Raw genomic sequence first — 55,003 nt, 5'->3', positions numbered from 1 at the left:
TTGGGGGGGGTGGTTTTTTTTTTTATACTCCCCGGGCGCGGGGTTTCGGGGGCCGGGCCCGGGGGCCCGCCGGGGGCCCCGGGGGCCCGGGGGGGGGGGGCCCGCAGCCCGGTGACCTCGCCGCCCACCGGGTCGAGGTCCGCCTCGACCACCTGGACGGGCCGTACGGCCCGGGCCGCCTCCGCTGCGCCGTGACCGGTGTCCCGCGTGGATCGCATGTCCCCATCCCCCGTTGCGTGTCGTTGCGGACGTGTACGGCGTGCCCGGAACGGCTCCCTTAGGAGGGCCTTCGGGCCCGCCGCAGCCGTGCCGCGCGCTTGAGCGTGTCCTGGGCGAGCGCGGCGAGCAGCGGCCGGTCGCGCACGAACCGGTGCGCGCGGCGGGCCGGTTCACGGCTGAGCCAGTGGACGACGGCGCCCGCCCCCGCGCGGACCGCCGCCCCCTCGTACACCGACAGTTCGCCCGTCTTGAGCGCGTCCTTGTACTCCGCCGCGCCGCGACCGAGGTCCAGGAGGCCGAGTCCGGCCGCGGCGGCCCCCTCCGCCATCCGCAGGTGCAGGATCATCCCGGGCGAGAACCGGGCGAACTCCGGGTCGTAGGCCGGGAACCAGCAGCTGAGGACGGAGTGCGAGCGGAGCCCGAAGTGCGCGGCGACCGGGCGGCCGCCCGCGGAGAGGACCGACAGGACGCCCGTGCAACCCTCGCCGTCCGCGCCGTGCAGCCGCCGTACGAGCTCGGCGATCCAGGGCTGCGCGAAGCGGTCGCGGCGGCCGGTGCGCCGGTACTGCGCGGACTTCCAGTCCATGAGCGTGCGCAGCGCCGCCGGGTCGCGCTCGTCGAAGACGAACCGCACCTCGCCGTGGGCCCGTCCCAGACGGCGCTCCTTGGCGAGCGTCGTCCTGAGGTACTTCGGCGACCGCTCGCGCAGACCGGCCTCGTAGGCCGCGTAGCCGTCGCTCACGTCGATGACGGGCGAGGGGACGCGTTCGGCGGCGTAGGGCACGAACAGGTCCTGGCCGTCCTCCAGGTTGTCGAACTCCCAGACCGACACCCCGAGGGCGCGCAGCACCTCGTCCGCGGAGAGCGCGAGGCCCGGCTTCAGGACCGCCCCCTGGCAGTCGGACACGCCCTGACCGACGGCCCGGGCGCGGCCCAGGCGGGTCCGTTCGAAGGGCAGGAAGCCGACCGGCTCGCCGCGTTCCTCGACGACCGCCACCCGGGTCGCCGGGCGGACCCGGGCGACGGCCAGGGTGAACTCCGGTTCCATGAACGGGTTGGCCGGCGCCTCGGCCTTGGCGCGCAGCTCCCGCCAGCTCTCGATCTCCGCCGCCCGCAACCGCGCGGGCACGACGACGCGCACGCGTCCCCCACCACTGCTCACCCCGACCCCCCGGTCTCCCCCGAGCAACGCTCCGAGGGACGTTACCGCTCGGCTCCGCGCCCGGAAAGACGGCGATGCGCAGGCTGTGACGAACCCGTGAAACTCGGCGGGACCCGGGCGGAGCGGACCGGGTCCGCGGGGGGCGCAGGGGGACCCTGACGCTTTCCGGGGCGGGACAAGCAGGCCTTAAAGTGCGTACTCGAACAGAGGAGCGCGGGCCATGGGACTGACGGTGCGGACGATCAGCCGCGAGGAGCATCGCGGGCACCTCGCCCTGTCCCCCACCACCAGCCTGCTCCAGACGCCCGCCTGGGGGCTGGTGAAGGAGGGCTGGAGCGCCGAGAGCGTCGGCTGGTTCGACGCGGCGTCAGGCGCTCTGCGCGGGACCGCCCTGGTGCTCTACCGGCAGGCCCCGGGCACCCGCCGCTCGCTCGCCTACCTGCCCGAGGGGCCCGCCGCCGACTGGTTCCTGCCCGACCTCGTCGAGGCCCGGCTGCGGCCTCTCCTGGACCACGTGCGGCGGTGCGGCGCGTTCGCGGTGCGGATGGGGCCGCCGGTGGCCGTACGGCACTGGGAGGCGCACACCGTCGAGGCCGCGCTCGGCGACCCGTCGGCGGGGCGGGCGCGCCGGCTCGGCGAGGTCCCGGCCGACTTCACCGACGCCCGCGCCCTGGCGCTGGCCGAGCGGTTGCGCGCCATGGGGTGGCGGCCCGCACCGGACGAGGCCACCAAGGGGTTCGGGATCGGCCAGCCGCGGCACACCGTCCAGGTGGCGCTCGCCGGCCGCGAGCCCGAGGAGCTGCGGTCGGGGCTCGGCGAGGAGTGGCGCCAGGGGGTGGAGACCGCCGAGAAGCACCAGGTGCGCGTCGGGCGCGGCGGCGCGGACGACCTCCCGGCCTTCCACGCGCTGTACGCGCGCGACACCCGCAACGGCGGCCGCTCCCTGGCGTACTTCCGACGGATGTGGGACGCGCTCAACGCGGACGACGGCGACCGGCTGCGGATGCACGTCGCCGAGCACGACGGCCGCGCGCTGGCCGCCGCCCTGACGACGGTCTCGGGACCGCACGTGCGCCAGCCCTACAGCGGCCCGGCGGTCCAGGGCCTCGAACGGCGCCCGGACCACGCACTGCACTGGCGGATGCTGAGCGACGCCCACGCGAGCGGCGCCGAGGTCTACGACCTGCGCGGGGTGACCGACGTCCTGGACGCCTCGGACGGGGCGCTGGACGGACTCCGCTTCAAGATCGGCTCGGGCGGGCGGGTGGTCGAGCACCTGGGCGAGTGGGAGTTCTCGCTCGGGCGGATGCTGCACAAGGCGCTGGGCGTGTACCTGTCCCGGCGGTGACGCCCCCTCAGGAGGCCGGTTGAGGGGAGGCCGGTTGCCGGGCGGCCGGTTGTCCGGAGGCCGCTCCTCAGGAGGACGCCTCTCAGGAGTGCGCCTCTCACACCACCCGCACGCCCCGCCGCCACACCGCGTCGACCAGCGGCACCCCCGGCCGGTACGCCAGGTGGACGTGGCTCGGGGCGTCGAGGAGGGCCAGGTCCGCGCGGGCGCCGACCGTCAGGACCCCGACGTCCGTCCGGCGCAGGGCCGCCGCCCCGCCGGCGGTGGCCGCCCGGACCGCCTCATCGGGCGTCATGCCCATGTCCCGGACGGCCAGCGCGATGCAGAACGGCATCGACGACGTGAACGACGACCCCGGGTTGCAGTCCGTCGACAGCGCCACCGTCGCACCCGCGTCGAGCAGCCGGCGGGCGTCCGGCCACGTCGCCCGGGTGGAGAACTCCGCGCCCGGCAGCAGCGTCGCGACCGTCCGCGACTGCGCGAGCGCGTCGACGTCGGCGTCCGTCAGGTGGGTGCAGTGGTCCGCGGAGGCCGCGTCGACCTCGACGGCGAGCTGCACGCCGGGGCCGTGGCCGAGCTGGTTGGCGTGGATCCGCGGGTGGAGGCCGCGCGCCCGGCCCGCGGTCAGGATCGCCCGCGCCTGGTCGCCGTCGAACGCGCCCTGCTCGCAGAACACGTCGATCCACCGGGCGTGCGGGGCGCAGGCGTCGAGCATCGCGCCGGTGACCAGCTCCACGTACGCCTCCGGCCGGTCGGCGAACTCGGGCGGGACGATGTGCGCGCCGAGGTAGGTGACCTCGTCGGTGTGCTCGCCGGCGATCCGGAGCGCCCGGGCCTCGTCGGCGACGGTCAGGCCGTAGCCGGACTTGGTCTCCTGCGTGGTCGTGCCCTGCCGCAGCGCCTCGGCGAGGTACCGGGCGACGTTGGCGGACAGTTCGGCGTCCCCGGCGGCGCGGGTGGCGGCGACGGTGGTGCGGATGCCGCCGGCCGCGTAGGGCCGGCCGGACATCCGGGCGGCGAACTCGGCGGTCCGGTCGCCGGCGAAGACGAGGTGGGAGTGGGAGTCGACGAAGCCCGGGATCCCGGCCCGGCCCGCCGCGTCGACCCGGTTGTCAGTGGCGGGTGCTTTGCTTGCCTCACCGATCCACGCGACGTGGTCGCCGTCGATGACGACGGCCGCGTCCCGGATCAGACCGAGAGGGGAACCGTCACCGAGGGAGGGGTCGTTGGTGACCAGCGAGGCGATGTTCGTGACGAGCGTGGCGGCCGCGGGGGCGGCCGTGCTCGCGGTGGCGGCGGCGGTGTCCGGGTGGCTGGCGGCCATGGTGGGGTGGGGCTCCTTCAGCTCCGCAGGGCGGCGACGGCAGTCGCCAGGGCTCGGGGGACGTCGGGCACGGACCGGTGCGCCCCGTCGCGCACGACGCTCCGCCCGCCCACGACCGTGTGCCGGACGTCCGCCGCGGAGGCGGCGAATACGGCCGTCTCCAGGCCGAGCCTGGGCAGCGGCCCCGCCGTCCTGACCGAGTCGAGGGCGACGGTCGTCAGGTCGGCGAGGGCGCCGGGCTCGATCGCGCCGGCGTCCGGCCAGCCCAGGGCGGCGTGCCCGTCGGCGGTGGCGGCGCGCAGCAGGGCGGCCGCCGTCCAGTGGCCCCGGGTGCGGCTGCGCAGGCGCTCGTTCAGCTCCATCGCGCGCGCCTCCTCGAGGAGGTCGATCACGGCGTGGCTGTCGCTGCCGAGCGACAGCGGGCTCCCGGCCCCCTGGAGGGCGACGGCCGGGCCGATGCCGTCGGCGAGGTCCCGCTCGGTGGTGGGGCACATGCAGGTGCCGGTGCCGGTGGAGCCGATCAGCCGGATGTCGTCGTCGGTGAGGTGGGTGTTGTGCACCCCGGTGGTGCCGGGTCCGAGCACCCCGTGGTCGGCGAGGAGTCGGGCGGGGGTCCGGCCGTGGACGGCGAGGCAGGCCTCGTTCTCCGCCGTCTGCTCCGACAGGTGCACATGGAGCGGGGCCCCCCGCTCCCGGGCCCAGGCCGCCACCGTGCCCAACTGGTCCGCGGGCACGGCCCGTACGGAGTGCACGGCCGCGCCGATCCTGGCGTGGTCCCGGTCCTTGAGAACTCCACAGCGAGCCGCCCAGGCCTCCGCGTCCCCGTCGGAGAACCGCAGCTGGTGGTGGTCGGGGGCGGCCCCGCCGCGCTCCCGGCTGATGCCCGAGGCAAGGTAGGCGGTGTCGAGGAGGGTGATCCGGATCCCCGCCTCGGCCGCCGCCGCGATCAGGGCCTCCCCCATCGCGTTGGGGTCGTCGTAGCGGCCGCCGCCCGGCCGGTGGTGCACGTAGTGGAACTCGCCCACCGCCGTGATCCCGGCCAGCGCCATCTCCGCGTACACCGCGCGGGCCAGCGCGAAGTAGGAGTCCGGGTCGAGCCGGGACGCGATGCGGTACATGACGTCCCGCCAGGTCCAGAAGGTGCCCGAACCGACCTGGACCACCCCGCGCAGCGCCCGGTGGAAGGCGTGCGAGTGGGTGTTGGCGAGCCCCGGGAGGGTCAGCCCGCGCAGCACCTCCGCCCCCGGCGGCGGGGCGTCCACCCCGGTCCGGACGGCGGTGATCCGGCCGCAGCCGGCCGCGTCGGCGTCGATGGCGACGCCCGGCTCCACGTTCGTGCCCAGCCAGGCGTGCTCCGCCCAGTACGTCACCTGCACGCGAGACCCTCCAGTACGTCGGCGAGCGCGGTCACCCCGGCCAGGCAGTCGTCCTCGGCGGCGTGCTCGGCCGGGGAGTGCGAGACGCCGGTGGGGTTCCGCACGAACAGCATGGCGGTCGGGACGGAGCCGGAGAGGATCCCGGCGTCGTGTCCCGCCCCGGTGCCGAGAACGGGGACCGGTCGGCCGTCGGCGCGCTCGGCCAGCGTCTTCGCCAGCTCGTCCCGCAGCGCGTGCCCGAACTCGACGACGGGCGTGAACGACTCGCGCACCACGTCGAGGTCGACCCCGTCGGCCGCCGCCCGGTCCCGGGCCGCCCGCTCGATGCCGGCCACGACGGCGTCCAGGCCGGCCTGGTCGGGGGCCCGGGAGTCGAGCCAGCCGCGCACCAGGGACGGGATCGCGTTGACCCCGTTCGGCTCGACGGCGACCTTGCCGAAGGTGGCGAGCGCCCCGGCGAGCCGCGCCTGCTCGCGGGCGGCGAGGACGGTGGCGGCGTAGCTGAGCATCGGGTCGCGGCGGTCCTGCAGGCGGGTGGTCCCCGCGTGGTTGGCCTCGCCGCGGAAGTCGAACCGCCACCGGCCGTGCGGCCAGATCGCGGAGGCGATGCCGACGGGCGCACCCGGCCCGTCCGCGCCGTCGCCCGGCCAGGTGTCGAGCGCCCGCCCCTGCTCGACGTGCAGCTCGACGAACGCGCCGATCCGGGCGAGCCGTTCGGGGTCGGCGCCGAGGGCGTCCGGGTCGTGGCCCGCCCGCTCCATGGCCTGCGGGAGCGTGACGCCGTCGCCGTCGCGCAGCGCGTGCGCCTGCTCCTTGGTGAGCGCGCCCGCGGTGAGCCGCGAGCCGACGCAGGCGAGCCCGAAGCGGGCGCCCTCCTCGTCGCCGAAGTTGACGACGGCCAGGGGCTTGGCGAACCGCGCTCCCCTGCGGCGCAGTTCGTCGAGCGCGGCGAAGGCGGAGACCACGCCGAGGGGGCCGTCGAAGGCGCCGCCGTCGGGCACCGAGTCGAGGTGCGAGCCGGTCACGACGGCGTCCCCGGCGGCCGGGTCGCCCAGCCAGGCCCACTGGTTGCCGTTGCGGTCGGTCTCGTACTCCAGGCCGCGGGCCTCGGCCTGCATCCGGAACCAGAGCCGGCAGTCGGCGTCGGCCCCGGTCCAGGCGTAGCGGCGGTAGCCGCCGGTGCCGGGGTCGCGGCCGATGGTCCGCAGCGAGGCCCACATGGCGTGGAAGGTGGCGCTCACGCGGAGGCACCGCCCACGTCGGCGGTCCCGGCGCCACCGGTGGTCCCGGCGGCCGGCTCCGGGGCTTCCCCGCCCTCCCGCATCGGCACCCGCACCCCGCGCTCGCCGGCGACCCGCTCGGCGATGTCGTACCCGGCGTCGACGTGCCGGATGACGCCCATGCCGGGGTCGTTGGTGAGTACCCGGCGGATCTTCTCGCCGGCCAGCTTCGTCCCGTCGGCGACGGAGACCTGCCCGGCGTGGATCGAGCGGCCCATGCCGACGCCGCCGCCGTGGTGGATCGACACCCAGGACGCCCCGGAGGCGACGTTGACCATGGCGTTGAGCAGCGGCCAGTCGGCGATCGCGTCGGAGCCGTCGAGCATCGACTCGGTCTCGCGGTAGGGGGATGCGACCGAACCGCAGTCGAGGTGGTCGCGGCCGATGGCGAGCGGGGCGGCGAGGGTGCCGTCGGCGACCATGTCGTTGAACAGCGCCCCGGCCTTGTCGCGCTCGCCCTGGCCGAGCCAGCAGATCCGGGCGGGCAGCCCCTGGAAGTGCACGCGCTCCCCGGCCATCCTGATCCAGCGGTGGAGCGAGGCGTTGTGGGCGGAGTCGCCCTCGGGGAAGAGGTCCAGGAGCGCCTGGTCCGTCTTGTGGATGTCGGACGCCTCGCCGGACAGCGCCGCCCAGCGGAACGGGCCCTTGCCCTCGCAGAACAGCGGCCGGATGTAGGCGGGGACGAAGCCGGGGAAGTCGAAGGCGCGCCCGTACCCGGCGAGCTGCGCCTCGCCCCGGATGGAGTTGCCGTAGTCGAAGACCTCCGCGCCGGCGTCCATGAAGCCGACCATCGCCTCGACGTGCCGGGCCATCGACTCCCGGGCGCGCAGGGTGAAGTCGGCGGGCTTCTCGGCCGCGTAGGCGGCCATGTCGTCGAAGTCGACGCCGACGGGGAGGTAGGCGAGCGGGTCGTGCGCCGAGGTCTGGTCGGTGACGATGTCGATCGGGGCGCCCTCGGCGAGCATCCGGGGCAGTACCTCCGCCGCGTTCCCGAGGAGTCCGATCGACAGCGGCCGGCGGGCGTCCCGGGCCTCGACGGCGAGCTGGAGGGCGTGCTCCGGGGAGTCGGCGCGCACGTCCAGGTAGCGGTGCTCGATCCGGCGCTCGATGGCCCGCGGGTCGACGTCGACGCAGATCGCGACCCCGTCGTTCATGGTGACGGCGAGCGGCTGCGCGCCGCCCATGCCGCCGAGACCGGCGGTCAGGGTGATCGTCCCGGCCAGCGACCCGCCGAACTTCCTCGCGGCGACGGCGGCGAACGTCTCGTAGGTGCCCTGGAGGATGCCCTGGGTGCCGATGTAGATCCAGGAGCCGGCCGTCATCTGGCCGTACATGGTCAGGCCGAGCGCCTCCAGGCGGCGGAACTCCTCCCAGTTCGCCCAGTCGCCGACCAGGTTGGAGTTGGCGATCAGGACCCGGGGCGCCCACTCGTGGGTCTGCATGACGCCGACGGGGCGGCCGGACTGGACCAGCATGGTCTCGTCCTGCTTCAGCGTCCTGAGCGTGCGGACCATGGCGTCGAAGGAGCGCCAGTCGCGGGCGGCCTTCCCGGTGCCGCCGTAGACGACGAGCTGGTCGGGGTGCTCGGCCACCTCGGGGTCGAGGTTGTTCTGGAGCATCCGCAGGGCGGCCTCCTGCTGCCAGCCCAGGGCGCTCAGTGCGGTGCCGCGCGGCGCGCGTACGGGGCGGGGTCCAGACATGCGGCGGCCTCCTGGGACGTCGGCTCGAATGTGCACTCAGATATTCACAGTCTGTCGGCGTGAATAGATGTAGTCAACAGCGGCGTGCGGTCGGTCGGCGAGGCGATCCCGCCGCACGGCTTCAACCTCCGCTTACCTGGGCACGAGAGCCCTCATCACCTGGGCACACGAGCCACCGAACCGACCACGGGGAGGAACCTGTGACCACGACCGACGGGCCGGCGACCGCGCCGGGCCAGGACGAGACACCCCTCAAACGCGCCCTCGGCCCCAAACTCCTGATCCTCTTCGTGATCGGCGACATCCTCGGCACCGGCATCTACGCCACCACCGGCAAGGTGGCCGGCAAGGTCGGCGGACCGCTCTGGCTGCCGTTCCTGATCGGCTTCGTGGTCGCGATCCTGACCGCCGCGTCCTACGTCGAGCTGGTCGGCAAGTACCCGAAGGCCGCCGGGGCCGCGCTCTACACGCAGAAAGCGTTCAAGGTCCCGTTCCTGACGTTCATCGTCGCCTTCATGGTCATGTGCTCGGGCCTCTCCTCGGCCAGCGCGGCGGCCCGGGCGTTCAGCGGGGACTACTTCACCGAGTTCACCGACGCCGTGCCCGCGACCCTCGTGGCGATCCTCTTCATCCTGGCCCTCGCCGCGCTCAACCTGCGCGGTGTGTCGGAGTCGGTGAAGGCCAACGTCGTCCTGACGGTCGTCGAGCTGACCGGACTGGTCGTGATCCTCGCCATCGGCGCGTACGCCGTGCTCAACGGCGAGGGCGAGCCGTCGCGCCTGATCGACTTCCACACGAGCGGCACCGGCTTCGCCCTGATGACCGGCATCCTGGGCGCCACCGCACTCGGCTTCTTCGCCTTCGTCGGCTTCGAGGACTCGGTGAACATGGCCGAGGAGACCAAGGACCCCACCCGCACCTTCCCCCGCGCGATCTTCGTCGGCGTCGCGGTGACCGGGACCGTCTACGTCCTCGTCGCGCTGGTCTCCTCGCTGCTGGTCGACTACCGCGACCTGGAGAAGTCCAGCGGCCCGCTGCTCGAGGTGGTGAAGGTCGGCGGGCTCGACTTCCCGCCGAAGCTCTTCGCGCTGATCGCCCTGTTCGCGGTGACCAACTCCGCGCTGATCAACATCATGATGGCCTCGCGGCTCTGCTACGGCATGGCCAACGAGCGCATCCTGCCCCGCGCGATGGGCAAGGTCCTCGCAAAGCGGCGCACCCCCTGGGTCGGGATCGTCTTCGTCTCCGTGCTCGCGATCGGCCTGGTGTCGACCGGTGAGATCGCCGGGCTCGGCGACACGACGTCGTTCCTGCTGCTCTGCGTCTTCGCCGTGGTCAACGTCGCCGTGCTCGTCCTGCGCCGCGATCCTGTCGACCACGACCATTTCCGGACACCTACGGCCCTTCCCGTGCTCGGAGCGATCACGGCACTGGTGCTCGCCAGCCCGCTGGCGGACCGGCCGGCCGACGTCTACATCCGCGCCGGAGTGCTGCTCCTCATCGGAATCGCCCTGTGGGCGGTGAACAAGCTCGTCCTCAAGGCTCGCGGTGAGGATGGGGCTCCAGAGGCCTGACGCCTCCCCCTGATCGCCAAACGGTCAAGAACAGTCACGACCCCTTCCTGAAACGAAAGGAAGGGGTCGTTTCTCGTGCAACAAGCGTCGCTCTCGGGCACATTCCGCTGGAAAATGCCAGAACGGTCCCTCCTTGCGCGCACGTTACGTAATCTCCTCGTCACTGCGGCACAGCGCCGCGCCACCGCACCACCGCATGCCGAGACGGGGGAGGGGAGACCGCGTGCCCGGAATCGACGAGTGTCTGCTTCAGGCCATGGGACTGCCCGGCGCACGCGGTGCCGCGATCGTGGACTGGACCAGCGGGCTCGCCCTGGGCACCACCGGCGAGGCGCCCGGCGGGGACCACGAGGCCACCGCCGCCGAGACCGCCGAACTCGCCCGCATGGCAGCCGAGTACGCCTCCTTCGCCCCCGACGACCCCTGGGTCGGCGACGCCGGGGCGGACCCCGCCGGCGGCGACGCGCCGGCGAAGGGCCTGCCCGTCGAGGACCTGATCGTCACCACCCGCACCGGCTACCACGTGATGCGCTTCGTCGAGACCACCTTCGACAGCAGCGTCTTCCTCCATCTCTGGCTCGACCGCGACCTGGGCAACCTCGCCCTGGCCCGGATACGCCTGCACGATCTCGCCGAGAGGCTGGCCCTCGGATGACCCCGATCTCCGCGCTGACCGCGCTGAACGCGATACCCGCGCAAGGATCCGCCCCCGGGCCGATGCCGCGCCACCGGCCGGGACCGGTACCGAACCCCGGCCCCGCGCCCTCCCCGGGCAACGCCCGGGTGACGTCCTCCGTGACCGTCTCCCCCATGCTCGTCCGGCTCGCCGAGGAGCGCGCCACCGGCGTCCTTCTGCGCGACTACGGCACCCTCTACCTGGTCGAGGGCCAGGTCGTGCACGCCGAGAGCCCCGCCGCCCCCGGACTCGACGTGCTGCTGACCGCCGAGGGCCGGCTCGCCCGCTCCGACTGGGACGAGGCCGTGGAACGGGCCGGCGCTCAGCGGGAGGTGGCCCGCTTCCTCGTCGACCAGGGCCGCCTCGGCGGCGGCGAGCTGGAGATCTGCCACCTCGGCGCGCTGTTCGACGCCGCCTTCTTCGCCCTCGCCCCCGGCAGCGGCCCGACCCGCTTCCGCTACGGCGTCGCCCACTGGCTCGGCTCCGTGCACCCCGTGCCCGCCCTCACCGTGGAGCGCGAGGCCCGCCGGCGGCGGGCGCTGCTCGACTCCGTGTGGCCCTACCCGGCCGTCGACACCGCGCCCGTCGTGCCGCGGACCCCCGCGCCCGGGCAGCCCGTCACCCGCCGCCAGCGCACGCTGCTCGAGCTCGCGGACGGCGTCCGGACGCCCGCCGGGCTCGCCTGGGCGCTCGGCCGGCCGGCGTTCAACACCCTGATCGAGGTGCGCAGGCTCGCCGCGGCCGGGCTCGTCGAGACCCCCGTCGAGGCAGTGGTGCCGACCGCGCCCGAACTCCCCGCCTGGGTCTCCGACTTCCACGGCGACCCCGACATCGCCCTGCTCCGCCGGCTCCGCGACGCACTGGAGGCAAGCCTGTGACCCACCGCTCCGTCCCCCGGGCCGTCCGATCACCGTCATGAGGCGCGCGCTACGGCTGCGCGCCGAGAGCCGCCAGCTGGAGCGGCGAGAGCTGGAGAGGAGGCAGTTCATGACGGCGGAGGCCGACGTTCTGGGCGAGCTCAGACGGTTGCGGGCCCGGGTCCCGCAGCTGACCGGCGCGCTCGCGGCCAGCACCGACGGACTGGTGCTCGCCCACGACGCGGCCCCGGTCCAGGCCGAGGGGGTGGCCGCGCTCACCGCCGCGGCCCTCGGGGTCGCCCTGCGGCTCGCCGAGGCCACCGGCCAGGGCTCGTTCAAGGAGCTCCTGGTCCGCGGCGACGACGGGTACGTGGCGACCTACGCCGCGGGCTCGACCGCGGTGCTCACGCTCCTCGCGGAGCCCCGGATCAACGTCGGCCGGCTCCACCTGGAGGCCCGCAGGTCCAGCGCGCGCATCGGCCAGCTGGTCGACGGCGCGCTGGAACGACACGAGAACGTCTGACCGATGACCCCCACGACTCCCCCACGCCGCCCGGCCGCGACCGGCCGGGCCACCAGCAGGACGTCGAACACGACCACCACGCAACGCAGCAGAAGGAAAGGGAGTGCGACTCTCATGGCCAACACCGAGACGATCCTCAAGGAAGCCACGACCGTCATCGACGGCGCCGTCGGAGCGGCCCTCGTCGACTACACCAGCGGCATGGCGCTGGGCACCATCGGCGGCGGGAAGGACCTGGACCTGCAGGTCGCCGCGGCCGGCAACACCGACGTGGTGCGCGCGAAGGTCCGCACCATGGAGCAGCTCGGCCTCAAGGACGAGATCGAGGACATCCTCATCACCCTCGGCACGCAGTACCACCTGATCCGGCTCCTGAAGGGCCGCAACCACAACGGCCTCTTCCTCTACCTGGCGCTGGACAAGAACCGGTCCAACCTGGCGATGGCCCGGCACCAGCTGAAGAAGATCGAGGCGGACCTGGAGCTCTGACGGACCCGACCCCTTGCCCGGAGGGGGCCGCCCCGGCGGCCCCCTCCGGGCTGTTCGCGTCACCTTCGGGCTGTCCGCGTCCCCACACCGGTCTGACCGCTTCCCCTCCGGACGCCCGCGCCCCCTTCTGGGCTGCCCTCGTCCCGGCGGAGCCCGCGCCGGCCGCTCACTCCGCGAACAGCCCCCGCGCCGCCGCCCGCGCGTCGAACTCCTCGAGCCGGGCCTGCGCCAGCGGCAGCCCGTCGCACATCGTCTCCAGGAGCACCCGTCCGAGCAGCATCGGCGCGCACGCCGTGTCGAAGGCGAGCCCGGTGCCGACGGCCGCCGGGATCAGCAGGTCGCTGTGCGCGGCGACCGGCGCGAACGCCGAGTCGGCGACGGTGACCACCGTGAGACCGGCGCCCTGCGCGTACGCGAGCGCCTCGACCACCTCGCGCGGGTGGCGGGGCAGCGCGAAGCAGAGCAGCGTCCGCGCGCCCGCCGCCCGGGCCGCGTCGATGCGGTCGGTGAGCATGCTGCCGCCCTCGTCGAGCAGCCGGACGTCGCCGTGCACCTTGGCCGCGAAGTACGCGAACCCGCGGGCCTGCGAGGACGCGGCCCGCAGCCCGAGCACGGGCAGCACCGGCGAGTCGGCGAGCAGCCGGCCCGCCTCCTCGACCGGTCCGGTGTCGTCGAGCAGCCCGGACAGGTGGCGCAGGTTCTCGATCTCGGCGTGCACGGCCTGCTGGTACTCGTTCAGCGCCTCCTTGCCCGTGGCCGGGGCGGCGGGCGCCACCTCGCGCAGGTGCCGGCGGAGCGCCGGGTAGCCGTCGAAGCCGAGCGCGACGGCGAACCGGGTCACCGACGGCTGGCTGACGCCCGCGAGCTCGGCCAGCTCGACGCTGGACAGGAACGGCGCGTCCGCGGCCCGCCGCACCATGCAGTGCGCGATCCGCCGCTGGGTCGGCGTCAGCCGCCGCCCCTCGAAGAGCTGCTGCAGCCTCGCCGCCTGCGCGTCACTCGACCCCGTCACCCGTCGCCCCCTCGCCTGGCCTTCTGCCGAAACATCCCATGATCCCGCCCCTACAGCTCCGTGAACCGGTCGAGCAGCGCGGCCGCCGCCGTCACATCATCGGTCAGCGGCCGGTCCGTCGGGTCCGGGTCGAGGACCTCCTCCGCCAGCGCGAACGCCCGCCCGACCGGCAGCTCCGGATCGGGCCGCAGGTCGCGCTGGCGCAGCGCCCGTACGGTGGCGACCAGCTCGCACCCGACGACCAGGCGGTACGGATCGGCCGCGCGCAGCGTCTGCCGGGCGGCGAGCGAGGCGAAGCTCGCCTGCTCCTCCACGCCCCGGGAGAGCACCGCGTGGCCGAGCGACGCCGGCGCGGAGAACGAGCGCAGCTCGCCGAGCGCGGCCCCCGCGGCGTACTCCAGGATCATGATCCCCGACGACGCGGCCTCGTGGTCGGCGAGGAACGGCCTGAGGCGGGTGAAGGCCGGCTCGTTCAGCGCCGAGAGCCGCGAGCTGGAGAGCCGCGCGGTCTGCACGAGTGCGAGCCGGAACTGGTCGAGGGCGAGCGCGAGCTGCGCCAGGTAGAACCCGCCGTGGTGGTACGCCGCCCGGTCCTCGGCGCAGATCAGCGGGTTCTCGGCGGCGGCGTTCAGCTCGACGGCGAGCGTGCGCTCCAGGGCGTCGGCGGCGTCGTGCGCCGGCCCGTGGATCTGCGGCACGCAGCGGAAGCCGTAGGGGTCCTGGATGCGGCCGAGCGGCGGGGTGGGCCGCTCCGGGGCGCCGAGCAGCCGCCGCGAGCGCGCCGCGACGGCGACCGAGCCGGGGTGCGGACGGGCCGCGTGGACGGGCTCGGCGAACGCCTCGTAGGAACCGTCGACCGCGAGCAGCGAGAGCGCGGCGACGACCTGGGTGGCCAGGATCAGCCGGCGCAGCTCGTCGAGGGCGAGCGCGGACTGGCCGAGGGTGAGCGCGTTGCTGCTGATCAGGGCGAGCGCGTCGTTGTTGTCGAGGGGCTGCGGCGCGGGCGGGCGGCCGGCGCCCCGCCAGGGGTGCTCGCCGGCGAGGGCGAGCCCGAGCTGGGCGAGCGGCGCGATGTCGCCGGTCCCGACCGACCCGAAGGCGTGCACCAGCGGGTACGCGCCCGACTCCAGCGCCTCGCACAGCGCGGTGACGACCGTGGGCCGCAGCCCCGCCCCGCCCGCGAGCAGCTGGTTCGCGCGGACGGCGAGCATCGCCCTGACCTGCCGCGCGGGCAGCTCCTCGCCGATCGCCCCGGCGTGCGAGCGCAGCAGCCGCAGCCCGTGGTCGGCGGCGGCCTCGGAGGGGACGTCCTCGGTGCGGTTCGCGCCGACGCCGGTGGAGCGGCCGTAGACCCGCCCGGCCCGGGCCAGCTCGCGCGCGGTGTCCCAGGACGTCTCGACATGCTTGAGCGCCTCGGTTCCGGGTACGGGTCGAGCGGCGCCGTCGGCCAGACGTACGACGTCGGCGACCGGAAGACTCCGGCCGTCGAGGACGACGATGCCAGTGGGGCCGGTCCGGCTGTCCGGCATGCGAGACGACATCATGGGTCGAATCCTCCCTTCGGGGTCGGCTCATCCTGTCCCTCGGACACGGATGACCTGGGTTCTGACACCGTGCCATTGACAAATTATTCAGCCACCGAGAACTCTGCATGACTGTATGCAGGACCGGCAAGGGACGGCTGATGATCGAATTCCAGCAAGTGAACAAGCGCTTCCCGAACGGCACCACAGCGGTCCAGGACCTCACCCTGGACATGCCCGAGGGCGGCATCACCGTGCTCGTGGGATCGTCCGGGTGCGGCAAGACGACCACGCTCCGCATGATCAACCGGATGGTCGACCCGACCTCGGGCACCATCCGCGTCGGCGGGAGGAACGTCCTCGAACAGGACGCGGCCGAACTGCGCAGAGGGATCGGCTACGTCATCCAGCAGGCCGGCCTCTTCCCGCACCGCACCGTCCTCGACAACATAGCCACCGTCCCGGTGCTGCTCGGCTGGGGGCGCAGGAAGTCACGGGCCCGCGCCGCGGAGCTCCTGGAGACGGTCGGACTCGCCGCCGAGGTCGGCAAGCGCTACCCGCACCAGCTCTCCGGCGGCCAGCAGCAGCGCGTCGGCGTGGCCCGGGCGCTCGCCGCCGACCCGCCGGTGCTCCTCATGGACGAGCCGTTCGGCGCGGTCGACCCGGTGGTCCGCACCCAGCTCCAGGACGAGCTGCTGCGGCTCCAGAAGGACCTGGGCAAGACCATCGCCTTCGTCACCCACGACATCGACGAGGCCGTCCGGCTCGGCGACCGGATCGCCGTCTTCCGCACCGGCGGCCACCTCGTGCAGTGCGCCGCGCCCGCCGAGCTGCTCGCCCGGCCCGCCGACTCCTTCGTCGCCGACTTCCTCGGCGCGGAGCGCGGCCTGAAGCTGCTCTCGCTCTCCACCCTCGCCGGGCTCCCCCAGGCACCCGCCCCCGAGGGCGGCCGCTGGCAGCTCGTCCTGGACGACGCCCGCGCCCCCGTCGGCTGGCGCGACACCCACGCCGGGGCCGACGCACCGGTCCTCGCGCTCCGCCCCCTGGGCGACGGCGACTCGCTGCTCGCCGCGCTCGACGAGTCCCTCGCCTCGCCCGCCGGCCTGGTGGCCCGGGTCGACGCGGGCGGAGCGCTGACGGGCGTCACCCGGCGCGAGGAGATCCACGAGGCGGCCGGCCGCAGCCACACCGAGGCGCGCACCCCCGACACCGCCCGCCCCGAGGCGCCGGCCGGCGAACCCGTCCCGACGCCCCGCGCGAGCGGATCCGCACCGGCCCCGTCGACCGACAAGGCCGCCCGGTGACGGTCGAGTGGTCGTGGATAGCCGACCACACCTCCGACCTCCTCACCCTGAGCCTCACGCACCTGCGGATCGCCCTCTCCGCCGTCTTCTTCGGCCTGCTGATCGCGATCCCCGCGGCCGTCGTCGCCCAGCGCGTCCGCCCCCTGCGCGGACTGCTGCTCGGCCTGTCGAACGTGCTGTTCACGATCCCGTCCATCGCGGTCTTCGTGCTGCTCCTCCCGGTCTCCGGCCTCACCCGTACGACCACCGTCATCGGCCTGACGATCTACACCCTCGTCGTTCTCCTGCGGAACACCGTCGAGGGCCTGGAGGCCGTCCCGGACCGCACCAAGGAGGCGGCGACCGCCATGGGCACCAAGCCGCTGCGGCGGCTGCTCACCGTCGAGCTGCCGCTCGCCCTGCCGGTCATCATGGCCGGCGTCCGCATCGCGACCGTCATGTCGATCTCCCTGGTCAGCGTCGCGACCTACGTCGGCGACGGCGGCCTCGGCCAGCTCTTCACCGACGGCTTCCAGCGCAACTTCGCCACCCCCGTCATCGCGGGCGTCGTGCTCACCCTCCTCCTCGCGCTGATCGCCGACGCGGCCCTGGTCGCCCTCCAGTACGCGGCCACGCCCTGGACGCGCGGCCGCTCCCGTTCCGGCGCCAAGGGGCGTGCCTGATGTACGAACTCTTCTCGGACCTCGGCGCCTGGCTGGTCGGCGGCGAGCAGTGGACCGGCCCCGAGGGCATCGGCCACCGGCTCCTGGAGCACCTGCAGTACTCGCTGCTCGCCACCGTGATCGCCGCCGCGATCGCCCTGCCGATCGGCCTGCTCATCGGGCACACGGGCCGCGGCGCGTTCCTGGCGATCAACCTGTCCTCGTTCGGCCGGGCGCTGCCCACCGTCGGCCTGGTCGTCCTGGTGTTCCTGATCGGCGGCCTGTCGATGGTCCCGGTCTACGTCGCCCTGGTCGTCCTCGCGGTCCCCGCGATCGTCACCAACACCTACGCCGGCATGTCCGCCGTCGACCCCGAGGTCCGCGACGCCGCGCGCGGCCAGGGGATGCGCGGCCGCCAGGTCCTGTGGCAGGTCGAGCTGCCGCTCGCGCTCCCCCTGATCATGACCGGTCTGCGCCTGTCGCTGATCCAGGTGGTCTCCACGGCCACCGTCGCCGCGTACGTCAGCTTCGGCGGCCTCGGCCGCTACGTGTTCGACGGTCTCGCCCAGCGCGACCTCGTGCAGGTACTCGGCGGTGCGGTGCTCGTCGCACTCGTCGCCGTCGCCCTCGACCTGCTGCTCGCCGCCGTGCAGCGCGCCGTCGTCCCGCGCGGGCTCAAGGAGCGGTCCGCGGCGTCGCGGACCGCGTGACCGGGTGATCACGCGACCGGCCGGTCCCGCGACCGCCTGATCGCGTGACACGTGCCCCCTGTTCGTCCGTCTCCGCATCGTCTCCCACGGAACGAAGCCCCTCCAGAAGGACCTCTGATGACCATGAACCGCAGGACTCTCCTCGGCGGCCTGCTCGCCGGCGCGTCCGTCCCCGCGCTCGCCGCGTGCAGCAGCGGCATCACCAGCCTGGAGGGCGGTGGTTCGGCGGGCGGCGGCGGAAGCAGCAAGGGCGGCCTGACGATCGGCACCGCCAACTTCACCGAGAACCAGGTCCTCGGCTACCTCTACGCCGGCGTCCTGAAGGCGGACGGCGTCGACGCCACCGTCCGGCCGAACCTCGGCACCCGCGAGATCGTCGTCCCCGCCCTCAAGGGCGGCGACATCGACCTCCTGCCCGAGTACCAGGGGGCCCTGCTGCACTACCTGGACCCGAAGTCCAGGGCGACCGAGGAGGGCGAGATGCAGAACGCCCTCACCATGGTGCTGCCGAACGGCCTCCAGGTGCTGTCCTACGGCGTCGCGGAGAACTCCGACGCCTTCGCCGTCACCCGCGAGACCGCCGAGAAGTACGGACTCAAGTCCCTCGCCGACCTCGCGAAGCACAACGGCAAGCTGGTCCTGGGCGGTGCCCCCGAGTTGAAGAAGCGCGTCGTCGGCGTCGTCGGCCTGAAGGACGAGTACGGCGTCGAGCTGAAGGAGTTCAAGGCCCTCGACTCCTCCGGACCGCTGGTCAAGGGCGCGCTGCGCAAGGGCGACGTCGACATCGCCAACGTCTTCACCACCGACGCCGACCTCGGCAAGGAGGACTGGGTGGTCCTCGCCGACCCGAAGAACCTCATCCCCGGCCAGCACATCCTCCCCCTCATCGCCGACCGCAAGTCCGACTCCCGCGTCCGCAAGGCGCTCGCCCGCCTCGGCTCGGCGCTGACCACCGACGACCTCACCGAGCTCAACCGGCTCGTCGACCAGGACAAGAAGGACCCCGACCAGGTCGCCGAGGACTGGCTGAGGAAGAAGGGGCTCGCGAAGGGGTAGCCGCGCGCCCCTGGGAAATCCGGGGGTCGCTCCCCCGACGGATCCGGGGGTTATCCCCAATGTGCCGCACCCCGCCGCTCCGTACCGTCGGGCTATGGACACCACACGCACCGACGCGGAGTTGAAGAAGGAGCTCGACGCGACCCTGCGTGCGCGCAGGGACCTGGGCGAGGAGTACGACTCCGCGCTCGTCGACTCCTTCCTGGAGAAGGTGGAGCAGCGGCTCGACGGCGTCGTCGAGCGCCGCGTCCGCCGCCAGGTCGCCGAACAGCAGATGTCCGCCTCGCGCGGGCGCTCCCCCGCCCGGCCCGACGACGGCTTCGGCAGCTTCGCCGAGCGCTTCGGGTTCGCGATGGTCTCCCTCATCCTCGCGATCCCGCTCTCCGCGATCGCGGTGGTGAACGCGGGAACCGGCGGCCTGTTCATCGCCTGGCTCGGCATCGTCGGCGTCAACGCGGTGAACGCGGCGAGGCCGTGGGCGCGCAGGCGGCGTCGGGAGTCCGACTGGGAGGGCTGAGGAGTGGGGGCGGCGGGGCGGCGGCCGGAGGGCCGCGGGCCCGGGGACCGATGATCGCGGGGGCCGCCGCACCCCCTGGCGGACCAGGGGGGCGGGACGACGGCGGCCCCCGCGAGGGGACGCGGGCCGGTTCTGAGCCGACCTCACACGCCCTGGCGTCCATGGAGTTCCGGGAGCCGCTCCGTCAGTCCTGGTCGCCGTATCGGTGCCGGAAGGGAAGGGGAGCCGCTCCCTGCCCTGCCGACATCCACTACTGTGCCGGTGCCGTGTTAAGCCGGTGCTGCGAGCGCGTGACGCGAACGTACCTTTTCCGCGAAGTCCGCAGCCGCGCCGCGCTCGCGCGCTGCCGGAGACCGGGCAGGGGCCGTGCGGGCCGGGCACGGGTGCGGGGTCGCGCGTTCACGCAGCCCCGGACTCACCCGTCGCCGCCGCCCAGGGCCCTCAGCTCTTCTCGGCCAGGAACGCCAGCAGGTCCTGGCGGCTGACGACGCCCTTCGGCTTGCCCTCCACGAGCACGACCGCCGCGTCCGCCTTCTCCAGCACGGACATCAGCACGGCGACCGGCTCGCCGGAGCCGACCTGCGGCAGGGCCGCGCTCATGTGCTTCTCCAGCGGGTCGCCGAGCGACGCCCGCTTCGCGAACAGCGCGTCGAGCAGCTCCCGTTCGACCACCGAGCCGACGACCTCCGCCGCCATCACGTCCGGGTGCCCCGCGCCCGGCTTCACGACGGGCATCTGCGAGACGCCGAACTCCCGCAGCACCTCGATCGCCTCGCCGACCGTCTCCTCCGGGTGCATGTGCACCAGCGACGGCAGCTCGCCCTGCTTGCGGACGAGCACGTCGGTGACCCGCGCGGACTCGCTCTCGTCCTCCAGGAAGCCGTGCCCGGCCATCCACTCGTTGCTGAAGATCTTGCTGAGGTAGCCGCGCCCGCTGTCCGGGAGCAGCACCACCACGACGTCGTCGGGGCCGAGCCCCTCCGCCACCCGCAGCGCCGCGACCACGGCCATCCCGCAGGAGCCGCCGACGAGCAGCCCCTCCTCGCGGGCCAGCCGGCGCGTCATCTGGAAGCTGTCCTTGTCCGACACGGCGACGATCTCGTCCGCCACCCCGCGGTCGTACGCCGACGGCCAGAAGTCCTCGCCGACGCCCTCGACCAGGTACGGCCGGCCCGAACCGCCGCTGTAGACCGAGCCCTCGGGGTCCGCGCCGATCACCCGCACGGCGCCGTCGCTGATGTCCTTCAGGTAGCGCCCGGTGCCGCTGATCGTGCCTCCGGTGCCGACGCCCGTCACGAAGTGCGTGATCCGGCCCTCGGTCTGCTCCCACAGCTCGGGGCCGGTCGTCTCGTAGTGCGAGCGCGGGTTGTCCGGGTTGCTGTACTGGTCGGGCTTCCATGCGCCGGGCGTCTCGCGGACCAGCCGGTCGGAGACGTTGTAGTAGGAGTCCGGGTGCTCGGGGGCGACGGCCGTCGGGCAGACGACGACTTCGGCCCCGTACGCCCGCAGCACGTTGATCTTGTCGAGCGACACCTTGTCCGGGCAGACGAAGATGCACTTGTAGCCCTTGCGCTGGGCCACGATCGCGAGCCCGACCCCGGTGTTGCCGCTGGTCGGCTCGACGATGGTGCCGCCGGGCCTGAGTGCGCCCGACGCCTCCGCGGCCTCGATCATGCGGACGGCGATCCGGTCCTTGACCGAGCCGCCCGGGTTGAAGTACTCCACCTTGGCCAGGACGGTCGCCTGGAGCCCCTGGGTGACGCTGTTGAGGCGCACGAGCGGGGTGTTGCCGATGAGGTCGATCATCGAGTCGTGGAATTGCACCGTTGTCTCCGGATTCTCCGTGATGGTGCGGACAGGGTAGACCGAGCGGCCCCGCCGGGGTGCGGCGGTGGCGGCCGCGGGCCGCCCGCGGGGGGGCGTGCCCCGGTCGCGCGCCCCCGCGCCCGCCGGTCGTGTGACACCGTCCCCCCGGTCCGGCACCGTCTCGGTCGCGGGGGATTGGGCGGCCCGGCGGACGGGGCAAGGAGTCCTTGTACGGGCGACCGACGGCGACCGCCCCGCGAGGACGGGCCGCCGTGGGCTTCCGATGGCGACGAAGGGCTGGCTCGGACTGTGTCGAGGGCGAGGATGGCGCGGCGGATCGCCGCCGGCGCCGCATACGGGGGCGGCGGGCTCGGACTGATCGGTGCCGCGGGCATCGGCCTGGTCCTGGCCGAGGTGCAGCTGGCGAAGCGGACGGTGGGCGGCCAGGGGCTCGGCGCGCCCCCGCCCCGCGCGGACGGGGTGTACGGCTGGTCGTGGGCGGGCGCGGCGACGCCCCTGCGGATGGCGATGCTGGGCGACTCGACGGCGGCGGGCCAGGGCGTCCACCGCCCGCGGCAGACCCCGGCCGCGCTGCTCGCGGGCGGGCTCGCGGCGGTCGCCGAGCGCCCGGTGCAGCTGCGGAACGTGGCCCTGTCGGGGGCGCGCTCGGACCGGCTGGAACAGCAGGTCACGGCGCTGCTCGCCGATCCCGAGCACTTCCCGGACGTCTGCGTCATCATGATCGGTGCGAACGACGTCACGCACCGGATGCCGCCGACGGACTCCGTCCGCTACCTGGCCTCCGCGGTGCGGCGGCTGCGGACGGCGGGCGCGGAGGTCGTCGTCGGCACCTGTCCCGACCTCGGCACGATCGAGCCCGTCTACCAGCCGCTGCGGTGGCTGGCCCGGCACGTCTCGCGCCAGCTCGCCGCGGCGCAGACGATCGGCGCCGTCGAGCAGGGCGCGCGGACGGTCTCGCTCGGGGACCTGCTCGGACCGGAGTTCGCCGCGAACCCGCGCGAGCTGTTCGGCCCCGACAACTACCACCCCTCCGCCGAGGGTTACGCGACCGCCGCGATGGCCGTCCTGCCCACCCTCTGCGCCTCCCTCGGCCTCTGGCCCGAGGAGGACCGCCCCGACGCCTCCCGCGCGGAGGGCTTCCTCCCCGTCGCCCACGCCGCGGCCCAGGCCGCCTCCGAAGGCGGCACCGAGGTCACCCCCGCCCCCAACCCCCGCGCCCCCTTCGCCCTCCTCAAGCGCCGCCGCCGCCGCCAGCTCCCCGCCCCGGAGGCCGTCACCCCCGCCCCCCACCACCACGCCCTCCGCCTCCGAACGAAGGACTGAGCGCGGGGGCGGGGCTCGCCGCAGGACGGGGCCGACCGGGTCGGGGCCCCGCCTCGCCGGCACTGGCTGAGCGGGCGCTTAGAAAAGAGGGGTGGGTCACAGTCGCGCACGCGTGACCCGCAGGGTACGGGCGGGTAACTTGCGGGCGTAGGCCGTATTCCCGTCCCCCTGGAGCGTCGTGATGCCCGAAGCCGTGATCGTATCGACCGCCCGCTCGCCGATCGGGCGCGCGTTCAAGGGTTCGCTGAAGGACCTGCGGGCCGACGACCTGACCGCGACGATCATCCAGGCCGCGCTGGCGAAGGTGCCGGAGCTGGACCCGAAGGACATCGACGACCTGATGCTGGGCTGCGGCCTGCCGGGCGGCGAGCAGGGGAACAACCTCGGCCGGATCGTGGCCGTGCAGATGGGGATGGACCACCTGCCGGGCTGTACGGTCACCCGCTACTGCTCGTCGTCGCTGCAGACGAGCCGGATGGCGCTGCACGCGATCAAGGCCGGCGAGGGCGACGTCTTCATCTCGGCCGGCGTCGAGATGGTGTCGCGGTTCGCGAAGGGCAACTCCGACAGCCTGCCCGACACCCGCAACCCGCTGTTCGCCGAGGCCGAGGCCCGTACCGAGGCCGTCGCGCAGAGCGAGGGCGCGGACTGGCACGACCCGCGCGAGGACGGCCTGCTGCCCGACGCGTACATCTCGATGGGGCAGACCGCGGAGAACCTGGCGCGGCTCAAGGGCGTGACCCGCGAGGAGATGGACGCGTTCGGCGTCCGCTCGCAGAACCTGGCCGAGCAGGCCATCAAGAACGGCTTCTGGGAGCGGGAGATCACCCCGGTCACCACCCCCGACGGCACCGTCGTCAGCCAGGACGACGGCCCGCGCGCCGGCGTCACGCTGGAGGGCGTCCAGGGCCTCAAGCCCGTCTTCCGCCCCGACGGCCGGGTCACGGCCGGCAACTGCTGTCCACTGAACGACGGCGCCGCCGCGCTCGTCATCATGAGCGACACCAAGGCGCGCGAGCTCGGCCTCACCCCGCTCGCCCGGATCGTCTCCACCGGCGTCTCCGGCCTCTCCCCCGAGATCATGGGCTACGGCCCCGTCGAGGCGTCGAAGCAGGCGCTGAAGCGGGCGGGCCTGGGCATCGGCGACATCGACCTCGCCGAGATCAACGAGGCCTTCGCCGCCCAGGTGATCCCCTCGTACCAGGACCTCGGCCTCGACCTCGACAAGGTCAACGTCAACGGCGGCGCGATCGCGGTGGGCCACCCCTTCGGGATGACGGGCGCGCGGATCACGGGCACGCTGATCAACGGCCTCCAGTTCCACGACAAGCAGTTCGGCCTGGAGACCATGTGCGTCGGTGGCGGCCAGGGCATGGCCATGGTCATCGAGCGCCTCAGCTAGCACGCGCCCGACGGGACCCCGCGGGGTCCCGCACCGGTTCGTGACCCAATCTCCCCCAGGATGTGACCAAGGTCCTGGGGGAGTACGTCTGCGCAGGTCAGGAACGTTTCCGCGCAGGTCAGGGCCCTGGCGGGCCGATGGTCCGAGCCGTACTACCTGCCCGTTTTGTGACGTTGTGCACTGACAACGGCGGGGTGGGCTTGCCAAGCTGAGGTAGGAAGTCGGGGAACATGCGACCGCGCCCGCCCCGCTCGGGCCGGTCATCAGCACTTCGGGAGTACGTCAGTGAGCGCCATGCCTCTTGCCCTGCTGCTCGCCTCCGCCGCCGTCACGGCCGTGGGCGCCGCCTCGCTGTACGCCGTGCACGGTCTGCGCCGGCAGATCGCCGCGCTGCGCGCCGACCTCGCCGCCGGCCACCGCGTCGAGCGGCCGGCCGGGACCGCTGCCGTACCCGCCGCCCGCACCGCCGAGGACGACCTGCCGCTGGAGGCGATACGTTCCGCCGTCTCCGCCGCGCTCGCCGACGAGCGGGAGCGCGAGCTGGCCGAGGCGCGCGCCTTCTGGGCCGCGCAGGAGGCCCGCGACGCCGCGGACGCCCCCTCCCTGCTCGGCGGCCTGCCCGGCGTCGACGACGCCGCGTTCTTCCTGCCGCGCCAGGCCGACTTCGCGGGCCTGGAGGCCGACGCCGCCGGTGACCTGACCGCCGTCGACCTCGACGCCGCCGCCCTGGACGCGCTGCGCCTGGACGCCCGCGGCCTCGACGCGCTCGGCCTGAACGACCTGGAGGCGGACGACGCCGACGCGCACGACGCCGCCGGCGACTTCCCCGAGGACTCCCCCGAGCTGGCCGCCGCCCGCCGCCGCCACCCCTCGCACCCCGACTTCGTCCCCGTCCAGTCCCCCCGCGCCCCCGCCGTCGGCGACCACGAGCGCACGGTGTCGCGCCTGGAGCAGCTCGCCGCCGACCGCACCGCCCTGGCCGACGTGCGGCCGGGCCCGCTGGGCACGCTCGACGTGTACGTCTTCGCCGACGGCACCACGCTCTGCATGACCCCCGGCCACCACGAGACCGCCCAGAAGCTCGCCACCGCCGTGTCCGACGGCCGGACCCCGGTCCTGCTCGGCGGCTCGGGCGTCTCGGGCGCCTACGCCCTGACCTTCGAGTGCGGCGACGACAGCGTGTACGTCCTGGCGGACCGGGTCATCGCCTCGTTCTAGACGATCGCCTCGTTCTGGACGGCGGCAGGCCGGACGGCGTCAGATCTTCGCCCGCGCGGTCGCGTCGGCCACCAGGGCGACCGCCTCCGCCAGCGCGGCCTCGTCCGCGCGCGGGTCGTTCTCCAGGGCGACGGCCAGATCCCGCCCGGCGACGGCGACCTGGTCGGCGGCGGCGAACAGGCCGCCGTCCGGCATCTCCCGGGGCTCGGCCCCCGGCTCCTCCAACAGCTGCGCCCTGCGCGCCAGTTCCCGCGCCAACGCGAGGCCCTCGGCGGCGGCGTGCCGCTCCAGGCGGCTCTGCGGGGCGGCCCGCAGCCGGTCGGCGAAGCGTTCCACGGCGGCGTACAGCGGGGTCACATCGAGCACAGCGCGACCCTATGCGCTGCCCCGGGGTGGTTGCCAACCCGCGGTTGCTGCGGCACGGTGTCGGGAAGGCTCCCGGCACGGCGGGCGGCGACCCGCGGCGGGCGACCGAGCATGGCAACGACACGCGACGAAGCGTCGGAGGCGCCGATGTCCCAAGAGTTCTCCCGCGAGACCCACCGCAACCTCCTCTCCCGCATACCCCAGTGCACCGGTCGTGAGATCTCCGACTGGCTCCGCACCGTCGACGACGGTCCCTCCCTCGTGCGGTTCGACGAGAAGGTGAGCTGGCTCCGCGCCGAGCACAACCTCGCGTACGGCCACGCGAAGGCGATCATCCACGAGCACGACCTGCGGCGGGCGGCCCGCCGGCTGGCCTGATCCCCGCGCGCCCGCCCGCGCAGGAGGCCGGGTACGGCGGAAGGGCCCGCCCGGCGCGATGCCGGACGGGCCCTTCCCGTGTCCCGGGGCGGTGGCCCCGGGACGGTGCCGCTAGTCGTTGCCGCCGAGGATCGTCGCGAGACGCAGCATCTCGAAGTAGATCCACACCAGCGACAGCGTCAGACCGAACGCGCCCAGCCAGGCCTCGTCCTTCGGCGCGCCGTAGGCGATGCCGTCCTCGATCTGCTTGAAGTCGAGGGTCAGGAAGAAGGCGCCGATCAGGATGGCGAGCACCCCGATGGCGATGCCCAGCGGGCCGGTGCCGCGCAGGCCGCCCTCGTCGGCGACCCCGGTGACGACCAGGATCAGGTTGACGAGCATCAGGCCCACGAACGCGATCGCGACGGCCATGCCGATGCGGGCGTAGCGGGCGGTGACGCGGATCCAGCGCTGCTTGTAGACGAACAGCGTGGCGCCGGCGACGGCGAAGGTGCCGACGACGGCCTGGAAGGGCGCGCCCTGGGCGTAGCTGTTGAACATCTCGCTGACGACGCCGAGGAAGACACCCTCGAACGCCGCGTAGCCGAGGATCAGCGCGGGCGAGGCCTTGCGCTTGAAGGACTGCACGATCGCCAGGACGAACGCGACCAGCCCCGCGCCGATCGCCAGACCGTAGCTGGTCGGCGTGACCGGCAGCACGGCCCAGGCGAGCGCGGCGAAGACGATGACGGTGCCGAGCGTCAGCACGGTGCGGCTGACCACGTCGTCGAGCGTCATCCCGCCGGTGCGCGCGGGGGCCTGCGGGGCGCCGTACTGCGCGGCGTCCTGGGCGTAGGGGTTCGTGGCGTAAGGGTTGCCGGCCGGGGCCTGCGCGTACGGGTTACCGCCCTGCGTCCCGACAGCGGGTCCCCCGGCCTGCGGTGCCGCGTTGAACCCAGCGGCGCCGTTGTCGCGGCTGAACCCCCGTCGCGAGAAGACCGGGTTGCTGCTCCTCATCTCACTCCTCCATGGCCGCCGTATGCGGCCTTGACTCAAGAGTAATGGGTATGCAAAGGAATCCCTCTAGTGCCAGAGGAGGATCTTTCCGCGATCGTGACCGGGGAAGCGGCCTCCGGCCTCGGACGGGGTCCGATGCGGGCGCCACCGCCGAACGGGTGACGCCGGGCACGACGGCGAGGAGCCGGGGCGCGCGACGGGCACGGCCCCGGCTCCTGCGGCCCCTGGGGGCCGGGTGGACGGTCAGACGAGGGCGGGCTGGGCCTTCGGGTCCGGGCCGTACGCGTTGTGGTCGCGCGTGCCCTCGGTGGCGGTGAAGACGAGGAGGATGATGCCGCCGACGAACGGTACGAGGCCGATGAAGAACCAGGCGCCGGAGCGGCCCGTGTCGTGCAGACGACGAATCAGGACGGCCAGCGACGGAATCAAGGTACCGAGCAGGTAGACGCCGTACAGCGCCATGCCGACGGTCGGGTCGATGGCGAAGCCGATACCCCCCAGCACCAGGGCGACGACGACGTTGATGAGGTTGAACATCCAGTACTCCTTGCGGCGCGCACGCCCCTTGAAGCCCGCGTAGTTCTTCAGTACCGCCAGGTACCAGTTCATGAGAGTCCCTCCCCTGTGCCTCCTGTCGGAGGCACGACATGTTTCGGCCAAGCGAGCGGAATGTATGGCTCGCATAAAGAGCGCGTCAAGGGCTTTCCGGCGGCTCGTCCGCAGGTGGGACGCGGGACGGGGGCTTTGCCCGGTTCGGGGCGGGCGCGAGGCCGGGGGCGGCGCGGCCGAAAAGGAGGGACGCACGGGGAATGCGGGCCGGGAACCCGGCGGAAGGCGGGTGTGCCCGGAACGGGACTCGAACCCGTACGCCCACGGAGGGGCAGCGAGGTTTAAGCTCGCCGTGTCTGCATTCCACCATCCGGGCAGGCCGTAGGCCCCGCATCAGCACGGAGAGCCTATCCGGACAGATCCCCCGAACGGCGGAACGTCCAACCGATGTTGTCTTATTTTACAGTGCATCTGAGGGACCATCAGCAGAACGGACGGTTCCCCCAAGTCCGATGATTGGCCGGAACCGGCCGGTCCGTCAGGAGGGTCCGGCGGCCGGCCGGCGGTCCCCGCGGCGGGGACTGCGGGCGGCGCCTCGGCCGAGCGGTGTCAGGGTCGGTGTCATACCGCAGGAGGAGACAAGGCGGACCGGGTCCGTCCGCAGGGGGTCCCTGGAACAGTTGCGCGGGCTGACTCCGGGACGTTGATCGGCCGTGACGATGGAGGGGTGCCGGAGGACCCCGGCGCGTCCCCGTCGCCGTACCGATCGGAGCGTCCCCGTGACGACCACCAGCCCTCCCGCCGCGCGCAGCACCGCCGTGGCCGCACGTGCCTCGCAGCTGAGCAAGGTCTACGGCTCGGGTGAGACCCAGGTGGTCGCGCTCGACGACGTCACCGTCGACTTCCGGGCGGCGGAGTTCACCGCGATCATGGGCCCCTCGGGGTCCGGCAAGTCGACCCTCATGCACTGCGTGGCCGGGCTCGACTCGTTCTCCTCGGGATCCGTGCGGATCGGGGACGTCGAGCTGGGCTCCCTCAAGGACAAGCAGCTGACGAAGCTGCGTCGGGACCGGATCGGGTTCATCTTCCAGGCGTTCAACCTGCTGCCGACGCTGACGGCGCTGGAGAACATCACGCTGCCGATGGACATCGCGGGGCGGAAGCCGGACAAGGCGTGGCTGGACCGGGTCATCGAGATGGTCGGCCTCTCGGGGCGGCTGTCGCACCGGCCGACGGAGCTGTCCGGCGGGCAGCAGCAGCGGGTGGCCGTGGCGCGGGCGCTCGCCTCGCGGCCGGAGATCATCTTCGGCGACGAGCCGACGGGGAACCTGGACTCGCGGTCGGGGGCGGAGGTGCTGGGCTTCCTGCGGAACTCCGTGCGCGAGATGGGGCAGACGGTCGTGATGGTCACGCACGACCCGGTCGCGGCGGGGTACGCGGACCGGGTGGTCTTCCTCGCCGACGGGCGGATCGTGGACGAGCTGGCCGCGCCGACGGCCGAGCAGGTGCTCGACCGGATGAAGGCGTTCGACGCGAAGGGTCGGACCAGCTGACGGTTTCGGGGTGAAGCCCCGAACCCTCTCGCGGGGCTCCGCCCCTGCACCCCGTGTCGGGCTGCGCCCTCCGGCCTCGAACTCCCCCAAGGTCTGAAGGACCAGGGGGTACCCCCTCGCCGGGCTGAGTTCTTTCGGCCTCCCGCCTCCGACGGGGCACTGAAATGTGCTTTCGGCCTCCGCCTCTGCCAGGGCACTGAAGCGCCCGCCCTCCCACCAGAAAGAAACCCCATGTTCCGCACCGCCTTGCGCAACGTCCTCGCGCACAAGGCCCGGCTGCTGATGACCGTGCTCGCCGTCATGCTCGGCGTCGCGTTCGTCTCCGGCACGTTGGTCTTCACCGACACCCTGGGCACCGCCTACAAGAACCAGTCCGCGAAGAGCTATGACGACGTCGCCGTGGCCGTCGAGTACGACGGGGACGGGAAGGGCCTGAGCCAGGCGGAGGTGGACGCGCTCGGCCGGCTCGACGGGGTGCGGGAGGCCTCCGGGCAGGTGGGCGGGTTCGCCGCGGTGGCGGACCGGGACGGGAAGATGATCGGGGAGGGCTGGTCGAACGCCGGGCGCAACGCGAGCCCGACGGGGGACGAGGAGTTCACCGCGGGCCGGGCGCCGGCGAAGGACGACCAGGTGGCGCTGGACCGGGGGACGGCCCAGGAGGGCGGCTTCCGGACCGGGGACCGGGTGCGGGTCGCGGGGAACGGGCCGGCGAAGGAGTACACGCTGTCGGGCGTCTTCACGACGGACGACGGCGCGGTGAGCGCGGGCGGCAGCCTGTCGCTGTTCTCGACGGCGGAGGCGCAGCGGCTGTTCGGTGAGCCGGGGCACTACGACGCGGTGACGATCGGCGCCGAGCCGGGGACGTCGGACACGGCGCTGCTCACCGAGGTGAGGAAGGCGCTGCCCGAGGACGCCACGGCGAGCACGGGCGCGGAACTGGCGGCGCAGCAGGCGAAGGACATCGAGGCCGGCTTCTCGACGATGAAGCAGGGGCTGCTCGCGTTCGCGGGGATCGCCCTGTTCGTGGGCGTGTTCCTGATCTACAACACGTTCGCGATGCTCGTGGCCCAGCGCACGAAGGAGCTGGCGCTGCTGCGCGCGGTCGGCGCGACCCGCCGGCAGGTGACGCGGTCGGTGCTGAGCGAGGCGCTGGTGGTCGGCGCGGTCGCTTCGGCGGTCGGCTTCGCGGCCGGCGTGGGCCTGGCGGCGGCGCTGCGGCCGGCGATGGCGTCGTTCGGGATGCAGGTGCCGGACGGGCCGCTGGTGATCGGCTGGGTGACGGTGGCGGCCGCGCTGGCGGTCGGCGTGGTCATCACGATGGTCTCGGCGTGGCTGCCGGCCCGCCGCGCGGCGAGGATCCCGCCGGTGGCGGCGATGGGCAGCGTCCACGCGACGGCGACCGTCCGCTCGCTGGTCGTGCGGAACACGATCGGCGCGGTGATCACCCTCGGCGGCGGCGCGCTGATCGCGGCGGGGGCGTCGAAGGGGTCCGACACCGGGCGGTTGATGATCGCGGGCGGGGCGTTCCTCGCCCTGGTCGGGGTGATCGTGCTCATCCCGCTGCTCTCGCGTCCGACGGTCGCGCTGGTGCGGCCGCTGCTCGTCCGCGTCTTCGGGGTGTCGGGCAACCTGGCCGCCCGCAACGCGGTCCGCAACCCCCGCCGCACCGGGGCCACCGCGGCGGCGCTCGCGATCGGCCTGACGCTCGTCACGGGCATCACGACGCTCGGCGTCACCCTGGGGCAGGCGATCGACCGGATGACGACGGACAACATCCGCGCCGACTACATGGTCACCATGGCGAACGGGATGCCGCTGAACGCCTCCGCCGTCGACGCCCTGGCGAAGTCCCCGGCCGTCACGGCGTACTCGCCGCAGCAGGCGGGCGACGTGGAGCTGGACGGCGGGCGGCACGCCGTCTCGGGCGTCCACGGGGCGGACCTGGGGAAGGTCCTGAACCTGGAGGTCGGCTCGGGCTCGGCGTCGTCGCTCGCGAAGGGCCAGGCGCTCGTCGCGGAGGAGACCGCGAAGGGCAACGGCTGGCGGACGGGCGACACCCTGCCGGTGGAGTACCCCGACGGGACGAAGGGCCGCATCACCGTCGGCGGCACCTACGAGGGCAACGAGTTCCTCTCGCCGGTCCTCCTCGACACCGCCACCCTGAACCGGCACCTCGACGGCGAGGCGTACGTCCCGGAGGTCTACGTCACCACCGACGGCGGTCCGTCCGCGAAGAACGAGCAGGCGCTCGTCGACGCCCTCGGCGAGAACCCGGCCGTCACCGTGCTCGACAAGCAGGACATCCGCGACATGTTCGGCGGCGCGGTCAACACGATGCTGAACCTGATGTACGGGCTGCTCGGGATGGCGCTGCTCATCGCGGTCCTCGGGGTGGTGAACACCCTGGCGATGTCGGTGTTCGAGCGGCAGCAGGAGATCGGGATGCTGCGGGCGATCGGCCTGGACCGCGGCCGGGTGAAGCGGATGGTGCGCGTGGAGGCGGTCGTCATCGCGCTGTTCGGCGCGGTGCTCGGGGTGACGCTCGGCGCGTTCCTCGCCTGGGCGATCGGCGAGACGGTCGCCGGGTCGGTCCCCGGCTACACCCTGGTGATCCCGTGGGAGCGGATCGGCGTCTTCCTCGCCCTCGCGGCCGCCGTCGGCGTCCTCGCCTCGCTGTGGCCGGCCCGCAGCGCGGCACGGCTGAACATGCTCACCGCGATCAAGACGGAGTAGCAGCCCGTCCGCGCCCGCGCGCGGGAGCCGCGAAACCCCGAAGGGGCCGCCCACACCACGGATGGTGGGCGGCCCCTTCGGGCTTCACTGCCGCGTCGTCAGGACGCCTTGGCCTTCTCGGGCGCCTTGACGCCGGGGGCCACGGGGGCCTTGGCGTCCACCGCCGGGGCCGGGGCGGGCCTGGCGGCCTCGTAGAACTCCTCGCGCGGGGTCTCCATCGCGCCGAGGGAGACGATCTCGCGCTTGAGGAACATCGCGAGGGTCCAGTCCATGAAGACGCGGATCTTGCGGTTCCAGGTCGGCATGGCCAGGCCGTGGTAGCCGCGGTGCATGTACCAGGCGAGCCGGCCCTTGACCTTGATCTTCATCTTGCCCATGACGATCATGGCGACGCCCTTGTGCAGGCCGAGGCCCGCGACCGCACCCTTGTTGGCGTGCTTGTACTCCTTCTGCGGAAAGCCCCGCATGCCGGAGACGACGTTGTCGCCGAGGACCTTGGCCTGGCGCAGCGCGTGCTGGGCGTTCGGCGGGCACCAGGCGTTCTCCACGCCGGCCTCGCGGGCGGCGAGGTCGGGCACCTGGGCGTTGTCGCCGGCGGCCCAGATGTAGTCGGTGCCCGCGACCTGGAGGGTCGTCTGGGTGTCGACGTGGCCGCGCGGGCCGAGCGGGAGGCCGAAGCGCGCGAGCGCCGGGTTGGGCTTGACGCCCGCGGTCCACACCAGGGTGTTGGAGTCGACCTCGAGGCCGTTGTTGAGGACGATGTGGCCGTCCACGGCGGAGTCCATGCCGGTCTTGAGGAAGACCTCGATGCCGCGGCTCTCCAGGTGCTCCTTGCCCCAGCGGCCGAGCTCCGGACCCACCTCGGGGAGGATCTTGTCGGCGACGTCGACGAGCAGGAAGCGCATGTCCTCGCGGGACACGTTGGTGTAGTACTTCGCGGCGTCGCGGGCCATGTCCTCGACCTCGCCGACGGTCTCCGCGCCCGCGAAGCCGCCGCCGACGAAGACGAAGGTGAGCGCCTTGCGGCGGATGTCCTCGTCCTGCGTCGAGTCGGCCTTGTCGAGCTGCTCCAGGACGTGGTTGCGCAGGCCGATGGCCTCCTCCACACCCTTCATGCCGATGCCCTGCTCGGCGAGCCCCGGGATCGGGAAGGTGCGGGAGACCGCGCCGAGAGCGATGACGAGGTAGTCGAAGGGCAGCTCGTACGCCTCGCCGACCAGCGGCGCGACGGTGGCGACCTTGCGGTCCTGGTCGATGGTGGTGACCCGACCGGTCAGGACCTCCGCGCCCTTCACGACGCGGCGCAGGGGCGCGACGACGTGACGCGGGGAGATGCTGCCGGCGGCGGCTTCGGGGAGGAAGGGCTGGTAGGTCATGTACGACCGCGGGTCGACGACCGTGACGGTCGCCTCCGCGTAGCGCATCTTCTTGAGGATGCGCCGAGCTGCGTACAGGCCTACGTACCCACCGCCTACTACGAGGATCCTGGGACGCTCCGTGGTGCTCATGCCATCGAGTATCCCCCTGCCCGTGGGGCGGTGCTCGTGCGCCCCTTCACAAGGATCCTTGACCCCCCTGCTACACTGCGCGGCCCACGTGACCCAGGTCATGGCCCGGCGCGGAACCCTGCGCCCCACCGGCACGTTGGACACCCCTTCTGAGCTGCCCCTCTCGGGGGCGCGGCGGCCGGTGTGACCCGCCGTTCACGAGGGGGCAACACACCGTCCCGGCACGGCAGTACGGCCCCGCGGGGTGCCCGCGCGCCCGTACGGGGCCATCCGGGGGCACTCCGCGGGGCTCGGGCGGCGTTTTCCTTGTGAAGAACTTCACGAAGTTCGTTCCACCGGGTGAGCCGAGCCCGTCCGAGCCAGGCGAATTCCTGGCTCACCTGAGGTAAGCCCAGCTCAGACGATGAGCAGGTCGACCACTCCGGCCGTGTCCTCGTGGCCGAAGCCGTCCGCGAGGCGCCGCGCCATGAGGTCGGCGTACGGGGTGAGGAGAGCGGTGGAGACGCCCTGCTCCTCGGCGGTGCGGATCATGGTGGCGTTGCCGGCGACCTGCATGGCCAGGTTGGAGACGACGTCCTTGGCGTAGTCGCCGCTCGCCAGCTGCTCGGCCATGGAGTGGGCGCTCGGGGCCATCGCGACCAGCCAGTCGGCGAGCAGCGGGGCGAAGTCCCTGGGCGGGACGTCCTCCTTGCGGAGCAGGGCGTAGGCGTGGGTGATGCCGGAGAACATGCCGTGCATAGCGCTGAGCAGGGCGACGTCCCAGAGCGCGGCGAAGCCGGCGTCCGCGCCGACGTGGACCGCGCGGGCGGGGACGGCGAGGACGTCCCCGTGCTCGGCGAAGGCGTCCGGGGAGCCGCTGTAGAGGACGTACGGGCCGGCCTCGGGGACGCCGATCATCGGCGGCACGGCCATGATCCCGCCGTGCAGGAACCGTGCCCCGCGCCCCGCCGCCCAGGCGGCGCGGTCGCGGCTGTCGGCGGGGGTGCCGGTGGTGAGGTCGACCAGGTCGCGGCCGGCCAGGTCGGCGCCGTCCAGGGCGTCGCCGACGGAGGCGTGGTCGAGCAGGCAGGTGACGACGAGCCGGTTCGCGGCGACCGCCTCGGCGGCGCTCGCGGCGACGACGGCCCCCTTGTCGGCGAACGCGTCCGCACGGCCGGGGGTGCGGTTCCAGACGGTGACGGGGTGGCCGGCGTCCAGCCAGGCGTGGGCGAGGGCGGCGCCCATGGCACCGAGTCCGAGGAGGGTGAGCGGGGCCTTGCCAGTGGCGTGTGCTGTCATGCCGTTTAGGCTCGTCGACGGGTCCGGGGGGCTCAAGTACCCACTTGGAAGTGGGTGGTTACCCCGGAGTGAGCGAACAGGTGGGGGCGGCGGGACATGGCGACGGCACGGCGGCCGGGGACGTACGTGTGCGGGATCGACGCGGCGATGGACGTGATCGGCGGCAAGTGGAAGGTGCTCGTCCTCTGGGCCCTGGACGACCACCCCCGCCGCCGCTTCGGCGAACTGCGCCGGCTGATCCCCGGCATCACCGAGAAGGTTCTCGCCTCCCACCTCCGCGAGCTGGAGGCCGCGGGCGTCGTCCACCGCGAGGCCTACGACGAGGTCCCCCCGCGCGTCGAGTACTCCCTCACCCCGCTCGGCGTGAGCCTCAACGCGGCCCTGGAACCCCTGGGCGCGTGGGGACGGGCGCACGTGATCGAACCGGCCGCGGGGGTGGCTGCGCCGCAGGGCGCACGGCCCGGGGAGGCCCGTGGCGCGGCGGAGGCGCCCGGCCGGGACGAGGTCCGGCCGGACGCGTCGCGCCCTTCGCGGCGCTGAGGCGCGGGGCGGCCGCCAGGGAGCCGCGCGGCCCCCGCGCGCTGCTACGCCCCCGCGAGGGCCGTGTGCCAGGCGATGCCGTCGAGGATGTCGTGCTCGCTGACGACGACCTCGGACGCGCCCGCGCGCTCCATGACCATGAGGAGGACCAGCGCGCCGACCGCGATGACGTCGACGCGGCCCGGGTGCATGGGTCCGATCGCGGCCTTCTCGTCGTGGGTGGCCGCGAACAGCCGCTCGCTGATCGCCTTGACCTGCTCGTACGGGATCCGCGCGCGGTGGATCGCGGACGGGTCGTAGGCGTCGAGGCCGAGGGCGATCGCGGCGACGGTGGTGACGGAGCCGGCGAGGCCGACGAGCATGCGCGGCTCGCGGATCGGGACGGTCTCGCCGGCCAGGTCGAGCGCGGCCTCGACGTCCGCGCGGATCGCGGCGACCTGCGCCGCGGTCGCGGGGCTGTCGGGGGCGTGCCGCTCGGTGAGCCGCACGCAGCCGACGTCGACGGACCGGGCGGCGGTGACGTGGTCGCGGCCGACGACGAACTCCGTCGAGCCGCCGCCGATGTCGACGACCAGGTACTCGGGACCACCGGCCTCGTCGTCGGCCCCCAGCTCCTTCGTCGCGCCGGTGAAGGAGAACTCCGCCTCCTGGTCGCCGGTGATCACCTCGGGCTCGACGCCCAGGATGCCGACGACGCCGCGGACGAACTCGTCGCGGTTCTCGGCGTCGCGCGAGGCCGAGGTGGCGACGAAGCGGGTCCGCTCGACGCCCAGCTCGGCGATGACGCCGGCGTACTCGCGGCAGGCCGCGAAGGTGCGCTCCAGGGCCTCGGGGGCGAGCCTGCCGGTGCGGTCGACGCCCTGGCCGAGCCGGACGATCGTCATCCGCCGGTCGAGCGTGGTGAGCGTGCCGGCGGCCGGGTCGACGTCCGCGACGAGCAGGCGGATGGAGTTGGTGCCGCAGTCGACGGCGGCGACGCGGGTCACGCGGTCTCCTCCGCGGGGGCGGCGCACGGCGTGACGCAGGGGCCCTTGGCCCACCACTCGGCGAGCATCGCGATGGTCTCGTCGCCCAGCGGGTTGACGCCCGGGCCGGCGGCCAGCGAGTGGCCGACGAGCACGTGCAGGCACTTCACGCGGTCGGGCATGCCGCCCGCGCTCGGGAAGCCCTCCAGGACCTCGATCGCGTCCCGGCGCGCGAGGTAGTCCTCGTGCGCGGCCCGGTAGGCCGCGGCCAGCTCGGGGTCGGCCTGGAGGCGCTCCGTCATCTCCTTCATCACGCCGTTCGCCTCGAGGGTGCCGATCGCGGAGGCCGCGCGCGGGCAGGTGAGGTAGTACGTGGTCGGGAACGGCGTGCCGTCGGGCAGCTTCGGGGCGGTCTCGACGACGTCCGGCTGCCCGCAGGGGCAGCGGTGCGCGATGGCGCGCAGACCGCGCGGGGGGCGCCCCAGCTGCTGCTTGAAGGCCTCGATGTCGGCCTCGGTGGGCGGCGTGGACGGGGTCTGGGGAGGAGGGGTCTGCATGCTCTCTGTTCTTCGGTCGGCGTGTCGGGGCGGCCCGCGCTCGGCGGCCGCCGTTCAGTCGGCGGGGCGGTCGGTCTTGTCGACCCCGTCCCAGAAGTTGTCGTACCAGGGCCGGTCGGCCGCGCCCTCGTCGGCCGGGCGGCCGCGCTCCGGGGAGATCACCGTGAAGCCGGTCTCGCCCGGGTAGACGTAGTGCAGGTGGTCGCGGATCTGCCGCTCGGCGTACGCGTCGTCCTGCCAGCGGGCCTTCTCGTCCCGCAGCAGCTCGACGTCGTCGCCCGCCCGGTCCCGCAGCCGCTGCTGCTCGGCGATCTCCGCCCGCTGCGAGACGTACTGCCGCATCGGGTAGGCGAGGGCGACCACCAGGGAGCAGACGACGAGCGCGAGGAACGCGGCCCGGCCGGTCAGCCGCGAGCGGCGGGCCGCGCGGCGGGTCTGGGAGCGGTAGACGCGGGCGGCGGTCTGCTCGCCGAGCACCCGCAGCCGGGTGGACGTGGTGGCGAACCGGTCGCGCTCGCGCGTCTTCCCCGCCATGGTCTGCCCGCCTCCCCTTCACGTGACGACGTCCCCGCACACGGTACGGGACCGGGTGCGGGGACGTCCGTAACCTACGGGGTCGGGCGGTGCCGACCCCTCAGGTCGTGGTGCGCGCGGGCGTCAGTTCGCCGGGCGGAAGCGCGGGAAGGCGCTGCGGCCGGCGTAGACGGCGGCGTCGTCGAGGATCTCCTCGATGCGCAGCAGCTGGTTGTACTTGGCGACGCGGTCCGAGCGGGCCGGGGCGCCGGTCTTGATCTGGCCGCAGTTCACCGCGACGGCCAGGTCGGCGATGGTGACGTCCTCGGTCTCGCCGGAGCGGTGGGACATCATGCACTTGAAGCCGTTGCGCTGGGCCAGCTCGACGGCGTCCAGGGTCTCGGTGAGCGAGCCGATCTGGTTGACCTTGACGAGCAGGGCGTTCGCGGAGCCCTCCTCGATGCCGCGGGCCAGGCGCTCGGGGTTGGTGACGAAGAGGTCGTCGCCGACGATCTGCACCTTGGAGCCGATGCGGTCGGTGATGACCTTCCAGCCGGCCCAGTCGTCCTCGTACAGCGGGTCCTCGATGGAGACCAGCGGGTACGCGGAGACGAGCTCCTCGTAGTACTCGGTCATCTCGGCGGCCGAGCGCGACTTGCCCTCGAACGCGTAGACGCCGTCCTTGTAGAACTCCGACGCGGCGACGTCGAGCGCGAGCGCGATGTCCTTGCCGGGGACGTAGCCGGCCTCCTTGATCGCCTCGACGATCAGGTCGAGCGCGGCGCGGTTGGACTCCAGGTTCGGCGCGAAGCCGCCCTCGTCGCCGAGGCCGGTGGACAGGCCCTTGGTCTTCAGGACCTTCTTCAGCGTGTGGTAGACCTCCGCGCCCCAGCGCAGCGCCTCGGAGAAGGACTCCGCGCCGATCGGCGCGATCATGAACTCCTGGATGTCCACGTTGGAGTCGGCGTGCGAGCCGCCGTTCAGGATGTTCATCATCGGAACGGGCAGCAGGTGCGCGTTCGGGCCGCCGAGGTAGCGGAAGAGCGGCAGGTCCGAGGCCTCGGACGCGGCGTGGGCGACGGCGAGCGAGACGCCGAGGATGGCGTTGGCGCCGAGCGAGCCCTTGTTGTCGGTGGCGTCGAGGTCGAACATGGCCTGGTCGATCAGGCGCTGCTCGGTGGCGTCGTAGCCGACGAGCTCCGGGCCGATCTGCTCGATGACCGCGAGGACGGCCTTCTCGACGCCCTTGCCGAGGTAGCGGTTCGGGTCACCGTCGCGCAGCTCGATGGCCTCGAACGCGCCGGTGGAGGCGCCGGAGGGGACGGCGGCACGGCCGGTGCTGCCGTCGTCGAGGCCGACCTCGACCTCGACCGTGGGATTGCCTCGGGAGTCCAGGATTTCCCGGGCTACGACGACGTCGATGGACGGCACGAGCATCTCCATTCTCGGATGTGCGGCCCCGTCGCGGGGCCGCCGCACTGCTTGGTCTTCAGAGCCTAACCGCACGGCGGCCGTCGGCCTGCCGAACGCCCGGCCCTCGGGACGACGGGTCGTGCCGTCCCTCGGAAGCATTTTGTTTCGCTACGAAACAAGATACCCCGCCCCACCGCGCCCGGGGAGGGCGCGGCGGAACGGGGTACGGCTGCCGCGCGGGATCGCGGGACCGGATCAGCTGAGGTGCAGCTGCTGGCCCGGGTAGATCACGTCGGCGTTCTTGACGATGTCCTTGTTCAGCTCGAAGAGCTTGTTCCAGCCGCCGGAGACGTTGTTCTCACGGGCGATCTTGGAGAGGGTGTCGCCCTTGACGACCTTGTACTCGCCGTCGCCCTTCTTGAAGGTGTGGTCGGACGGCGCGGCCGGGGCCTGGCGGGCCTCGGAGCGCGTCGAGCGCTCGGGCTGCTGCGAGCGGTCCTGCTGCGGCTGGGCCTGCTGCTCCTGCTGCTGCGGCTGGGCCTGCTGCTGCGGCTGGGCCTGCTGCTGCTCGGGCTGCGCCTGCTGCTCCTGCGCGGGCTGCTCGTCGGCGGCCGGGGCCTTGGAGGTGTCCGCGGCGCCGAGGTTGACGCCGCAGGACGGCCAGGCGCCCTTGCCCTGACCGGCGAGGACCTTCTCCGCGACGGCGATCTGCTGGCTCTTGGAGGCCTGGTCGGCCGACGGGGCGTAGGAGGTGCCGCCGTACGCCGCCCAGGTGGAGGACGAGAACTGCAGGCCGCCGTAGTAGCCGTTGCCCGTGTTGATCGACCAGTTGCCACCGGACTCGCACTGCGCGACCTGGTCCCACTCGGAGGTCGAGGCGGCGGAGGCGTTGGTGGCGCCCAGCAGCGGGGCGGCGATCGCCGCACCGGTCACACCGGCGAACGCGGCGATGCGGGTGGCCTTGGAGGGGCGGCGGTGCTTGGACTTGTTCGAAAGCAGCATGAAACAGATCTCCTCACCGACGCCTACGAGGTGAGCTGTCGGGTTCGGGCGCAGTGAGTGCCCGGCGGCGGGAACCTGCGTTCCCGCCTCTTCACCCCAAGCCCGGTTCCGTACCGCCCTCGTGCTTCCGAGGGCGGCGGGTCCAGGCGGCTTACCTGTGGTTCCCCCGCTCCTGCCTACGGCGCTTTACGCGTCGATGCCCGACGTCCGCCGGCAGGATTCGGCGTGACGGTCGTCGGGGCCCGCCTGGTTCGGCGAGCGAGTCGACGTTAAACACACAACCCGGTGAAGTTCAAAGACGACAGGGGGTGGAGTTATCCATGTCTCATTCGGCGCTCTCGGCCCCGGACTTCTGTCCCGCCTCCTGCTTCACACCGAAATCCAGGCTCTGACCAGGAAGAATCAAATCCGGATCTTCGCCGACCGATTCCCTGTTGGCCTCGTAGAGCGCGGACCAGCCGCCCTCGACCTCGTGCGAGCGGGCGAGCGTCCAGAGGTTGTCGCCCTCGCGGACGGTGTACCGCCCCGCCGCGAGATCCTCGTCACGCGTGGCGTCCGTGCCGCGCGAGGCGTGCTCCTCGTCGGCGCGGGCGTCGTCGGGCGCCGGGCCCGCCAGCTCCTCGACGGCCCCGTCCTCCGACTCCCGTCCCGCGAGGGCCTCCCCGGCCTCCTCGGCGGGCCTGCCCCGGTGCTTGCCCGAGCCCGACGCGGACGGCGTCGCCTCGCCGGTCGTCACGTCGGCGCCGCCGCGCGGCACGGGGTCGTTCGACGTCTCGTCCGACGCGGAGGCGGCCGGCCGGGGGGACTTCGATCCGGTCGGCTCGCGCTCGTCGTCGCGGCCGCCGCGCTTCTCGCGCTTCTCCGCCTTCCGCTCGGCCGCCGTCTCCGCGGGGCTCGCGGACGCGCCCGGGTCGACCTGGGGCCGCTCGTCGGAGCCGCCGGCCGCCTTCGCCAGCCCGGAGATGTCCGCACAGCCGGGCCAGGCGCCCGGGCCCTCGGCCTCAAGGACCTTCTCCGCGACGGCGATCTGCTGCGAGCGGCTGGCGAGGTCGGCGCTCGGCGCGTAGGCGAGACCGCCGTACCGCGCCCAGGTCTCCGGGCTGAACTGGAGTCCGCCGTGCAGTCCGTTGCCGAGGTCCGCGCTCCACAGTCCGCCGGTCTCGCACATCGCGACCTTGTCCCAGGTGCCGGCGTCGGCGGCGTGCGCGCCGGTCGCGCCGAGCAGCGGGAGGGCGACGGCGGAGCCGGTCACCCCGGCCGCCACGATGAGAGCCGGAGCCTGACGGGGGCGTCGGTGACGGCCGTTCCCGGAGAGCATGCGGATGCCTTTCCCGTGACTGCTGAGACGAAGGCAGAAGGTATCGACATTCGAACTCATGTCACAAGTCGATGCAGCGGAGATCACGTCAAAGTCACGGTCGGGCTGCTCAGTTCCGCTTCCCGCACCCCGAACTCGACCGGCAGCGTGCGCAGTCCGCGCATGATCAATCCCCCACGCCAGCGCAAATCGTCATGTTCTCCCGCGAGGCGCAGATCGGGCAGGCGGGTCAGCAGGGTCGCGATCGCCGTCTGCGCCTCCAGGCGGGCCAGCGGGGCGCCGAGGCAGTAGTGGATGCCGTGCCCGTACCCCAGGTGCTGGTTGTCGCGCCGGGTCAGGTCGAGGCGGTCCGGGTCGTCGAACCGGGCCGGGTCGCGGTCGGCCGCGGCGAGCACCACGAGCACGGGTTCGCCGGGCGCGATGCCGACGCCGCCGAGCGTCAGCGGCTGGGTGGCGTACCGCCAGGTCGCCATCTCCACCGGGCCGTCGTAGCGCAGCAGCTCCTCGACACCGGTCTCCAGGAGCGCGCGCTCCCCGCGGGCCAGCGAGTCCTGCAGGCGCTCCCGCTCCCCCGGGTTGCGCAGCAGCGAGTAGACGCCGTTGCCGATCAGGTTGACGGTCGTCTCGAAGCCGGCGAACAGCAGGATGAACGCCATCGCCGCGGCCTCGCCCTCCGTCAGGTGCTCGCCGTGGTCCGAGGCGCGGATGAGGCCCGACATCAGGTCGTCGCCGAGGTCCTCGCGCTTCCGGTGGATCAGCTCGACGAGATATCCGCGCATCTTCTTGACCGCGCGTCCGACGCCTCCGCGGGGGCCGCCGCCGTGACGGATCATCATTCCCGCCCAGTCGCGGAATTCGTCCTGGTCCTCGCGGGGGACGCCGAGCAGATCGCAGATCGCGTAAATGGGGAGCGGAAAGGCGAATTCGTGGATGAGGTCCGCGCTGCCCTTCTCCGCGAAACCGTCGATGAGCTGGTCGGTCAGTTCCTGCACGCGGGGTGCGAACGCGGCGACCGTTCTCGGCGTGAACGCCTTCGACACCAGCCGGCGCAGTCGGGTGTGATCCGGCGGATCGATGTTCAGCAGATGCGTCATCAGCTCCGCCTTGCGCTCCCCCGGGATGCCCGTGCGCCCCCGGGCCGCGGCCGTCCCGGCGTGGTGCGCCGGGTCCTTGCTCAGCCGCTGGTCCGCGAGTGCCTGCCGGGCGTCCGCGTACCGCGTCACGAGGTAGGCCTCCACGCCGCTCGGCAGGGTGACCCTGTGCACGGGCGCGTGCGTCCGCAGCCAGGCGTACGCGGGGTACGGATCGGTGGCGAACTCCCAGCTGAACAGCTCGGGCGACATCTCAGGCATACGCCGACGGTATCCGCAGCGGTCCGTGCACGGATTCGCGGCTCCGCCGCGGACACCGCCCTGCGGGCGGCGGCCTCAGACGCCGGCCGGGCTGATTTTCTGGCCCCCTGTCCGCCGTCGAGCCCCGCACCCGACCACCGGGCCGAGGGCGGGTCGGGCGGGGGTGCCCCCGCAGCGACGAAGGAGCGAGGAGGTGCGCCCGGCCGGCGCGCCCGCCCCCGCGACCGACGGCTGTCGCCCCCGCCCCGCAGGGGGCACGGGCTCAGCCCTGCTCTTCCGCCGCGCGGATCGCGTCGCGGTACTCGCGGGCCGCCGCGCGCAGCGCGGACTCCGGGTCGGCGCCGGACGCCTCCGCCGCGACGGCGAGGTTCAGCAGGTCGTGGCCGACGCCCTCGCCGGAGGGCACCGCGGAGATGCCGGCCGCACGCGCCCGGGAGGCGAGCTTCGCGGCGAGGGCGAGGGCGGGTTGGGCGAGGGGGACGCCGTCGGTGACGGAGGCGCGCTGCTTCTCGACCGCCTTGGTGCGCGCCCAGTGCGCCTTGACCTCCTCGGGCGTGGAGGCGGTCTCGTCGCCGAAGACGTGCGGGTGGCGGTGGACGAGCTTGGCGACGATGCCGCCGGCGACGTCGTCGATGCCGAAGGGCTCGTCGGCGTCCTCCTCGGCGATCCGCGCGTGGAAGACGACCTGGAGCAGCACGTCGCCGAGCTCCTCGCGCAGCTCCGTCCGGTCGCCGGCCTCGATCGCCTCGACGAGCTCGTACGCCTCCTCGATGCCGTACTTGGCGAGCCCGAGGTGGGTCTGCCGCGAGGACCACGCGCACTCGCGGCGGATGCGGTCCATGACGGCGACCAGGTCGAGCAGGCGCGCGCCGGGCAGGTCGTACGCGCCGGGGAGGAGTTCCAGGGACGGCATCGCGACCCGGCCCGAGCCGGCCATCCGGGCGAGCCCGTCGGTCAGCGGCCCGTCCTCGTCGGGGGCGAGGACGACGACGGTGCGCCCGCCGTCGCACGCCGCGACCAGCTCCTCCGCGTCGAGCGCGACCGTGTCGACGGCGACCCCCGCCTCCCGCAGGTAGGGCAGCTGCGGATGGCGGGGGTCGGCGCACACGACACGGTCGGCGGACCGCAGGACGGACCAGGCGGGCCAGGACAGCAGCCCGGGGGCGACCCGGTGGCTGCAGCTGAGGAGGACGATGCGACCGGTGGAGGAGTTCACCCCCGCACGGTAGGCGATCGCCCCCCGCCGCGGCCTCACCGGCCGGCGGGGCCCGGGGGTCCCCCTAGCCGGCCGCCGGCTCCTCCGGCTGTCCCGCCCGCTCGGCCGCCGACCTCGTGTCGCGGACCCACTCCGGGGAGGCGACGCCCATGCCGCTGGTCTTCGCGTCCCAGGTGCCGTAGCGCGGGTTGACGTCGACGCCCAGCTCGCGCGCAGTCTCGCCGAGCGCGTTCCAGTACAGCTCCTGGTTCTGGCCGGTGGCGACGTCGACCCCGAGCTTCTCGGCGAGCTTCTGCGCGAGGAGCTGGGTGCGGATGGACTCGTCGATCCGCGACGGGACCACGCCGAACTGCTGCAGCCAGGCCGCCTCCATCGCCTCCGCCCCCTGCGCCTGCTCCTCCGCGCGGGCCCGCAGCGTCCGGACCTCCTTGCGGGAGACGTCGACGTCCTCCTTCGCGGCGGTCGCCTGCAGCACCTGCGTGAAGATCATGTCCTGGAGGGTGTTGCGGGTGAACTTGCCCGCCTCGGCGACGACCGGCGACTTCGGGTCGCTGTCGGCCGTCTGCGCCTCGCGCACCTCGTTCACCCGCCCCTGCAGCTGCGCGACGGTGATCCGCTGGTCGCCGACGACCGCGGCGGCCCCCGGATGCGCCTCCGAGCCGCACGCGGCGAGCAGCGGCGCGAGGACCGCGGTGGTCAGGGCGAGCGCGGTGCGACGACGGCGGTGCAAGGGGGGCCTCCCGGCGTTCTCGTGCGGGCGTGCGGTGATCGATGCTATGAGCTGGTCGATCTCTCGGCCACCGGTTCGACCACACTGTTTCCCGCTGGGGTCACGACCGGTTCCAACGACCGCCGCCGCCCCGGGGGCACGCGCACGCGCCCTACTGCACCCGCCCGAGCCAGTGCAGCGTCCGCCGGATCTCCGCCACCAGCTGGTCCGCGCCGCCCAGTTGGCGCTCGGCGTCGTACAGGAGCCGCGACAGCGTGTCGTGTCCGCCGGCCCGGTCGCCGAGCGCGAGCAGCAGGTGCCCGATGCGGTGCCGCACCTCCAGCGGGGTGCGCGGGTCGCCGCCCGCGTACCGGTTCTCGAAGTACGGCAGCAGCGCCCGGTACTCGGCCAGCGCCGCCTGCGGCTCGGCGAGTTGCTCCAGGCACTGCGCCGCGTCGTGCCGGAACCGCAGCGCCGCCGGGTCGCCGGGGCCGGACTCGGCGGCGTGCTCGGCCGCCAGCCGCCGCAGCTCGGGCAGGGCGCGCCGGTACTGGCCGTCGTCCATGAGCGTCGCCGCGTACTGCTTGCGCAGGGCGCGTACGACGCGCGAGTTCTCGCCGTGCTGCGCGGCGGCGACGGGCAGCACCGAGCCGAGCACGTCGACGGCCTGGGTGATGCGGCCCTCGCCGAGCAGCCGCTTGACCTCGTCGACGGCGTCGGCGACGTACCCGTTGCGCCCGGGGGCGCTGCTCGCGGGGCCCCAGTGGCCGGCGGAGGGACCGCCGCCCGTCGGCGGGGCGACCGGCGGCTTCGGCGGCGTCGGCGGGCTGCTGGCGATCCCGGCCCGGTCCGGCCAGGGGGCGTGGGGGCGCAGGAACGGGCGGGTGGGGTCGAGCTGGCCGCGGCCGCGGGGCGCGCCGGAGCGGCGGGCGAGGTCGGGCAGCGCGTCGAGCAGCGGGACGAGCGCCTCGTAGACCTCCTGCGCGCTGCCGGGGCGGTCCTGCGGGTCCTTGGAGAGCAGCCGCAGGACGAGCGCCTCCAGCTCCGGCGGGGTCTCCGGCCGCAACTGCCTGACGGGCAGAGGGGGCTCGTAGAGGTGGCGGTGGAGGATGCCGAGGACGGTGGTGCCGCCGAACGGGACCTCGCCGCTGAGGAGTTCGTGGAGCAGCACGCCGAGCGCGTACAGGTCGGTGTACGGGCCGACGACGCCGCCCATGGCCTGCTCGGGCGCCATGTAGGCCGGGGTGCCGATCGGGGTGCCGGTGTGGGTGAGGCGGGTGGTGTCGCTGTCCATGACGGACGCGACGCCGAGGTCGAGCACGGCGAGCGTCCCGTCGGGGCGGACCATCACGTTCCGCGGCTTGAGGTCGCGGTGCACGATCGGCACCGCGTGCACCGCGGAGAGCACCGCGCACAGCTGGGCTGCGACGGCGACGGCCCAGGGCCACGGGTAGGGCGCGTTCTCGGCGAGGTGGTCGGCGAGGTCGGAGCCCTCGACGTAGCCCATGACGAGGTACAGGTCGCTCTCGTCGCTGCCCGCGTCGTGCACGGTGACCAGGCCAGGGTGGTCGACCTGCGCGGTGACGCGGCACTCGCGCACGAAGCGGCGGCGCAGGTCCTCGGCCTCGTTGCCGGCGACCTTGTCGGGGCGGAGCAGCTTGACGGCGACCCGGCGGTCCAGGCGCTGGTCGTAGCCCGTCCAGACCTGGCCCATGCCGCCCTGGCCGATGAGCGAGGAGAGTTCGTAGCGCTCGGCGACGACGCGGCGGGCCGTCACCGCGGGGAGTCCCCGGGGCCCGTGCGCGGGTCGCGGGGCGGTGTGCCGTAGGAGCCCCCGCCGCCGCTGTCGTCGCCGCGCAACAGGTCGCTCAGCTCGTCGAGTTCGGCGCGCACCTGGTCGATGCGCTGGTGGCCGCCGCCCTGCGCGTGCGCGGGCGGGCGGGGGGCGGTGTACGGCGGTCGGTCGGTGGGCGCCGGCGTCTGCTGCTGCGGGTAGCCGTAGGAGGCGGGGCGCTGCTGGGGGGCGACGGGGCGGGTTGGGCCCTGGGTGTAGGGCGGCTGGGACTGCGGGTAGGGCGCGGGCTGCGGGTGGGTCGCGTACGGCGGGTGGGGGTGGGGGTACCGGGGGTCCCGCCCGCGGCGGATGTCGAACACCAGGAAGTGCACGGCGGCGGCGACCCCGGTCAGGATGAGCAGCCCCGCCGCGGCGTCGGTCCGCGGGTCGGTCTCCGGGAGCGAGCCGATGGTGGCGAAGAGGCCGATCACCAGGGCCACGCCTCCCCAGGCGAGGGCCCAGTCGTACCAGCGGCCGCGCAGGATGGCGACCCTGAAGAGGGTCACGGCGGACAGGAAGCCGCAGCTGAGAACGGAGATGAGCACGTAGGGCACGCGCTGCGTGTAGACGTTCGCCCGGCGCGCGGGCGGCGTGGTGCCGTACATGACTGCTCCTGAGGGACCTGATGGACCGTGCCCGATGGTGCACCGAGCTTATTACCGGACACCGACAACGTCCCCAAGGTTGTACGGAACCGGCGGCCTATTCGGTCACGTCACCGCCCTGGCCAGGGACGGTGGGACCGGTGGGCCGGGTGGTCCCCACCTCCACCGTCCCGTCCGCGAGCCCGTCGTACATCCCCTGCACCAGCCGTTCGCCGAGCCGCGCGGTCAGCCGCAGGGCGTCCTCGAACGCGGCGAGGTCGCGGAACCGGGCCCCGTAGCGGGCCTGTTCGGCCGGGGCGAGGCGCGGGAGCTGCAGCCGGCGGACGTCGAGCCGGGTGGCGGTGGAGGCGTAGCTGCTGGCCTGGCGGTGGTTGGCGGTGCCGCGCAGGAAGCCGGCGACGAACCACGGGTCGAGCGCGGCCGGGTCGGGCCGCAGCAGGGTGAGCCCGCGGCCGAGCGCCGCGCCCGAGGTGGCCCCGTCGACGACGCGGGTGACGGAGCCGCCGCCGAGCACCGGGACGACCACGTCGCCGATCTCCAGGACCACCGGCTCGTCGCCGTCCTCCTGGGGGTTGCCGGAGGGCGGGGAGCCGGAGAGCACGTCGTGCTCGGTGAGGACGGGGCCCGCGGCCGGGGCGCCGCCGGTGCGGATCACCAGCGCGCCGGAGCGGGCGAGTTCGCCGACGGTGGTGAGCGGGCGGCGGGCGGGCGGCGCGGAGCGGGCGGGCGGCGGGGTGAGGCGCAGGGTGTCGCGCAGGCCGCCGGTGAGCCGGTCGCGGACCTCGGTGAGGGCCTCGGCGCCGCCGCCGGCCGCGGGGGGCGGGAGGTGGCGGGCGGGGGCGAGGTCGACGTCGTCGTCGAGCAGCTCGATGACGGGGACGGAGCGGCTGATGCCGGGGCGCTCGTCGGCCCGCCCGTCGCGCGCGAAGGGGCGCCAGGCGTCGAGGACGGCGGCCCGGACGGTCGCCCAGTCGGCCCGGGCGCCCTCCGCGCGGGCCTCGGCCCGGCTCTCCTGGCGGCCGCCGGCGGCGTCGAGCTCGTCGCCCGCGGTGTCGACGAGCAGCAGTTCCGGGGCGGCGGGCTGGTCGGCATCGGGCCGGGCGAGCACCCACAGGTGGAGCGGGACGCCGTTGGGCGGGGCGACGCCGGCGGGCAGCGCGATCACCGCCCGCAGCGCGCCCCGCCGCAGCAGGTCGGCGCGGATGCGGCGGCCGGAGCGGCGGGAGGCGGCGGCGGGCGGCATCAGGAGGACGGCGGTGCCGCCGGGCCGCAGCCGGGCCAGGGCGTGCTGCACCCAGGCGAGCTCCGACTCGGTGCGGGCGGGGAAGCCGTACTCCCAGCGGGGGTCGTACGCCAGCTCGTCGTGGCCCCAGTCGCGCTCGTTGAACGGGGGGTGGCAGAGCACGGCGTCGGCGGTGAGCCGGGGGAAGGCGTCGGCGCGCAGGACGTCGCCGGCGCGGACGGCGACCCGGGTGCCGTCGGCCGCGCCGAGCGCGAGGCGGAGCGCGGTGACGGAGGCGAGGGCGGGGTCGACGTCCTGGGCGTACAGGGCGGTGGGGCGGCGGACGGCGCGCAGGAGGCCGCCGGTGCCGGCGGCGGGGTCGAGGACGGTGCGGGGGGCCGCGTCCCCGGGGCCGGCGTCCTCGGCGGCGGTCCCGGCGAGGGCGGCCATCAGCTCGGCCGGTCCGGGCGGGGTCAGCGTGTACTGGCGGGGGTTCGCGTCGAGGTGGCGGCCGAGCAGCAGCTCGTACGTCTCGTGCGGGCCGAGTCCGGCGGCGAGCTCGGTGGCGGCGCGCACGAGCGGGACGGAGGCGCCGATGCCGTCGGTGTTCACAGCGTGGTGTGAACCGAGGCGTGCGACGAGGACCTCCTCGACGGCGAGCGGCAGCATGCGGCCGAGGCGGTCGTCGGGGACTTTCGCCAGCTCGGCCCAGACCGTGGGCCGGTCGCGGGCGAGGAGGAGGGCGGAGCCGGCGTGCGAGAGCGCGGCTGCGGGGCCGGCCGGGTGGTCGGCGATCTGCTGCGAGACGCGCTCCCGCAGCGGCACCTCGGCGAGTTTTCCCTGCTCACGGAGCCAGCGCTCGACGTCGGTGAGCGCGAAGGCGGGGCTGGCCTCGGTGCCGCCGACCGGCTTGGGGAAGTCCGCGTGCCGGCGCCGCCAGTTGCTCACTGCGGCGCGGCCGACCCCGGCCAGGCGGGCGATCCCGGCGGCGGTCACCTCGCTCGTGCGATCGGGCACTGGGCGGCTCCCCTCGTGTCGTGGTGCGGCGCGTACCGGCGAGCATACCGACCGACCGCGCCGCACAGGTTCACAGGACGAATCGATGTCCACTCGAAATGCTGATTGACTCGGTTCACAGCACGTGATTGAGTTGACGCATCGCAACAGCACGGCGCGAGGGGGGAGTCCTCCGCGTCTCGGGAGGGGATCCGCATGTCGCACGCCACGCCACACCCGCAGCAGCACCCGCAGTACCCGCCGTTCCAGCAGCCCCCCGCCCCCGCGGCGCGCAACGGGCTCGGCGTCGCCGCCCTGGTCCTCGGGATCATCGGCGTGCTCTCCGGACTGATCCCGATCCTGTTCGCCCTGGCCGGCCTCCTCGGCCTGCTCGCACTGATCTTCGGCCTGGTCGGCCGCAGCCGCGCCAAGCGGGGCCAGTCGACGAACGGCGGGGTGGCGCTGACCGGCACGGTCCTGGGCGTGGCCTCGCTGGCCCTGGCCGTCTTCGGCGCCTACACGACCTTCAAGGCGGTCGACGACGTCGTCGACGAGCTCAACAAGGCGGGCTCGGAGATCTCGGCGAGCGCGGAGAAGGACGCCGGGGCGTCCGGCAAGGACAAGGCCGACAAGGACGCGGCCGCCGCCGAGGGCACGGAGGAGAAGCCGACGGGCGAGGCCCTGGAGGCGGGCGACGCCGTGGTCTACGACGACGACCTCACGGTCACCGTCACCGACCCCACCGAGTACACCCCGAGCGAGTACGCCGCCGGCCACACCAAGGGCAACCAGGCCTACAAGGTCACGGTCGTCATAGAGAACGCCGGCAAGGAGAAGTTCGACGCGTCCCTGGTCACCGCCGAGGCCCGCGCGGGCGAGGACGGCGTGGAGGCCGAGGCGATCTTCGACGACAAGGTCGGCGAGATGTTCAGCGGCACGATCCTGCCCGGCAAGAAGGTCACCGTGCAGCTCGCCTTCGACGCCCCCGCCGACGCGAAGAACCTCACCGTCGAGGTCACTCCCGGCTTCGACTACGACGCCACCGTCTGGGACATCAAGGTCTGAACCCGCCCGCGGGGGACGGCACCGGGAGGGGACCGCCGGAGGGGGGCGGCCCCCTCCCGGCGCGTCCCCGTTCGGCCGGCATCTCGGATTCGGCCCGGTCGCGGTCCTCGGGCACTCCCTCGGCGGGGTGAATGCCTACCAGTACGCCGCCCGTCACCCCGGGCGCGTCTCCGCGCTGGTCGTCGAGGACATCGGCGCGGTCGTGGACTGCGACTGGTCGTTCACCCTGCGGCTGCCCGTCCGGGCCGCCTCGCGCGAGGAGTTGGCGGCGGCGCTCGGGGGCGCGGCGCCGTACCTGGAGTGCGCCGTCCGCCGGACCGCGGACGGCTGGGGGTTCTCCTTCGACGCCGCGCACACGGTCGCCTCGCAGCAGGCGCTCAACGGCGACCACCGACAGGACTGGGCGGCCGTGCGCTGCCCCACGCTCCTCGTCCGGGGCATCCGCAGCGACGAGCTGACGGCCGCGCACGCCCGTGAGATGACCGCCCTGCGGGCCGGCGCGACGACCCTCGTCGAGCTGCCCGCCGGCCACGTCGTGCACCACGACGCACCGGCAGCGTTCACCGAGGCCGTCGCGGCCTTCCTGTCCGCCCCGGACCGTCAGCCGCCCCCGCACTGACGGAGCATCGCGGACTTGTCGGGGGAGGTCACCGGCATCTCGTAGTCGAGGGCGACCTGCGCGAAGCGGACCGCGTACGCGCAGCGGATCGCCTTGTTCGGGGGGAGCCAGGCGGCGGGGCCGGAGTCGCGCTTGGCGGAGTTGGTGCGGCCGTCGACCGGGAGCAGGTTGAGGGTGTCGTTGGCGAGCATCCGGCGCTTGGTCTCCGGCCAGCGGGCGGCGCCCATCTGCCAGGCGTAGGAGAGCGGCACCATGTGGTCGATCTGCACCTCCATGGCGTCCCGCTTGCGGAAGTCGATCACCTTGCCGGTGTACGGGTCGTTGAGCGTCATCGACACCACCACGCAGTCCGACCCCTTGCGGAACTCGACCTTCGTGCCGTCCCGGCGCAGCAGGTCGTTGCGGGTGTCGCAGCCGTTGCGCGCGAACGGCACCCCGTCCGCGGTGTCCAGCCACGCCGAGCCGAACTCGTCGCGCTCGTAACCGGTCCGGGGCCCCCGGCCCTTGGTCGTCACCCGCTCGATGACCTTGCGCGCCTCCGCCCGGTCGGCGTCCGAGGACAGCGGCGCGAGACCCGGCTTCGTCCCCTCCGGGTTCTCCAGCGGACTCACCGACCGCCCGTCCGAGGCCGCGGGATCCCCGCCCGACACCCCGCTCGGCCCCGCCCCAGCCTCCTCGATGGCCTCACAACCCGTCAGGGACACCGCGGCTGCGAGGCACAGGGCCGTCACGTACCGCGCACGTATCGCGTAAGAGCGCTTCATGCCGGTGAGGCTAGCCCCGGATCCGATCGCTACACCTGCCGCGGAGCGGCGGGCGCGGTCGGCGCGTGCGCCTGCCTGTCCGCCCGCCCGTCCGGCGTGGAGCTTCCACCGCGCCGGACGGGGGGCGCGCCCCGGACCGCCGCGGCCTACGAGCCCAGGATCGTCGTCAGGAACTCGCCCGTCCACGACAGGAGTTCACGGCCGACGACCGGCTTGCCGCCGATCTTCCCCGTGGTGGGGCGCGGCACCAGGATCTGCTTGGTCGCCGGCTTCATGATCGTGCGGGGGTGGAGGCGCTTGAGGCGCATCTCCTGGGACTCGCGCAGGTCGACGGGGCCGAAGCGGACGTTGGGGCCCTGGAGGACGATCTCGCCGACGCCGCACGCGCGGGCGAGCATGCGCAGGCCGGCGACCAGGAGGAGGTTCTCGACCGGCTCGGGCAGCTTGCCGTAGCGGTCGGTGAGCTCCTCGCGGACGGCCTTGATGTCGGCCTCCGTGGTCGCCGAGGCGATCGCGCGGTAGGCCTGCAGGCGCAGCCGCTCGCCGGGCGCGTAGTCGTGCGGGACGTGTGCGTCGACCGGCAGCTCGATCTTCACCTCCAGCGGCGGCTCGTCCTCCGCGCCGCCGCCCTCCAGCTGGGCCCGGTAGTCGGCGACGGCCTCGCCGACCATCCGCACGTACAGGTCGAAGCCGACCCCGGCGATGTGCCCGGACTGCTCGCCGCCGAGCAGGTTGCCCGCGCCGCGGATCTCCAGGTCCTTCATCGCCACGTACATGCCCGCGCCCATCTCGGTGTGCTGGGCGATCGTCGCGAGCCGCTCGTGCGCGGTCTCGGTCAGCGGCTTCTCCGGCGGGTACAGGAAGTAGGCGTAGCCCCGCTCGCGGCCGCGCCCGACCCGGCCGCGCAGCTGGTGCAGCTGCGAGAGGCCGAAGTTGTCGCCGCGCTCGACGATCAGGGTGTTGGCGTTGGAGATGTCGATGCCGGACTCCACGATCGTCGTGGAGACGAGCACGTCGAACTTCTTCTCCCAGAAGTCCACCACCACCTGCTCCAGCGCCTGCTCGGACATCTGCCCGTGCGCCGTCGCGATCCGCGCCTCCGGCACGATCTCGCGCAGCTTGGCGGCCGCCCGGTCGATCGACTCGACCCGGTTGTGGATGTAAAAGACCTGGCCCTCGCGCAGGAGTTCGCGCCGGATCGCCGCTCCGATCTGCTTCGTCTCGTAGGGGCCGACGAAGGTCAGGACGGGGTGGCGCTCCTCGGGCGGGGTGGTGATCGTCGACATCTCGCGGATGCCGGTGACCGCCATCTCCAGGGTGCGCGGGATCGGCGTCGCGGACATCGTCAGGACGTCCACGTTCGCGCGCAGCTTCTTCAGCTGCTCCTTGTGCTCGACGCCGAACCGCTGCTCCTCGTCGACGATGACGAGCCCGAGGTCCTTGAACTTCGTCTCCTGCGAGAACAGCCGGTGGGTGCCGATGACGATGTCGACCGACCCCTCCCGCAGCCCCTCCAGGGTCGCCTTCGACTCCGTCTCCGACTGGAACCGGCTCAGCGCCCGCACGCTCACGGGGAACTGCGCGTACCGCTCGGAGAACGTCCCGAAGTGCTGCTGCACGAGCAGCGTGGTCGGCACGAGGACGGCGACCTGCTTGCCGTCCTGCACCGCCTTGAACGCGGCCCGCACCGCGATCTCCGTCTTGCCGTAGCCGACGTCGCCGCAGATCAGCCGGTCCATGGGGACGGACTTCTCCATGTCCTCCTTGACCTCGGCGATCGTGGAGAGCTGGTCGGGCGTCTCCACGTACGGGAAGGCGTCCTCCAGCTCGCGCTGCCAGGGGGTGTCGGGGCCGAAGGTGTGGCCGGGGGCGGCCATCCGCGCGGAGTACAGCTTGATCAGGTCGGCGGCGATCTCCTTGACCGCCTTCTTCGCGCGCGCCTTCGTCTTCGTCCAGTCGGCGCCGCCGAGCCGGTGCAGGGTGGGCGCCTCGCCGCCGACGTACTTGGTGACCTGCTCCAGCTGGTCGGTCGGGATGTACAGCCGGTCCCCGGGCTGGCCGCGCTTGGCCGGCGCGTACTCCACGAGGAGGTACTCGCGGGTCGCGCCCTGGACGGTGCGCTGCACCATCTCGATGTACCGGCCGACGCCGTGCTGCTCGTGGACGATGTAGTCGCCGACCTCCAGGGTCAGCGGGTCGATCGTCTTGCGGCGGCGGGCCGGCATCCGCCCGCCCTCCTTGCCGGCTGCGCGCTGGCCCGTGAGGTCGGTCTCGGTGAGGACGGCGAGCTTGAGGTGCGGGTCGACGAAGCCGTGGTCGAGCGTCCCGCAGGAGACGTGGACGAGCGCGGGGGCGATCTCGCCGAGGTCGCGGTCGAAGCGGGCGGCGACGCCCTCGCCGGAGAGCACCTCGACGAACCGGGACGCCGTCCCCTGGCCCTCCGTGACGTAGACGGTGCGCCAGTCGTCGGCCAGCCAGCCCTTGGTGTCGGCGAGCGCGCGGGCGGTGTCGCCGCGGTAGGTCTCGGGGGCGTGCATGCCGAGCTTGAGGGTGTCGGCGCCGAGGCCGTCGATCAGCTCGTCGTCGGCGGACGCGGCGAACGGGGAGACCGACCACCACATCATGCCGAGGTCGCGGGCGTGGTCGCGGACGTCCGCCAGACCCCACAGGGAGGCCGCGCCGACGTCGATGGGGGCCTCGCCGCCGCCGGCGGTGGCCGCCCAGGACGCCTCCAGGAACTCGCGGCTGGTCGCCACGAGGTCGGTGGCGCGGGTGCGGACGCGCTCGGGGTCGCAGACGACCGTCATCGCGCCCTCGGGGAGCACGTCGAGCAGCAGCTCCATGTCGTCGACGAGGACCGGGGCGAGGGACTCCATGCCCTCGACCGCGATCCCCTCGGCGATCTTGTCGAGCAGCTCGGACAGCTCGGGGTGCGCCTGGGCGAGCGCGGCGGCCCGCTCGCGGACGTCGTCGGTGAGCAGCAGCTCGCGGCAGGGCGCGGCCCACAGGCCGTGCTCGGCGACCTCCAGGGAGCGCTGGTCGGCGACCTTGAAGTAGCGGATCTCCTCGACGTCGTCGCCCCAGAACTCCACCCGCAGGGGGTGCTCCTCGGTGGGCGGGAACACGTCCAGGATGCCGCCGCGGACGGCGAACTCGCCGCGCTTCTCCACCAGCTCGACGCGGGCGTACGCGGCGGCGGCCAGTCCGTCGACGACCTGGTTGAGGTCTGCGGTCTGCCCCGTGCGCAGGGCGACGGGCTCCAGGTCGCCCAGGCCCTTGACCTGCGGCTGGAGCACGGAGCGGATGGGGGCGACGATCACGCTGACCGGGCCGGCCGTCGGGTCGTCCAGCGACGGGTGGGTGAGGCGGCGCAGCACCGCGAGGCGGCGGCCGACGGTGTCGGAGCGGGGGGAGAGGCGCTCGTGCGGGAGGGTCTCCCAGGAGGGGAACTCGGCGATGCCGTCCGGGGGGAGCAGGCAGCGGAGGGTGGCCGCGAGGTCCTCGGCCTCGCGGCCGGTGGCGGTCACGGCGAGGACCGTGCGGCCCGTGCGCTGCGCCAGGGTGGCGATGGCCAGGGGGCGGGCGGCGGGGGGGCCGATGAGGTCCACGTGCATCCGGTTGCCGTCGCCGGCGGCCTTCACCGCTTCGGTGAGGGACGGGTCGTGGTGTACGGCGTCCAGCAGACCGTGCAGGCTCATGGAGCGGCGGCTTTCTGTCCGGGGGCAACGCGGAGCGCCCGACGCGGGTTCCGGGCCGGGGGTCCTCCAGCTTACGACCCCCGGCGGGTCACCGCCCCGCGCTCACCCCGTACGCGGGGGCCTCCGCCCCCGCACCCCCGTGTCGGGCTGCGCCCTCCGGCCTCGAGCGCCGGCCGGGCTGAACGTTCCTGCC

46 protein-coding genes, 1 tRNA gene, 2 pseudogenes and 1 riboswitch are annotated in these 55,003 nt (G+C 73.7%); of the genes and pseudogenes, 20 read left to right on the top strand and 29 right to left on the bottom strand.

The window, feature by feature from the left end; genetic code table 11:
* Together ACFWEG_RS08960 and ACFWEG_RS08955 are read right to left on the bottom strand one after the other, a co-directional pair.
* A pseudogene (locus ACFWEG_RS08960) lies at positions 1–218 on the bottom strand (hypothetical protein); the annotation flags it as partial.
* A gap of 59 nt (positions 219–277) precedes the next feature.
* Positions 278–1,360 (bottom strand): GNAT family N-acetyltransferase, encoded by a 1,083-nt coding sequence (locus tag ACFWEG_RS08955; protein ID WP_387210967.1) that lies wholly within the window; start codon positions 1,358–1,360, stop codon positions 278–280.
* A gap of 241 nt (positions 1,361–1,601) precedes the next feature.
* Between ACFWEG_RS08955 and ACFWEG_RS08950 the strand changes: the two genes are divergently transcribed.
* Complete coding sequence (locus tag ACFWEG_RS08950) at positions 1,602–2,729, top strand: lipid II:glycine glycyltransferase FemX (RefSeq protein ID WP_387210964.1); 1,128 nt, start codon at positions 1,602–1,604, stop codon at positions 2,727–2,729.
* Positions 2,730–2,826: 97 nt separating this feature from the next.
* Here the strand turns inward: ACFWEG_RS08950 and hutI are convergent, their stop codons facing one another.
* Genes hutI through hutU form a run of 4 tightly spaced genes read right to left on the bottom strand, consistent with a single transcriptional unit; the run spans position 2,827 to position 8,409 of the window.
* On the bottom strand, positions 2,827–4,053 hold the full coding sequence (gene hutI, locus ACFWEG_RS08945) for an imidazolonepropionase (protein WP_387210962.1): 1,227 nt from the start codon (positions 4,051–4,053) through the stop codon (positions 2,827–2,829).
* 17 nt (positions 4,054–4,070) lie between these two features.
* A complete protein-coding gene (locus tag ACFWEG_RS08940) occupies positions 4,071–5,429 on the bottom strand; it encodes a formimidoylglutamate deiminase (protein ID WP_387210959.1) in 1,359 nt (452 codons plus the stop codon).
* Positions 5,420–6,670, bottom strand: a complete 1,251-nt coding sequence (locus tag ACFWEG_RS08935) for an allantoate amidohydrolase (protein ID WP_387210956.1) — start codon at positions 6,668–6,670, stop codon at positions 5,420–5,422. Before ACFWEG_RS08935 ends, ACFWEG_RS08940 begins: the two co-directional genes overlap by 10 nt.
* Positions 6,667–8,409, bottom strand: a complete 1,743-nt coding sequence (gene hutU / locus ACFWEG_RS08930) for a urocanate hydratase (protein WP_387210952.1) — start codon at positions 8,407–8,409, stop codon at positions 6,667–6,669. Before hutU ends, ACFWEG_RS08935 begins: the two co-directional genes overlap by 4 nt.
* A 200-nt stretch (positions 8,410–8,609) precedes the next feature.
* Here hutU and ACFWEG_RS08925 point away from each other — a divergent pair, with 200 nt between their 5' ends.
* The 5 genes from ACFWEG_RS08925 (at position 8,610) to ACFWEG_RS08905 (ending at position 12,528) form a co-directional block, all read left to right on the top strand.
* Positions 8,610–9,983: an APC family permease gene (locus ACFWEG_RS08925; RefSeq protein WP_387210949.1), complete on the top strand. Its 1,374-nt coding sequence runs from the start codon at positions 8,610–8,612 to the stop codon at positions 9,981–9,983.
* A 223-nt stretch (positions 9,984–10,206) separates the two neighbouring features.
* Positions 10,207–10,638 (top strand): hypothetical protein, encoded by a 432-nt coding sequence (locus tag ACFWEG_RS08920; protein WP_387210946.1) that lies wholly within the window; start codon positions 10,207–10,209, stop codon positions 10,636–10,638.
* Positions 10,639–10,793: 155 nt separating this feature from the next.
* Positions 10,794–11,537, top strand: coding sequence for a transcriptional regulator (locus ACFWEG_RS08915; RefSeq protein WP_387210985.1), 744 nt, complete (start codon positions 10,794–10,796; stop codon positions 11,535–11,537).
* 37 nt (positions 11,538–11,574) lie between these two features.
* On the top strand, positions 11,575–12,039 hold the full coding sequence (locus ACFWEG_RS08910) for a roadblock/LC7 domain-containing protein (RefSeq protein WP_387210943.1): 465 nt from the start codon (positions 11,575–11,577) through the stop codon (positions 12,037–12,039).
* A gap of 114 nt (positions 12,040–12,153) precedes the next feature.
* Complete coding sequence (locus ACFWEG_RS08905; RefSeq protein ID WP_387210940.1) at positions 12,154–12,528, top strand: hypothetical protein; 375 nt, start codon at positions 12,154–12,156, stop codon at positions 12,526–12,528.
* Between the two features lie 166 nt (positions 12,529–12,694).
* Here the strand turns inward: ACFWEG_RS08905 and ACFWEG_RS08900 are convergent, their stop codons facing one another.
* Both ACFWEG_RS08900 and ACFWEG_RS08895 read right to left on the bottom strand, forming a co-directional pair.
* Positions 12,695–13,540: a MurR/RpiR family transcriptional regulator gene (locus ACFWEG_RS08900; protein WP_387210937.1), complete on the bottom strand. Its 846-nt coding sequence runs from the start codon at positions 13,538–13,540 to the stop codon at positions 12,695–12,697.
* A 50-nt stretch (positions 13,541–13,590) separates the two neighbouring features.
* On the bottom strand, positions 13,591–15,081 hold the full coding sequence (locus ACFWEG_RS08895; RefSeq protein WP_387210982.1) for an aromatic amino acid ammonia-lyase: 1,491 nt from the start codon (positions 15,079–15,081) through the stop codon (positions 13,591–13,593).
* 143 nt (positions 15,082–15,224) lie between these two features.
* Between ACFWEG_RS08895 and ACFWEG_RS08890 the strand changes: the two genes are divergently transcribed.
* From ACFWEG_RS08890 to ACFWEG_RS08870, 5 genes are all read left to right on the top strand, one after another.
* The gene (locus tag ACFWEG_RS08890; protein ID WP_387210934.1) at positions 15,225–16,367 is read left to right on the top strand and encodes an ABC transporter ATP-binding protein; all 1,143 of its coding nucleotides are present in this window, start codon (positions 15,225–15,227) and stop codon (positions 16,365–16,367) included.
* On the top strand, positions 16,364–17,029 hold the full coding sequence (locus ACFWEG_RS08885; RefSeq protein ID WP_387210931.1) for an ABC transporter permease: 666 nt from the start codon (positions 16,364–16,366) through the stop codon (positions 17,027–17,029). The genes ACFWEG_RS08890 and ACFWEG_RS08885 overlap by 4 nt, the downstream gene beginning before the upstream one ends.
* Positions 17,029–17,718, top strand: coding sequence for an ABC transporter permease (locus tag ACFWEG_RS08880; protein WP_387210928.1), 690 nt, complete (start codon positions 17,029–17,031; stop codon positions 17,716–17,718). Before ACFWEG_RS08885 ends, ACFWEG_RS08880 begins: the two co-directional genes overlap by 1 nt.
* Before the next feature lie 123 nt (positions 17,719–17,841).
* Positions 17,842–18,774 (top strand): ABC transporter substrate-binding protein, encoded by a 933-nt coding sequence (locus tag ACFWEG_RS08875; RefSeq protein ID WP_387210925.1) that lies wholly within the window; start codon positions 17,842–17,844, stop codon positions 18,772–18,774.
* A 94-nt stretch (positions 18,775–18,868) separates the two neighbouring features.
* A complete protein-coding gene (locus ACFWEG_RS08870; protein ID WP_387210923.1) occupies positions 18,869–19,291 on the top strand; it encodes a hypothetical protein in 423 nt (140 codons plus the stop codon).
* Between the two features lie 441 nt (positions 19,292–19,732).
* Here the strand turns inward: ACFWEG_RS08870 and ACFWEG_RS08865 are convergent, their stop codons facing one another.
* On the bottom strand, positions 19,733–21,115 hold the full coding sequence (locus ACFWEG_RS08865) for a cystathionine beta-synthase (protein WP_387210921.1): 1,383 nt from the start codon (positions 21,113–21,115) through the stop codon (positions 19,733–19,735).
* Positions 21,116–21,421: 306 nt separating this feature from the next.
* On the opposite strand from ACFWEG_RS08865, the gene ACFWEG_RS08860 reads away from it, so the two are divergent.
* The 3 genes from ACFWEG_RS08860 to ACFWEG_RS08850 all read left to right on the top strand — a co-directional run bounded on the left by ACFWEG_RS08860 (position 21,422) and on the right by ACFWEG_RS08850 (position 25,061).
* Positions 21,422–22,441: an SGNH/GDSL hydrolase family protein gene (locus ACFWEG_RS08860; protein WP_387210979.1), complete on the top strand. Its 1,020-nt coding sequence runs from the start codon at positions 21,422–21,424 to the stop codon at positions 22,439–22,441.
* 181 nt (positions 22,442–22,622) lie between these two features.
* A complete protein-coding gene (locus tag ACFWEG_RS08855) occupies positions 22,623–23,843 on the top strand; it encodes an acetyl-CoA C-acetyltransferase (protein WP_387210918.1) in 1,221 nt (406 codons plus the stop codon).
* 294 nt (positions 23,844–24,137) lie between these two features.
* Complete coding sequence (locus ACFWEG_RS08850) at positions 24,138–25,061, top strand: hypothetical protein (RefSeq protein ID WP_387210976.1); 924 nt, start codon at positions 24,138–24,140, stop codon at positions 25,059–25,061.
* Between the two features lie 39 nt (positions 25,062–25,100).
* Here the strand turns inward: ACFWEG_RS08850 and ACFWEG_RS08845 are convergent, their stop codons facing one another.
* On the bottom strand, positions 25,101–25,427 hold the full coding sequence (locus tag ACFWEG_RS08845; protein ID WP_387210915.1) for a hypothetical protein: 327 nt from the start codon (positions 25,425–25,427) through the stop codon (positions 25,101–25,103).
* Positions 25,428–25,574: 147 nt separating this feature from the next.
* On the opposite strand from ACFWEG_RS08845, the gene ACFWEG_RS08840 reads away from it, so the two are divergent.
* Complete coding sequence (locus ACFWEG_RS08840; protein ID WP_387210912.1) at positions 25,575–25,805, top strand: DUF4287 domain-containing protein; 231 nt, start codon at positions 25,575–25,577, stop codon at positions 25,803–25,805.
* A 111-nt stretch (positions 25,806–25,916) separates the two neighbouring features.
* Here the strand turns inward: ACFWEG_RS08840 and ACFWEG_RS08835 are convergent, their stop codons facing one another.
* From ACFWEG_RS08835 to ACFWEG_RS08825, 3 genes are all read right to left on the bottom strand, one after another.
* On the bottom strand, positions 25,917–26,801 hold the full coding sequence (locus ACFWEG_RS08835; RefSeq protein WP_387210909.1) for a Bax inhibitor-1/YccA family protein: 885 nt from the start codon (positions 26,799–26,801) through the stop codon (positions 25,917–25,919).
* A gap of 243 nt (positions 26,802–27,044) precedes the next feature.
* Positions 27,045–27,410, bottom strand: coding sequence for a DUF805 domain-containing protein (locus ACFWEG_RS08830; protein WP_387210906.1), 366 nt, complete (start codon positions 27,408–27,410; stop codon positions 27,045–27,047).
* A gap of 232 nt (positions 27,411–27,642) precedes the next feature.
* Positions 27,643–27,726, bottom strand: a tRNA-Leu gene (locus ACFWEG_RS08825).
* 442 nt (positions 27,727–28,168) lie between these two features.
* On the opposite strand from ACFWEG_RS08825, the gene ACFWEG_RS08820 reads away from it, so the two are divergent.
* Positions 28,169–28,903, top strand: a complete 735-nt coding sequence (locus ACFWEG_RS08820; RefSeq protein WP_387210973.1) for an ABC transporter ATP-binding protein — start codon at positions 28,169–28,171, stop codon at positions 28,901–28,903.
* A gap of 231 nt (positions 28,904–29,134) precedes the next feature.
* A complete protein-coding gene (locus ACFWEG_RS08815; protein ID WP_387210903.1) occupies positions 29,135–31,636 on the top strand; it encodes an ABC transporter permease in 2,502 nt (833 codons plus the stop codon).
* A 98-nt stretch (positions 31,637–31,734) separates the two neighbouring features.
* Here the strand turns inward: ACFWEG_RS08815 and ACFWEG_RS08810 are convergent, their stop codons facing one another.
* Both ACFWEG_RS08810 and ACFWEG_RS08805 read right to left on the bottom strand, forming a co-directional pair.
* Complete coding sequence (locus ACFWEG_RS08810) at positions 31,735–33,144, bottom strand: NAD(P)/FAD-dependent oxidoreductase (RefSeq protein ID WP_387210899.1); 1,410 nt, start codon at positions 33,142–33,144, stop codon at positions 31,735–31,737.
* Between the two features lie 396 nt (positions 33,145–33,540).
* Positions 33,541–34,422, bottom strand: coding sequence for an NAD(P)-dependent oxidoreductase (locus tag ACFWEG_RS08805; RefSeq protein ID WP_387210896.1), 882 nt, complete (start codon positions 34,420–34,422; stop codon positions 33,541–33,543).
* Between the two features lie 96 nt (positions 34,423–34,518).
* Here ACFWEG_RS08805 and ACFWEG_RS08800 point away from each other — a divergent pair, with 96 nt between their 5' ends.
* Entirely contained in the window at positions 34,519–34,962 is a 444-nt protein-coding gene (locus tag ACFWEG_RS08800) for a winged helix-turn-helix transcriptional regulator (RefSeq protein WP_387210893.1), read from the top strand.
* A 44-nt stretch (positions 34,963–35,006) separates the two neighbouring features.
* On the opposite strand, the gene ACFWEG_RS08795 is transcribed toward ACFWEG_RS08800, so the two are convergent.
* The 12 genes from ACFWEG_RS08795 to ACFWEG_RS08740 all read right to left on the bottom strand — a co-directional run bounded on the left by ACFWEG_RS08795 (position 35,007) and on the right by ACFWEG_RS08740 (position 48,685).
* Entirely contained in the window at positions 35,007–35,948 is a 942-nt protein-coding gene (locus ACFWEG_RS08795; RefSeq protein ID WP_387210890.1) for an exopolyphosphatase, read from the bottom strand.
* Positions 35,945–36,484, bottom strand: a complete 540-nt coding sequence (locus tag ACFWEG_RS08790; protein WP_387210887.1) for a DUF501 domain-containing protein — start codon at positions 36,482–36,484, stop codon at positions 35,945–35,947. The genes ACFWEG_RS08795 and ACFWEG_RS08790 overlap by 4 nt, the downstream gene beginning before the upstream one ends.
* A gap of 54 nt (positions 36,485–36,538) precedes the next feature.
* Positions 36,539–37,018, bottom strand: a complete 480-nt coding sequence (locus ACFWEG_RS08785; protein WP_387210884.1) for a septum formation initiator family protein — start codon at positions 37,016–37,018, stop codon at positions 36,539–36,541.
* A gap of 123 nt (positions 37,019–37,141) precedes the next feature.
* Positions 37,142–38,434, bottom strand: coding sequence for a phosphopyruvate hydratase (gene eno, locus ACFWEG_RS08780; protein WP_387210970.1), 1,293 nt, complete (start codon positions 38,432–38,434; stop codon positions 37,142–37,144).
* Between the two features lie 231 nt (positions 38,435–38,665).
* On the bottom strand, positions 38,666–39,412 hold the full coding sequence (locus tag ACFWEG_RS08775; RefSeq protein WP_387210881.1) for a transglycosylase family protein: 747 nt from the start codon (positions 39,410–39,412) through the stop codon (positions 38,666–38,668).
* Positions 39,413–39,417: 5 nt separating this feature from the next.
* Positions 39,418–39,606, bottom strand: a riboswitch (cyclic di-AMP (ydaO/yuaA leader).
* Between the two features lie 131 nt (positions 39,607–39,737).
* Positions 39,738–40,664 (bottom strand): transglycosylase family protein, encoded by a 927-nt coding sequence (locus ACFWEG_RS08770; RefSeq protein ID WP_387210878.1) that lies wholly within the window; start codon positions 40,662–40,664, stop codon positions 39,738–39,740.
* A gap of 149 nt (positions 40,665–40,813) precedes the next feature.
* On the bottom strand, positions 40,814–42,082 hold the full coding sequence (locus tag ACFWEG_RS08765; RefSeq protein WP_387210875.1) for a cytochrome P450: 1,269 nt from the start codon (positions 42,080–42,082) through the stop codon (positions 40,814–40,816).
* A 262-nt stretch (positions 42,083–42,344) separates the two neighbouring features.
* Complete coding sequence (locus ACFWEG_RS08760) at positions 42,345–43,298, bottom strand: nucleoside triphosphate pyrophosphohydrolase (protein WP_387210872.1); 954 nt, start codon at positions 43,296–43,298, stop codon at positions 42,345–42,347.
* A 64-nt stretch (positions 43,299–43,362) separates the two neighbouring features.
* The gene (locus ACFWEG_RS08755) at positions 43,363–44,028 is read right to left on the bottom strand and encodes a SurA N-terminal domain-containing protein (RefSeq protein ID WP_387210869.1); all 666 of its coding nucleotides are present in this window, start codon (positions 44,026–44,028) and stop codon (positions 43,363–43,365) included.
* A gap of 151 nt (positions 44,029–44,179) precedes the next feature.
* The gene (locus ACFWEG_RS08750) at positions 44,180–45,784 is read right to left on the bottom strand and encodes a protein kinase (protein ID WP_387210866.1); all 1,605 of its coding nucleotides are present in this window, start codon (positions 45,782–45,784) and stop codon (positions 44,180–44,182) included.
* On the bottom strand, positions 45,781–46,446 hold the full coding sequence (locus ACFWEG_RS08745; RefSeq protein ID WP_387210863.1) for a hypothetical protein: 666 nt from the start codon (positions 46,444–46,446) through the stop codon (positions 45,781–45,783). Before ACFWEG_RS08745 ends, ACFWEG_RS08750 begins: the two co-directional genes overlap by 4 nt.
* Before the next feature lie 97 nt (positions 46,447–46,543).
* Complete coding sequence (locus tag ACFWEG_RS08740; RefSeq protein ID WP_387210860.1) at positions 46,544–48,685, bottom strand: N-6 DNA methylase; 2,142 nt, start codon at positions 48,683–48,685, stop codon at positions 46,544–46,546.
* Positions 48,686–48,880: 195 nt separating this feature from the next.
* On the opposite strand from ACFWEG_RS08740, the gene ACFWEG_RS08735 reads away from it, so the two are divergent.
* On the top strand, positions 48,881–49,729 hold the full coding sequence (locus tag ACFWEG_RS08735) for a DUF4190 domain-containing protein (RefSeq protein ID WP_387210857.1): 849 nt from the start codon (positions 48,881–48,883) through the stop codon (positions 49,727–49,729).
* 88 nt (positions 49,730–49,817) lie between these two features.
* A pseudogene (locus tag ACFWEG_RS08730) lies at positions 49,818–50,348 on the top strand (alpha/beta fold hydrolase); the annotation flags it as partial.
* Here the strand turns inward: ACFWEG_RS08730 and ACFWEG_RS08725 are convergent.
* Together ACFWEG_RS08725 and mfd are read right to left on the bottom strand one after the other, a co-directional pair.
* Positions 50,330–51,112, bottom strand: coding sequence for an HNH endonuclease family protein (locus ACFWEG_RS08725; protein WP_387210854.1), 783 nt, complete (start codon positions 51,110–51,112; stop codon positions 50,330–50,332). The pseudogene ACFWEG_RS08730 and the gene ACFWEG_RS08725 sit on opposite strands and share 19 nt — an antisense overlap.
* 146 nt (positions 51,113–51,258) lie before the next feature.
* Positions 51,259–54,810, bottom strand: a complete 3,552-nt coding sequence (mfd, locus tag ACFWEG_RS08720) for a transcription-repair coupling factor (RefSeq protein ID WP_387210851.1) — start codon at positions 54,808–54,810, stop codon at positions 51,259–51,261.
* Positions 54,811–55,003 lie beyond the last annotated feature (193 nt).

This window comes from Streptomyces sp. NPDC060194 (genome assembly GCF_042728285.1).
Taxonomy (GTDB): Bacteria; Actinomycetota; Actinomycetes; order Streptomycetales; family Streptomycetaceae; genus Streptomyces.
Note: the sequence above shows the minus strand (reverse complement) of the source record. Positions and strands in the feature narration are given on the sequence as shown.

What these genes read in the sequence shown, in the direction of transcription:
- ACFWEG_RS08785 (WP_387210884.1), bottom strand. Translation starts at nt 37,018, where the DNA reads ATGGCGGGGAAGACGCGCGAGCGCGACCGGTTCGCCACCACGTCCACC.
- ACFWEG_RS08950 (WP_387210964.1), top strand. Translation starts at nt 1,602, where the DNA reads ATGGGACTGACGGTGCGGACGATCAGCCGCGAGGAGCATCGCGGGCAC.
- ACFWEG_RS08815 (WP_387210903.1), top strand. Translation starts at nt 29,135, where the DNA reads ATGTTCCGCACCGCCTTGCGCAACGTCCTCGCGCACAAGGCCCGGCTG.
- ACFWEG_RS08745 (WP_387210863.1), bottom strand. Translation starts at nt 46,446, where the DNA reads ATGTACGGCACCACGCCGCCCGCGCGCCGGGCGAACGTCTACACGCAG.
- ACFWEG_RS08735 (WP_387210857.1), top strand. Translation starts at nt 48,881, where the DNA reads ATGTCGCACGCCACGCCACACCCGCAGCAGCACCCGCAGTACCCGCCG.
- ACFWEG_RS08775 (WP_387210881.1), bottom strand. Translation starts at nt 39,412, where the DNA reads ATGCTGCTTTCGAACAAGTCCAAGCACCGCCGCCCCTCCAAGGCCACC.
- ACFWEG_RS08905 (WP_387210940.1), top strand. Translation starts at nt 12,154, where the DNA reads ATGGCCAACACCGAGACGATCCTCAAGGAAGCCACGACCGTCATCGAC.
- ACFWEG_RS08910 (WP_387210943.1), top strand. Translation starts at nt 11,575, where the DNA reads ATGAGGCGCGCGCTACGGCTGCGCGCCGAGAGCCGCCAGCTGGAGCGG.
- ACFWEG_RS08835 (WP_387210909.1), bottom strand. Translation starts at nt 26,801, where the DNA reads ATGAGGAGCAGCAACCCGGTCTTCTCGCGACGGGGGTTCAGCCGCGAC.
- hutU (WP_387210952.1), bottom strand. Translation starts at nt 8,409, where the DNA reads ATGTCTGGACCCCGCCCCGTACGCGCGCCGCGCGGCACCGCACTGAGC.
- ACFWEG_RS08830 (WP_387210906.1), bottom strand. Translation starts at nt 27,410, where the DNA reads ATGAACTGGTACCTGGCGGTACTGAAGAACTACGCGGGCTTCAAGGGG.
- ACFWEG_RS08880 (WP_387210928.1), top strand. Translation starts at nt 17,029, where the DNA reads ATGTACGAACTCTTCTCGGACCTCGGCGCCTGGCTGGTCGGCGGCGAG.
- mfd (WP_387210851.1), bottom strand. Translation starts at nt 54,810, where the DNA reads ATGAGCCTGCACGGTCTGCTGGACGCCGTACACCACGACCCGTCCCTC.
- ACFWEG_RS08725 (WP_387210854.1), bottom strand. Translation starts at nt 51,112, where the DNA reads ATGAAGCGCTCTTACGCGATACGTGCGCGGTACGTGACGGCCCTGTGC.
- ACFWEG_RS08915 (WP_387210985.1), top strand. Translation starts at nt 10,794, where the DNA reads ATGCTCGTCCGGCTCGCCGAGGAGCGCGCCACCGGCGTCCTTCTGCGC.
- hutI (WP_387210962.1), bottom strand. Translation starts at nt 4,053, where the DNA reads ATGGCCGCCAGCCACCCGGACACCGCCGCCGCCACCGCGAGCACGGCC.
- ACFWEG_RS08800 (WP_387210893.1), top strand. Translation starts at nt 34,519, where the DNA reads ATGGCGACGGCACGGCGGCCGGGGACGTACGTGTGCGGGATCGACGCG.
- ACFWEG_RS08855 (WP_387210918.1), top strand. Translation starts at nt 22,623, where the DNA reads ATGCCCGAAGCCGTGATCGTATCGACCGCCCGCTCGCCGATCGGGCGC.
- ACFWEG_RS08895 (WP_387210982.1), bottom strand. Translation starts at nt 15,081, where the DNA reads ATGTCGTCTCGCATGCCGGACAGCCGGACCGGCCCCACTGGCATCGTC.
- ACFWEG_RS08860 (WP_387210979.1), top strand. Translation starts at nt 21,422, where the DNA reads ATGGCGCGGCGGATCGCCGCCGGCGCCGCATACGGGGGCGGCGGGCTC.
- eno (WP_387210970.1), bottom strand. Translation starts at nt 38,434, where the DNA reads ATGCTCGTGCCGTCCATCGACGTCGTCGTAGCCCGGGAAATCCTGGAC.
- ACFWEG_RS08790 (WP_387210887.1), bottom strand. Translation starts at nt 36,484, where the DNA reads ATGCAGACCCCTCCTCCCCAGACCCCGTCCACGCCGCCCACCGAGGCC.
- ACFWEG_RS08870 (WP_387210923.1), top strand. Translation starts at nt 18,869, where the DNA reads ATGGACACCACACGCACCGACGCGGAGTTGAAGAAGGAGCTCGACGCG.
- ACFWEG_RS08850 (WP_387210976.1), top strand. Translation starts at nt 24,138, where the DNA reads ATGCCTCTTGCCCTGCTGCTCGCCTCCGCCGCCGTCACGGCCGTGGGC.
- ACFWEG_RS08840 (WP_387210912.1), top strand. Translation starts at nt 25,575, where the DNA reads ATGTCCCAAGAGTTCTCCCGCGAGACCCACCGCAACCTCCTCTCCCGC.
- ACFWEG_RS08805 (WP_387210896.1), bottom strand. Translation starts at nt 34,422, where the DNA reads ATGACAGCACACGCCACTGGCAAGGCCCCGCTCACCCTCCTCGGACTC.
- ACFWEG_RS08810 (WP_387210899.1), bottom strand. Translation starts at nt 33,144, where the DNA reads ATGAGCACCACGGAGCGTCCCAGGATCCTCGTAGTAGGCGGTGGGTAC.
- ACFWEG_RS08875 (WP_387210925.1), top strand. Translation starts at nt 17,842, where the DNA reads ATGAACCGCAGGACTCTCCTCGGCGGCCTGCTCGCCGGCGCGTCCGTC.
- ACFWEG_RS08765 (WP_387210875.1), bottom strand. Translation starts at nt 42,082, where the DNA reads ATGCCTGAGATGTCGCCCGAGCTGTTCAGCTGGGAGTTCGCCACCGAT.
- ACFWEG_RS08890 (WP_387210934.1), top strand. Translation starts at nt 15,225, where the DNA reads ATGATCGAATTCCAGCAAGTGAACAAGCGCTTCCCGAACGGCACCACA.